At 46.3% G+C, this 57671-nt stretch carries 40 protein-coding genes (2 of these 40 running past the window's edge); 6 read left to right on the forward strand and 34 right to left on the reverse strand.

The genetic code is table 11. The features are described 5' to 3' along the window. Together MKX36_RS22430 and MKX36_RS22435 are read left to right on the forward strand one after the other, a co-directional pair. Positions 1-667, forward strand: the 3' portion of a protein-coding gene (locus MKX36_RS22430; RefSeq protein WP_340865722.1) for a flagellar motor protein. It extends 161 nt beyond the left edge of the window; 667 of the gene's 828 nt are visible here — the last part of the coding sequence; the start codon falls outside the window, past its left edge; the stop codon is at positions 665-667. After that, on the forward strand, positions 651-1466 hold the full coding sequence (locus MKX36_RS22435; protein WP_290409838.1) for a flagellar motor protein MotB: 816 nt from the start codon (positions 651-653) through the stop codon (positions 1464-1466). Before MKX36_RS22430 ends, MKX36_RS22435 begins: the two co-directional genes overlap by 17 nt. A gap of 232 nt (positions 1467-1698) precedes the next feature. On the opposite strand, the gene MKX36_RS22440 is transcribed toward MKX36_RS22435, so the two are convergent. The 16 genes from MKX36_RS22440 to ftsE all read right to left on the reverse strand — a co-directional run bounded on the left by MKX36_RS22440 (position 1699) and on the right by ftsE (position 22054). Continuing rightward, a complete protein-coding gene (locus tag MKX36_RS22440) occupies positions 1699-1926 on the reverse strand; it encodes an aspartyl-phosphate phosphatase Spo0E family protein (RefSeq protein ID WP_016822961.1) in 228 nt (75 codons plus the stop codon). Between the two features lie 257 nt (positions 1927-2183). Then, positions 2184-3605, reverse strand: a complete 1422-nt coding sequence (locus tag MKX36_RS22445; protein ID WP_031462331.1) for a DNA-binding protein — start codon at positions 3603-3605, stop codon at positions 2184-2186. Positions 3606-4023: 418 nt separating this feature from the next. Further along, a complete protein-coding gene (locus tag MKX36_RS22450; RefSeq protein ID WP_340865726.1) occupies positions 4024-5421 on the reverse strand; it encodes a helix-turn-helix domain-containing protein in 1398 nt (465 codons plus the stop codon). Between the two features lie 44 nt (positions 5422-5465). Beyond that, positions 5466-6860, reverse strand: coding sequence for a helix-turn-helix domain-containing protein (locus MKX36_RS22455; protein WP_290409836.1), 1395 nt, complete (start codon positions 6858-6860; stop codon positions 5466-5468). Between the two features lie 439 nt (positions 6861-7299). After that, positions 7300-7569: a hypothetical protein gene (locus tag MKX36_RS22460; protein WP_031462333.1), complete on the reverse strand. Its 270-nt coding sequence runs from the start codon at positions 7567-7569 to the stop codon at positions 7300-7302. Positions 7570-7638: 69 nt separating this feature from the next. After that, on the reverse strand, positions 7639-8349 hold the full coding sequence (locus tag MKX36_RS22465; RefSeq protein WP_152560618.1) for a hypothetical protein: 711 nt from the start codon (positions 8347-8349) through the stop codon (positions 7639-7641). Positions 8350-8551: 202 nt separating this feature from the next. After that, the gene (locus MKX36_RS22470) at positions 8552-9427 is read right to left on the reverse strand and encodes a DNA-binding protein (RefSeq protein WP_435530535.1); all 876 of its coding nucleotides are present in this window, start codon (positions 9425-9427) and stop codon (positions 8552-8554) included. Then, the gene (locus MKX36_RS25435) at positions 9424-9849 is read right to left on the reverse strand and encodes a helix-turn-helix domain-containing protein (protein ID WP_435530525.1); all 426 of its coding nucleotides are present in this window, start codon (positions 9847-9849) and stop codon (positions 9424-9426) included. The genes MKX36_RS22470 and MKX36_RS25435 overlap by 4 nt, the downstream gene beginning before the upstream one ends. 215 nt (positions 9850-10064) lie before the next feature. Beyond that, the gene (locus MKX36_RS22475; RefSeq protein WP_340865729.1) at positions 10065-14123 is read right to left on the reverse strand and encodes a glycosyl hydrolase; all 4059 of its coding nucleotides are present in this window, start codon (positions 14121-14123) and stop codon (positions 10065-10067) included. Between the two features lie 424 nt (positions 14124-14547). Next, the gene (locus MKX36_RS22480; protein ID WP_016822956.1) at positions 14548-14931 is read right to left on the reverse strand and encodes a hypothetical protein; all 384 of its coding nucleotides are present in this window, start codon (positions 14929-14931) and stop codon (positions 14548-14550) included. Positions 14932-15204: 273 nt separating this feature from the next. Continuing rightward, the gene (locus MKX36_RS22485; RefSeq protein ID WP_016822955.1) at positions 15205-15762 is read right to left on the reverse strand and encodes a class I SAM-dependent methyltransferase; all 558 of its coding nucleotides are present in this window, start codon (positions 15760-15762) and stop codon (positions 15205-15207) included. Between the two features lie 179 nt (positions 15763-15941). Then, complete coding sequence (locus MKX36_RS22490) at positions 15942-17258, reverse strand: PDZ domain-containing protein (RefSeq protein ID WP_017427073.1); 1317 nt, start codon at positions 17256-17258, stop codon at positions 15942-15944. A 164-nt stretch (positions 17259-17422) separates the two neighbouring features. Continuing rightward, entirely contained in the window at positions 17423-18889 is a 1467-nt protein-coding gene (locus tag MKX36_RS22495; RefSeq protein WP_016822953.1) for a S41 family peptidase, read from the reverse strand. Positions 18890-19093: 204 nt separating this feature from the next. Beyond that, entirely contained in the window at positions 19094-20377 is a 1284-nt protein-coding gene (locus tag MKX36_RS22500; RefSeq protein ID WP_025365960.1) for a murein hydrolase activator EnvC family protein, read from the reverse strand. An 83-nt stretch (positions 20378-20460) separates the two neighbouring features. Then, on the reverse strand, positions 20461-21378 hold the full coding sequence (ftsX, locus tag MKX36_RS22505) for a permease-like cell division protein FtsX (RefSeq protein WP_016822951.1): 918 nt from the start codon (positions 21376-21378) through the stop codon (positions 20461-20463). Then, complete coding sequence (gene ftsE / locus MKX36_RS22510) at positions 21368-22054, reverse strand: cell division ATP-binding protein FtsE (RefSeq protein WP_007432660.1); 687 nt, start codon at positions 22052-22054, stop codon at positions 21368-21370. The genes ftsX and ftsE overlap by 11 nt, the downstream gene beginning before the upstream one ends. Positions 22055-22277: 223 nt before the next feature. On the opposite strand from ftsE, the gene MKX36_RS22515 reads away from it, so the two are divergent. After that, positions 22278-23696, forward strand: coding sequence for a VanW family protein (locus MKX36_RS22515; protein WP_340865735.1), 1419 nt, complete (start codon positions 22278-22280; stop codon positions 23694-23696). A 72-nt stretch (positions 23697-23768) separates the two neighbouring features. Here MKX36_RS22515 and MKX36_RS22520 read toward each other — a convergent pair whose 3' ends face one another. Next, entirely contained in the window at positions 23769-24923 is a 1155-nt protein-coding gene (locus tag MKX36_RS22520) for an S-layer homology domain-containing protein (RefSeq protein ID WP_025365962.1), read from the reverse strand. Between the two features lie 267 nt (positions 24924-25190). On the opposite strand from MKX36_RS22520, the gene MKX36_RS22525 reads away from it, so the two are divergent. Continuing rightward, positions 25191-25973 (forward strand): alpha/beta hydrolase, encoded by a 783-nt coding sequence (locus tag MKX36_RS22525; RefSeq protein ID WP_340865737.1) that lies wholly within the window; start codon positions 25191-25193, stop codon positions 25971-25973. Positions 25974-26060: 87 nt separating this feature from the next. Here MKX36_RS22525 and MKX36_RS22530 read toward each other — a convergent pair whose 3' ends face one another. The 13 genes from MKX36_RS22530 to argC form a co-directional block, all read right to left on the reverse strand. Further along, a complete protein-coding gene (locus MKX36_RS22530) occupies positions 26061-27695 on the reverse strand; it encodes a glycosyltransferase family 39 protein (RefSeq protein ID WP_039276374.1) in 1635 nt (544 codons plus the stop codon). Between the two features lie 118 nt (positions 27696-27813). Continuing rightward, positions 27814-29403 (reverse strand): glycosyltransferase family 39 protein, encoded by a 1590-nt coding sequence (locus MKX36_RS22535; protein WP_340865738.1) that lies wholly within the window; start codon positions 29401-29403, stop codon positions 27814-27816. Next, positions 29400-29819: a GtrA family protein gene (locus MKX36_RS22540; protein ID WP_013373353.1), complete on the reverse strand. Its 420-nt coding sequence runs from the start codon at positions 29817-29819 to the stop codon at positions 29400-29402. Before MKX36_RS22540 ends, MKX36_RS22535 begins: the two co-directional genes overlap by 4 nt. Next, entirely contained in the window at positions 29782-30789 is a 1008-nt protein-coding gene (locus tag MKX36_RS22545) for a glycosyltransferase family 2 protein (protein WP_017427078.1), read from the reverse strand. Before MKX36_RS22545 ends, MKX36_RS22540 begins: the two co-directional genes overlap by 38 nt. 23 nt (positions 30790-30812) lie before the next feature. Beyond that, entirely contained in the window at positions 30813-33272 is a 2460-nt protein-coding gene (locus MKX36_RS22550; RefSeq protein ID WP_126666396.1) for a glycosyltransferase family 2 protein, read from the reverse strand. Continuing rightward, the gene (locus tag MKX36_RS22555; RefSeq protein WP_016822944.1) at positions 33265-33516 is read right to left on the reverse strand and encodes a hypothetical protein; all 252 of its coding nucleotides are present in this window, start codon (positions 33514-33516) and stop codon (positions 33265-33267) included. Before MKX36_RS22555 ends, MKX36_RS22550 begins: the two co-directional genes overlap by 8 nt. Before the next feature lie 517 nt (positions 33517-34033). Continuing rightward, positions 34034-35446 (reverse strand): argininosuccinate lyase, encoded by a 1413-nt coding sequence (gene argH, locus MKX36_RS22560; RefSeq protein ID WP_257126358.1) that lies wholly within the window; start codon positions 35444-35446, stop codon positions 34034-34036. 86 nt (positions 35447-35532) lie between these two features. After that, a complete protein-coding gene (locus MKX36_RS22565; protein ID WP_257126359.1) occupies positions 35533-36768 on the reverse strand; it encodes an argininosuccinate synthase in 1236 nt (411 codons plus the stop codon). A 51-nt stretch (positions 36769-36819) separates the two neighbouring features. Further along, positions 36820-37776 carry an ornithine carbamoyltransferase gene (gene argF / locus MKX36_RS22570; RefSeq protein WP_340865742.1) on the reverse strand — a complete coding sequence of 319 codons (957 nt, stop codon included), beginning with the start codon at positions 37774-37776 and terminating at the stop codon, positions 36820-36822. A gap of 48 nt (positions 37777-37824) precedes the next feature. Continuing rightward, a complete protein-coding gene (locus MKX36_RS22575; protein ID WP_257126361.1) occupies positions 37825-39087 on the reverse strand; it encodes an acetylornithine transaminase in 1263 nt (420 codons plus the stop codon). A gap of 52 nt (positions 39088-39139) precedes the next feature. After that, positions 39140-39970 (reverse strand): acetylglutamate kinase, encoded by an 831-nt coding sequence (argB, locus tag MKX36_RS22580; protein WP_290409825.1) that lies wholly within the window; start codon positions 39968-39970, stop codon positions 39140-39142. A gap of 118 nt (positions 39971-40088) precedes the next feature. Next, on the reverse strand, positions 40089-41315 hold the full coding sequence (gene argJ / locus MKX36_RS22585; RefSeq protein WP_340865744.1) for a bifunctional glutamate N-acetyltransferase/amino-acid acetyltransferase ArgJ: 1227 nt from the start codon (positions 41313-41315) through the stop codon (positions 40089-40091). 107 nt (positions 41316-41422) lie between these two features. Beyond that, the gene (gene argC / locus MKX36_RS22590) at positions 41423-42472 is read right to left on the reverse strand and encodes an N-acetyl-gamma-glutamyl-phosphate reductase (RefSeq protein ID WP_016822938.1); all 1050 of its coding nucleotides are present in this window, start codon (positions 42470-42472) and stop codon (positions 41423-41425) included. A gap of 378 nt (positions 42473-42850) precedes the next feature. On the opposite strand from argC, the gene MKX36_RS22595 reads away from it, so the two are divergent. Beyond that, positions 42851-43738 carry an SMP-30/gluconolactonase/LRE family protein gene (locus MKX36_RS22595; protein WP_330720819.1) on the forward strand — a complete coding sequence of 296 codons (888 nt, stop codon included), beginning with the start codon at positions 42851-42853 and terminating at the stop codon, positions 43736-43738. Positions 43739-43831: 93 nt separating this feature from the next. Here the strand turns inward: MKX36_RS22595 and MKX36_RS22600 are convergent, their stop codons facing one another. The 4 genes from MKX36_RS22600 to hpf form a co-directional block, all read right to left on the reverse strand. Beyond that, the gene (locus MKX36_RS22600) at positions 43832-44731 is read right to left on the reverse strand and encodes a YitT family protein (protein ID WP_277508296.1); all 900 of its coding nucleotides are present in this window, start codon (positions 44729-44731) and stop codon (positions 43832-43834) included. Positions 44732-44827: 96 nt separating this feature from the next. Then, positions 44828-45941 (reverse strand): peptide chain release factor 2 gene (prfB, locus tag MKX36_RS22605; RefSeq protein WP_100212693.1). Its coding sequence is split into 2 segments (ribosomal slippage): positions 44828-45868 and positions 45870-45941, totalling 1113 coding nucleotides; the frame shifts between segments, so codons are not numbered across the junction. Between the two features lie 442 nt (positions 45942-46383). Further along, complete coding sequence (gene secA, locus MKX36_RS22610) at positions 46384-48834, reverse strand: preprotein translocase subunit SecA (protein ID WP_137079364.1); 2451 nt, start codon at positions 48832-48834, stop codon at positions 46384-46386. Positions 48835-49246: 412 nt separating this feature from the next. Then, positions 49247-49807, reverse strand: coding sequence for a ribosome hibernation-promoting factor, HPF/YfiA family (gene hpf / locus MKX36_RS22615; protein WP_016822933.1), 561 nt, complete (start codon positions 49805-49807; stop codon positions 49247-49249). 436 nt (positions 49808-50243) lie between these two features. Between hpf and MKX36_RS22620 the strand changes: the two genes are divergently transcribed. Next, positions 50244-57671 carry the 5' portion of a DUF7507 domain-containing protein gene (locus MKX36_RS22620; protein WP_340865747.1) on the forward strand. The gene runs 3648 nt beyond the window's last position, so 7428 of the gene's 11076 nt are visible here — the first part of the coding sequence; it begins with the start codon at positions 50244-50246; its stop codon lies beyond the right edge, outside the window.

Here is a 57671-nt window from a genome sequence, read left to right on the forward strand (position 1 = left end):
CAAGCTGAAGACTATACCCACCGCTCTGCGGATGGCTTTTAGTCGTGAGGACAATCCTACGGAACAATATATAGAAGATTTGGTTTCCATGGCCGCCACCTCCCGCCGATCCGGTGTGCTTGCGTTAGAACGTATATCATCGGAGCATCCGAATGCATTTTTGCGGGAAGGTCTTCAACTCGTTATTGACGGCACTGAACAGGAACAGATCAAACAAATTTTAGAACTAGAGTTAGATGCTATTGGGCACAAACATGAGGGGTACGCCAAAATATTTGAATCGGCAGGCGGCTATGCCCCTACGATGGGGATTATCGGTACGGTCATGGGTCTGATCCATGTACTAGGCAGCTTAACCGAACCTACTGCGCTCGGGCCGTCGATTGCTGTGGCTTTTATCGCAACTTTATACGGCGTTGCTAGCGCCAATCTGATCTTTCTGCCCATCGCGTCCAAAATAAGAGCAGCCAGTGAAAGTGAAATTATCACAATGGATTTGCTGCTGCAAGGTATTCTGGCTATTCAAAACGGAGAGAACCCTAAGCTTGTACGCAAGAAGTTGGAGTTCTTTATCCGCTCAGAGCAAAATATAGATCGCAAACCGCCTCGTCGCTCACGTACAGAGAGCGCTACTCCAAAGGAGGACTTCCATGAGAGCGCGCGCTAAGCGCCGTGGGCGTCAAGGTGGCGGCGGAGACCAACGGGATCGGTGGATGATTACTTATGCCGATCTGATCACCCTGCTGCTCATTTTCTTCGTCGTGATGTATGCCATGAGCAGTCTGGATGCTAAGAAATACGACGTCGTTGTTCAATCCCTTCAGGATACGTTCCACAAGGGAGATTCTATTTTGGAGCAAGGCTCGGGCATTACGGGGACTGCCGATCGTTACACCAGCAAGAATCCACCCGCGACCAAGCAACCGGCCTCTGATAAAAAAGAAGCGGGATCAACCAAGCTCACCGAGCGTGAACAAGCTTTTCGCAAGCAGGAAAAAGAACTGCAAAACCTAATGGGAGTCATCCAGGAATATATTACAGACAACAAGCTACAAAACCAGATTTTCGTATCCGATCAACCACGTGGCATTGTCATTACGCTGAATGACCGCTTTCTATTCGACCAAGGCAGAGCGGCACTCAAGCAGGGTTCTGCAAACACGTTATCCAAATTAGCCAGTCTATTTCGAGATTTGAAAACACCGATTAGTATTGAGGGGCATACGGACAACATTCCATTCACGCGTTCCTCTAACTTATCGACCTACAAGGACAACTGGGAGCTTTCCGGCGCTCGGGCACTGTCTGTACTCCGGTTCTTTATCGACCGAGAGCAGTTATCCCCATCAGGATTCCAGTATGCGGGTTATGCAGATACCCGTCCGGTTGGTGACAATAGCACCGAAGCAGGGCGACAAAAAAACCGCCGTGTCGAAATCACTGTGCTGCGTCAGCTCCAGCAGTAAAACCCAAAAACCTCCCGAGTCACGCCATAACGTGAATGGGGAGGTTTTTTTGAGCTGTATCCTCATGTTACATGGCTTCCGCTCTGATGTAGACGCAGAACAATAAACTGTACGAACAACGTGGATAAGGGCGGCGTACGAGATGTAATAGAGATTATTTTGTTTATGCTATATCTCACTATGTATAGAAGCCAAGGTGAAGTTAGGTTTTATCTTGTTATGATGCTTGATGTTAATAAGATAGGACGAGCTCGTGTTGCTTCTCTTGGATCTGTGAACTTTGGGGTACGCTCTGTTGTCTACGATAGCTATATTTCCAATCACTGTACTTATTAAGGAGCCGATCCAACTCCATAGACTTGGTCAACACCCGTCGATCCTTCAATCCCACCTCTTTCGCCAAATCATTTAATTCTTTTCGCTTTTCTTCGATGCACTCCTCCAATTGTTGCCATTTCACATCAATAAACCTCCTGTTCGGTGTGGTATTTACATTAGTTTACAGGCTGATACCTTCCCCACAGGTTAAAAATATAATAAAACCCATTTCATCCCTTTAACGGAATACATCAAAAAAGCCAATCCAAAGGAATTGGCTTAGAACTATAATTTCTAATTCTCTAATGTCCATTTCCATGTCCATAAGTGCTATAGTTCCCGTTTCCATGTCCAAATATATCCACATTAGCATTGATCGATTTTTCAAAACTAACAAAACTAATTAGACTTAGCGCCAACAAGGAGAACATCGTTAATCTTTTCATCATTTAATATCTCCTCCATTATAAATTCATAATCTTTTCTATGCTGAGATGTGGCGTCTTTTCTGAACCTTTCGAACAAAGCAACACATTCCACAAACTTTGTTTTATTATTAATAATTTTATAAAATTTCAGACTTTCTAAAATAGAATCAAGACCTTGATTTATCCTTTTACTGCCGAAATAGTAAATTGATAGTTTATAATGTAAATCAGCATATCTGTCCACAGTTGGTGCTAGCTGATAATATCCACTATCCAAAAAGAAACTATCATTAAAAACTCTAATTTCCTCTGAAAATTCTGAAAGTATGGCATCAATACTAAATTTATGTTTAATAGCAGACTCAACAATAGTAAGCAAACCAGGCAATACTTCAAGGGGGTTTCTCTTAAGAAAATTAACATACGAAAGTAAACTTCCCTTTTCACCCATTAAAACCCTTAAGTTAAGTTTGTTTGCTTCTGCCCATAATTTAAGTAGTTCAACTTCTTCTAAACCTAGTTCGTCTAGTCCTTCAAACCAGCCTAAATCCGCATAGCCATTAATATATTCCATTGCTTTTTCATACATTCCTTGCAGTTCCAAAGCATTTCCCTTAAGCAAATAACCTTGTCCATAGTAAACAACAAGTGGTCTTTCAGTCTCTAATTGTCTATACTTATTTATATTTTTTCGTTTTTGAATTTCATTCTTATATACTGTTGTTGCTAGGTTCCGTAGCTCGTCAGCATACCTTTCTACCTCTTTCCATTGGTGAAGACTAAAGTAGATATTAGCCAATTTCAGCAAAGCATCCAAATGATAATTTTCAGGAAGTCTATTACGGTAGGGGATGAATCTTAAAACCGCTTCCAAGTTCCTCTCTAAATCTTGACCTATTGAGGCTACAAACAATTTATAATGACTAATTGCTAATCTCTCAGAATGTTGGTACTTTTCATTTTCAATTACACACTCATAGAAAGGAATTGCCTCCTGTAGCTTTCCCCCATCATATAGCTCCTCTGCCAAAGCAAAGATTGTCGGGATGTGATTAAGATCCTCCATTAAGCGCGAGAGCACTTTCTCCACGCATTGCAGGTTTCCTACTTCAACACAGCGTATAAGGAACGGCTTAACTCTTTTCCAATGTGGTCTTCCATCATAAAAACATTCATCCACATACAGGTCATACAACCAGTCTTCGTGATAATTAAGCGCTTTAGTGATCAAGTCCATTTGTCGTACGGAGATAGGCTTAGGCGGATTCCCGTTAAGCATTGCACTAAAAATGCCCCGATTAAGCCCCGTAGCTTGTCCAAAACTATTAAAAGTATAGCCACCAAGTTTTAATTCTTTCTCAATTTCCGAACGAATAGTGGTTGCATTTTCCAATAAAAACACCCCCGGCATATTCAGATGATTTTAAAAATCACCCTCCTCGACAATCAATTACAATATACTAGAAATTATATGAATAAATTGGATAGTGGTCAACCCTTTATTCTACACCATTTCAATATATTATGGAATTTAATGTGTATAAAAGTCCTCACAGCAGTGCTAAAGGTCAAATTTTTTCAGAAATAATCTATCTTATCTTCTTTCATACTACTAGAATGTGAGACAACGAAGCTATTAGGAACGAAAATCCGTTAATTCCGAAAATTACGTGGTATTACATAAGAAAAGTTAGCAGAAGCATCCGATTCAACAGGTTCCTATGGGTTAAGTTTAATACTGTCCTCATTTAGCATATATTAGGCTACTCTTTTCTACTTAATAAGTAAAAAGGACATAGCCTTACTGTAGTTTAAGGAATCATCTGGCTTGCATTATACTGCACTTCTTCAAGCAATTTTTCATATTCCTCCCGTTGTCCGCTCGTGGAATGATCTTTATACTTCTCAAATAATAATGTAATAGACTTGATATAGTAGACTTTATCATTCAATTGAGAAGATGCTTTGAAGCTTTTCAACATAGCATCCATGGCTTTTAAATAAGCTCCTGTATTGAAATAATAGCGACTAAGCTCAAGAAAAAAACGAGAATAAGTAATCAGATTATAATTTGTATGATAGTAAGAAATATTGGTATTTAATTCTTTGAATTTATCAATTTTTTCAGCAAAGAGAGTTAAGATTTCATCTATTGGATAATTGTGAGCATTAGCTGACTCAACAATAGTCAATAGCCCGTGTAATATCTCCGGCGGATTATTTCTAAGAAGCTCAACATAGGCTGGTAAACTTTCCGTTTCCCCCATTAGGATTTCCAGATTTAACTTGTTTGCTTTCGCCCACATTTTAAATTTTTCTGCCTCTATTCTTCCTATATCATCCAGCCCTTCAAAACCAGTTAAATCTGCATAATAAGGAATAAAATCGAGGGCCTTTTGATATAACCCTTGTTTCTCATAGGCATTTCCTTTTAATAAAAAGGATTGACCATAATACACGATTAGATGTCTTTCTGTGTTTAGTGGCTTAACTTCACGACTCTTCAATTTTTCTCCGAGCTGCTGTTGATAGATATTCGTAGCTAGTATTCTTAGTTCTTCAGCATACTGGATAACCGTCCCACAATCATCAAGTTGAAAATAGGCATTAGCCAATTTCAATAAGGCATCTAATTGGAGATTATCAGGAAGATTCTTTCGAAACGGAGCAAATTTTATAGCTTGTTGACGATTATTCTCCAGATCTTTATTCAAAGAGCAGCAAAACAGCCTATACTGACTAATAGCCAGCCGCTCCGAGTGGTAATATCTTTCGTTCTCTATCACACACTCGTAAAAAGGGACCGATTCGTTTTCCTTCCCATCTTTATGCAGTTCTTCTGCAAACTCAAATACTGTCGACACATAGGACAAGTCTTCCGTTAGTCCCGACAATACCTTTTGAATACAGTCCTTCCTCTCTAACTCCACACAGCGCAATAAAAAAGGCTTGATCCGTTTCCAGTGCCCTTTTCCCTCGTAAAAGCATTCATCTATGTACAACTCATACAGCCAACCTTCGGGATATTCTAATGCCTTGGTAATCAAGTCCATCTGCCGAACGGAGATGGGCTTAGGCGGATTACTGTTCAGCATGGTACTGAATGTACCACGGTTAATACCGGAAATTTTACTGAAGCTGCTAAATGTATAGCCTCTCTGCTTGAGTTCGGTCTCTATCTTTGAGCGGATCGTAGGTGTATGTTTCATGTTAACACCTCATTTCAAATAATACTGTTAGCTCAAAATCAACTTCATATTCCTTGATCGTTGGCTTGAAACGCAAAATTAAAGTCCTTCCCAAATTCCTCTTTATGAGTTGTAAGTTCATTATACTGACACTTTGTAGCAAAATTTTTATATTTCTCAAACAATATAATAGATTGTGCAAATACACTTGGATCATTTACTGATAAAGCCAGTTTTATATTTTTAAGAATCGTGTCTATTCCAGCCGTATAATCGTTAAAATTAAATTGATAGAGGGCTAGTTGTAAAGTAAAATTGCAATAATCATCCATATATAATGCATCCTCATTTTCAGAGAACTTTTGAATGTAACCACTAAAACGCTTTAATATATTGTCTATATTAAAAGATTGCTTATTAGCCACCTCTAATAAAGTGAGAATCCCTGGTAATATCTCTTTCTCATTCTCTTCCAGTAATAAAACATACTTTTCTAAATTTCTTTTATCCCCCATTAATAAATCCAGTACATATCCATTAGCTGTTGCATACATTTTTAATTTCTCAACTTCTCTTTGGCCAACCTCATCCAAGCCTTTGAACCAACTTAAATCTGCGTACCTCGAAACAATTTTTTTAGCTTCCTGATAGAATTCTTGCTTTTGTAATGAGAATGCTTGCATCAATAACGCTTGTCCATAATACACTACTAATGATCGTTCGCTGCAATATGGCTCTAGATCTTCATGATTTATATTATCTTGAGCTACTCTATATTCGTATATACGTTTTGTGAGTTCCAGCAATCTCTGGCTACAAAAAATGGTTTGACTCCACTTGTGCAAAGAAGAATAAATATTAGCCATTTGCAATAAAGCATCCAACTGATAAGCTACAGGTAAACGATCTAGAAAAGGAGAAAATAAAATAGTTAGTTTTAAATTTTCTTCTGCATTGGTACCTATTTGTACGCGAAACAATCTGTATTGACTAATAGCCAACCGCTCCGAGTGGTAATATCTTTCGTTTTCTATCACACACTCGTAAAAAGGGGCAGATTCGTTTTCCTTCCCACCTTCATGCAGTTCTTCTGCAAACTCAAATACCGTCGACACATAGGACAAGTCCTCAGTTAATCTTGACAATACCTTTTGAATACAATCCTTCCTTCCTAAATCAACACAACGCAATAAAAAAGGTTTAATCCGTTTCCAGTGTCCTTTTCCTTCGTAAAAGCATTCATCTATGTATAACCCATACAGCCAACCTTCGGGATACCCCAATGCCTTGGTAATTAGGTCCATCTGCCGTACGGAGATCGGCTTGGGTGGGTTACTGTTCAGCATGGTACTGAATGTACCACGGTTAATACCAGATATTTTACTAAAGCTGCTAAATGTATATCCCCTTTGCTTTAGTTCGGTTTCTATCGTCGAGCGGATCGTAGGTGTATGTTCCATTTCAATCCCCCTCAATAAGTTTTAGACATATCGTAAGTGGTGCTTTATATGTAAAATCCACCTTATAGGAAATTCATTTGAGTACAAAATTACGTAAATAGTGAAATAATTGGTCTATATATCCACTTTAATTTATGATGCCTTAGACAGAAGTCTTTATTTAACGAATCGTATGGCATAGAATGAAGTACAAACGTTTATATTCTTCAACTAGTACACGAATATATAATTTTAGCGGTTTATGATGTCCTGTATTTAATTATTTTTCATTTATTTTATCCATAAAAAGGTTATTTTCGTTTATATACTCATTTCAATTCCTTGTACCCTAAATTCCAGTAGAAGCAGGAGATAAAAAGGAAATGGTAGAGTACGGTTCCTAGAAAACAAAATAAAACGCCCCTAGGGAAATTAATCTTTCCCAGGAGCGCGTATGGAGCTAACTACTTTTTCTTCTGAGATATTTGGATGCTGTTGCTGAAACAATCACAAAAGTCATTATGGCAAAATAATGATATGAATCGGAGCTGCCGGCATTGTTAAAAGCCTTGACAATCGCATACAATGCCACCAATCCAATGAGACCGACAACGAACTGAGCACTTCTTCGTGCTGGCTGCTTTGAACGCTTAAATATGAACAGAACAGCAACAAAGCCCAAAAGAGCATAAAACATCAGAAAAGCAGTGACATAAAAAATTGGGTCCATAATCTCACCTACCCCTTCTTTTACATTATATACAATATTATAGTAAAAGTAAGGTATCTAATTCAAATTTCAGTTGGAATTAACCGTATAATAAGCAGCTGGCAACCAATGCAGATTCAGCGTAGTACCTCGTGAACCGTTATAGTTATCCAAACTCGAAGCGACTAAATCAGTTCCTAAAGAAACTAACGCAGCTGCGGCGCTTGCACCCCAAGGTATCGGATTAGGTCCCATAATACCACCTATTGCAGCAGCCAGACCTGATACAGTCAAATATCCTTTAGACTGTTGTTTCAACACATAGGATAGTTGTTTGGTTTCGCTTTGTGACATTGTAATTGCTACTCCCCACCAATACGTGTTCGAGGAAGCATTAGGTGTGATTATGTTTTGCGTTTGAATAGGTGCTTGTCCAGACGGAACGATCGTTTGGTTCTCAACATCTAATTTGGTTTGTCCACTTTTTAGAGATTCATTGATGATCTGAACACCACTAGCAATATATTCGTAGGCTTCTTTAGAGACAACATCCTTACCAGCTTCGTCAATGTAAAGCAGACCGTCCGCACCCGGTTTAATATATTTTTCCAGTCCCTGAGCTGCTTCCAGGTTTTTTTGCAATGTTGCCGTATCGAGATGTTGTAAGGTTACAATTTGAGTTTGGGATTGTTCTTGAAAAGAGTCATTTACATTTGAACTTGCAAAAATTGCACTCGGCGCGACAACAGCCCCTAGCAAACTAAGAGATAAAGCAGTTACAATTAATTTATTCTTCTTCATAGATAATTCCTCCAATTCAAGATATTTTTTTCAAACTCAGTGAAGTTCATCCCCCAGACGGTTATTTATCTTAACCCTATCCTCCTTTCTCCTAGTCCTAAAGAAATTATAATTCTTGATGTGCTACAACCAGCAACGAAATAAACATATCATTTCTTTTTTTACAAATTTATCAATAAAAAAACCAACCTCGAAGGTTGGCCTAATCTGACTGCATATGATCTTGAAGAATCTCAATCGAAATTGGAGGCTTAAACCAATTCCTCTGCTGGGATAATGAAAGATAACTGAGTGTATCCTCTTGCCCTTTTAGTATTCTTCCACGTCTGTTATGGTAAATGGCAAGCTGATACATGTAACAATAATAATAGGTCAATTGTTTAACATCATCAGATTCCTGTAATCTCTTAATTTGCTCAGAATACTTATCAATAATAGAGTCTACATCGAAATCATATTTATTAGCAGTTTCAAGTATAGTTACAAGTCCAGAATGAATTTCTTCAGGGTGATTTTCAAGGAAAGTTATATACGCCGGAAGTATATCTCTCTTGCCTAAGAGTAAATCTAGAGTATAAGAGTTGGCTTTAGCCCACACACGAAATTGCTCCACATCAGCTTCACCTTCTGAATCAAGTCCTTTAAACCAACTTAGATCAGCATAGCCTTCAAGCTCTGCCCTCGCCTCCTTAATGAGTCCTTTCTTTTGCAAAGCTGTTGAGACAGAAAGGAAGCCGTAGCCATAGTAAAATACCAAATTTCTCTCTGCACGCAACCGTGTAGTTGTTCTTCTTTTTTCCTTCGTTATTTGCTGATTTCTATAGATTACATAAGCTAGTTTCTTTAGTTCATGGACGTACTTTTCTACCTCATCCCACTTGTGTAAGTAAAAATATATATTTGTGATTTTATGAATCGCCTCCAGCTGATAACGCTCAGGAAGCAAATTACGATAAGGTATAAATTCTAATACTAACTCAAGGCTTTTTTCCAGGTCAGACATTGTATATGCTTTAAATCTTTTGTATTGGCTTATGGCCAACCGCTCCGAATAACGATATTTTTCATTTTCGATCACACACTCGTAAAAAGGAAAGATTCATTTTCCTTGCCTGCTTCGTGTAGTTCTTCTGCAAGCTCAAATATCGTCGGCACATAGGACAAGTCTTCTGTTAGTCTCGACAATACCTTTTGAATACACTCCTTCCTCCCCAACTCCACACAACGCAGTAAAAAAGGCTTGATCCGTTTCCAGTGCCCTTTCCCCTCGTAAAAACATTCATCTATGTATAACTCATACAACCAGCCTTCGGGATACCCCAATGCCTTGGTAATCAGGTCCATCTGCCGAACCGAGATCGGCTTGGGTGGATTACTGTTCAGCATGGTGCTAAATGTACCACGGTTAATTCCAGATATTTTACTGAAGCTGCTAAATGTATAGCCTCTCTGCTTGAGTTCGGTCTCTATCGTCGAGCGGATCGTAGGTGTATATTTCATTCCAATCCCCCTCTTAACTAAAAAATATATTTTTCGTCTTTTCTAACATTATGAGGTAATTTTAGTTCGTGATTTCTTTAATCTGAATATAAAAGTCAAACATATCCCTTCCTTCATTATCCATTTTAAAGTTATAGAGGCTCTGTACAAAAAAAATGAGCAGAGGATACAATTCCCCTGCTCATTTCAGCAATGTTTTAGATCGAACATTTATCTTAATTAGCTGTCGGCTCGGTTCCCCAAACAAGTACGCCGTTATGATACAAGGTAACTTTAGGATGATCGGCATATGAGGTTTGCGTGCCTTTATACGAATAATCGTCACTTTCGTTATAGTTCGACCAGTCTGTCTTATGAATACGGGTTTGGATATCGCCCGTGCTTCCTCCAGGTGCTAACACGCCTGCATCCGAATTGAAACTGACTTCCAAATAATAATCGGCACCGGTTGCAGCCTTCTCCATTTTAACCAGTTTACCGTTCAGCTTTGAGCAGCTCAGCGTCGCATAGTCGCAGTTGAAAGTCTGCTCACGGTCACCGTCGATTGTGTAGTAGTAGCGAATTTTCAACTCGTTGATCGGTATGGAGGTTGTGCCTTTGTTTACAATTTGGAATTGCGGATTGAGGTGATTATCGTTCACCTTAGTATCTGCTGTGCGATATTGGAGCAGCAGTCCTGTCGTCGGCTGCTGAGTATCCGCTTTCGGCATTGCGCTAGCCGTGTTCGACAGCGTCTGTCCTGCATCGTTCTTCGCTACCACCTGATAGTAGTACGTCGTGTCTGCCGTTACGGCTGTGTCGGTGTAGCTGCTTCCGTACACATCGCTCGCTACGGTGGCGAACGCGCCGTTTTCAGTCGTCGAACGCTTCACTTCATAGCTTTTCGCACTCGCCGATGCTGTCCAGCTCAGCGATACTTTCGCCGTTTCACCCGCAGCGTTCAGCGTGAAGCTGCCTGGTACGGACGGCTGCTCAGTAATGCCATACGTTTTTAAGTTCGTTGGGAGCTCATCCAGCGTAATGACGTTCGGATGATTATACACTTTTTTCAGATGCTCAAGGCTGTTTTGTTTGCCGTCTCTCACAAAATCTCCATACCATGTAGCGAACCAGCTCCAATGAGCTTGATACGCCTTCATCAAATCAGGGTCCGGGATCGGTCCGTTTTCGCTCATGGCGACTAACTTTTTGTCCTTGCCCAATGCAACAAGGTCTTCGTATTTTGCAATTTGTGGGCTGTAATCACCGGCTTGCGGATAAGAGTCAAAGCTCAAAATATCCACATACTCGTCTCCCGGATACCAATCTGGAGCAACAGAATTCCATACCCAAATCAGATTGTTCAATTTGTGCACATTCGTCAAACGGTCGTGCATTAAAATATACAGCTTTTTAACAGGCTCAGGACCTTTGGCGCCCCACCAGAACCATTTGCCTTCCGCTTCGTGCAAAGGACGGAACAGGACAGGAACCTTCGCATCCTGCAACTTCTTCAATTGCCCTGCAATCACATCGATGTCGCGAATAAGTAATTTATAATCCTCAGACTCTGGATGATTCATCGCATATTCTATATCGAATGTGGTCGAATCGGCATAGAAGCCTCTCCACCATTCTTTTCCCTGCGTATCGATCAGACCTTTCGGTGCGTTCCAGTGCCATGCAAAGGTAACGATACCCCCTTGCTTATCCCATGCAATCGCCTTTTCCGCCTCTGTGGAACTAAGACCGTGTTCCGCTCTGCTTGGCGAATAGTCGATCAGGTCAAGCGCTGCAATGGCCGGCTTTTTACCTACATTGGCTTGAAGCCAATCAATTTCGTTTATTTCCTCTTGACCAGAGAGCATATTCTTCCCGTATTGATCAACCAGATAGTTCATCAATGCTTTTGCTTCTACCGTCGCATTCGGATTGGTAAGCGTTTTGGTTACCGCATGAGGTGGGCGGTCAGCGGCAGGCTCCAGTCTGACGTAGTCGATATCGTACCAGCCCCAGCCTGTTTCAAAACCGATCGTATTCGCGCCTGCATTCAACAGCACCTTGCCTCCGGAAGTTTCTTTAAAATCAGTCGTTTTCTTAAGCAACAGTTCGCCAAACGCTTTGCCGTTTAATGAGAAATTGGTGCGTTTGTCATCATGAGGAGAACGGTAGCCGATTGTAAGATTGTACAAGCCTGCCGTGGGAGCCTGAATCGTCATCGTCAGAGAATCCCCTGGATTGTGAAAATTCGTTACATAACCAGTACCGGAGTAGCCGGTCCCGCTGGATTCCACAATGGTTCCCTTCAGCGCGCCTTCTTCGGCTTCATAGGGAGCGGGACCGTTTACAGTCGTCTTCGGAACCGCTTTCATAATATTGGATTCGCTCGATCCCTTATTGGTTTTGGCGGTTACTTTGTAATAGTATGAAGTACCGTTTGTTACGTTAGTATCCGTATAAGACGTTTCGGTCAAGTTGGATGCTACAGCAGTGAAAGGGCCGTTTTCATCTGTTGCCCGCTGTACGCTGTAACCTACAATTCCGCCGGAAGCGTCCCAGGACAAATGGACTTTCCCATCACCAGCCTCAGCTTTCAGCTTAAAGCTTTCAGGACCTTCCACTGGAGACGTGTCATTGCCAGTAGTCAGCACAATGTGATATGCCGTCAAAGGCGGTACGGTATAAGTAAAACGGTTGCCTGAAATTTGCGTGATTGGCGCTGCTTCTTTAATTTGCGAGCTGTTTTTATCGAACCCCCATACTTTACCGGAACTGTAAGTCTTCGCGCCGGAAAGATCAAATTGGGCGTCGAATGCGCTGTCCATGCTTTTATTCATGACAACGAGGTGCAGTTCTTTGTCGGATGCATTCGTTACGGAAGCGTGGACCGAGCTATTGACAATATCCGATGTTTGCGCACTAACACTGGTATCACCGAAAGTAGAGTTTTTTCCGTCATAATTGCGATAAAGCTTGTAAGCGGCACTAACGTAGTTGTTGACACCATCCTTTAGCTTCCAGTAGTTTGCCATATAAACATCATTTTTGCCCAAGATACCGAGCACATCGGTCATCGCAATCCCGCCGGAAATATCATTTTCGCCGCCATAGCTATACTCGGTCATTGCCAGCTTGGTTCCCGGATAATATTTATCCACCGACTGCTTCAATCGAGGTAGTATGGGCAAAAACTCGCTGTTCCATTGAGCGATCCAACTATCTTCCTTATAGGTTGGGTCCCACAAGGTGCGAGGTGCCTGCATTCTGGCTTTCTTCGTTTCGTCATTGCCTACCTCATTCGTAATTCGTATGCCTCCGCCCATCGCTTCGGGATACCAGTGTACGTCGAATACATCCAGCAATCTCTTGCCTTCGGCTTGCGAGCTAAGGCGCATTTGATCCAGGTAATAGTCTACGAACCAGCTATAATTGCCTTTTACAGAGTCCCAATCAGGTGCAGTTTGAAGATCTTTATAGGCGCCAAATCCGTAAAGAACCGGCCCAAAAATTTCTGCACCTGCGTCAATCGCTTTCACAGCTTTGGATAAACTGACTGACCGGTCTACCAACTCTTTCGCTCCGACTTTTTCACCATGAATGCGTGGGTGCGTATGCGACCAGAGAGCGGGTTCATTGTCGAGGGCATATCCTTTCACACCCGCCTTTGTTGAAGCAGTGCCGTACTTGTTCACTAAAAAATGGACGAACTCATCCACATAGACCCGATTGTCATTCAGATCAGGCTGTAGTTGGAACGGTGCATTTTTGGCGTTTACGACCTGATTCCAACGAGCGGAAGGGGCCTTTTCGCTTTCCTGCACACTTCCGTTTCCATCCTTAGCCACATAACCGGCCATCGGCAACGTAACTAAAGAATAAGTGCCAAGCTTCAGCGATTGGTCATGAAACGAAGTCGTCACCGCTCCTGGCTTTTCACATTCGGCTTGTGTCAGGCCACCATTACTGCATAAATAGTTATCGCTAGATTGCTGCCAGTCACTTCCTGCATTGGACATATTGTTTTCCCAGTTGTATCCGGTCATTCGATTGCCACCAAGTCGTCTGGCAGCCATATTTTCATCGCCTGCCAAATCCTGATTTGTACCGTATATATAAGGGCTAATAGGCTTACGTTCCTTGGATGTATCTACTTTAATAGTAATAGTCTTTGCCGTTTGACCGTGAACCACAGCTGGAGCAGGTAAAGCCCCCCCTACTATCATCGTGCAGGCCATGACGACAGGCAGCCATTTGGAACGTTTGAACAGAATACTACTACTATTTTTCGCTCTCATACCACTTTCCTCCTTTACATTTGAAAAGAGCAGCCCCATACAAGTACCGCTCCGGCAGGTTTTAAGGCTCCTAAATCCAAACGGGTTTACCGCTCCGGAACAACATCGCCTTACTCTAATCCATAGATTCATTTTTTATAGATTCGTGCTTAAATTCCACCCATCGAAGCTCCAAGTATCTGGTTGATTACACTCTCCTCTCCGTCCGAAATTCAGAATTGCTCGGATCTTCAAATGTTGTAATACAGCTTTGCTATACGTTTTACCGATCAAATCTTCATATCGAACCATTTATGGGACGTAATGTCCATATTCTTAGATTATTCCAAATGGTTATATAGCAGAACATTGACTAGAGTTAACTTATTAAATAACTTTATAGCCTGAATATAAAAAAGCCCCTTAGCAAGGGGCTTTTTTATCTCTACCGTACTTTGTCCTTTTGAATAAGCTCATAGTAGATCCGTGCTGGCTCAGCATCTCCAGTAGATAAAATGTATTCTGCTAAAGGTGCACACAGCTTTTGGAGATAGAAGGAATACAGCAGTTCGGCTGTGTCAAAATGAATGTTCAACACTCGTTTCATCAGTTCTTCAAATTTGTTATAATCCAGTTCTTCCGGGCTAATATCAAAGGGGTATTCTGGAAAGGCTTTTTTTTGAATCTCAACAAATTGATCCTTAAGTTTGGGTTGATTGCCTGATCGTGCAGCCGAAAAATTCATCATAAAAAAGGATACAAAATCTGTCTCACGGTCGCTTAACCCATAATACTCACACCAGCGCATGAACATCAGCGGTTTTACCATATATAAATCTCCTTTAACAAAAGTTCAGATTTATTATGAATCCTACAAAAGTCTAACAGGTTCCAACTTATGTAATATATAGGTTAAGCCCCATTTTAAAATATGATTCCTTAAATGAATTTTGCCATTTAACATATCCCTTATCTTATATTTCCATAAAAGTGGACAACAAAAAAGACCGTTTCAACATCTTAATGATGCTGACCCAATCTTCTCATAATCATCCGTGTATGGATATTCATATTTATTCTAATCTCCTACATAGCTGAAGGGTCACAGGCTGCAAGTAAACACATAGGCTGGCGGCACATTATAGTTTACCTTTTTAATCTGGATATCTGCAAAGAAAGTACGGAAGAAATTGTGCTTAACTTTGCTATACTGGAACGTAATAAACTTGCCTTCTTGGCCTAACACCTCGGCCGTTTGTCCCAAAATGAGGCTGGATAACGCGGCGGGTAAGCTGGTGAAAGGAAGCCCCGATACGATATAATCCACCTTCGAGACTTGGTACTGTTCCATATACCGCGCTACATGCTCGGCCGATCCATGAATAATGTGCACCCTCTCCAAGTGACCATATTTGCTTTGTAATTTTTTATAAAACGATTCATTAGCTTCAATCACTAACAGTAGTGTATCTGGACGTTTGTTCAAAATCAGCTCCTGCGTAAACACACCGGTCCCTGCCCCATATTCAATAATGCACGAGGCTTTGTCAAAGTAAATCGGTGTCGCAATTTGTTTGGCCAGCTGTCTTGAACTGGGTATTACAGCGCCTACGCTGCGTGGGTGCCTGATGTACTCTCGAATAAAGTGAATCGCGTTCATCTTTTCCTCTCCCTGCTTGACACACATGATAGGCATTCGGTTCATCAATGTTTCCCATTACATTATTCATTGTATACCGATGAGAATATTCATTTCAAGCAGGCTGCTGTCGCCATATACAAAAGAGGGTAGCCTTATTCGATTCAAATCAAATAATGACCACCCTCTTGTTGTAATATCTATTGGTCCATGGTGTCCAAATGCGTACCCTCTGCCTTGGATGCTTGTCCCGCTTTGCGTCGTCGTGCACCTATGTGCATGGCCACAATTCGGTAGATGGAGGCCGGCTGTATGGATACGGCCCAGCCTGCGTCTGCATCCGGTGCAAGCACGACCCCTAACTGATGATGATCGCCATCGTACATGCCTCGCTGTACAAACTTGCTCTCCCCTTGCAGATTGCGTACCTCCAGCTTACAAAAAGCAGAGTTGATCCGCAAGGCCTGATGCAGCTCGGCACGGCTGTTCACAACCATGCCATTCACACGGTATATGGCCTCACCCGGCAGTATGCCCATAGCTGTCGCCGGACTATCTGGCAGCACAGCGAGAACACGCATCCCTTGCTCGGGATGTACAAACATCGGACTAAGACGGCTTTCCTCTATATTTCCGTACCAAATCAGCGCTTCATGGGCCAAGAAGGAGAATAACGCTGCCAGCAAGATTAGCGGACTCCACCAGGCCGCCAACAGGCTTAGCAGAAGCAAAGCCACACTGTACAGAAGCAATCGGTTCGAAGTAAGTACTGCCTTCTGTCGGGGTAGCTGGCCGAGCGTCACACTGCTAAAGCCCATCAGGACTGGCAGAGCTGCTAGCATATACCCTGTTCCGGCATCGCCGCCGAACAAAGGTGTCCAGGGAAGCATGAATCCTCCCTGAGCGGGTACCAGTAATAGCAACGGAATGGGCCAGAGATCCTCCATACGATAGCCACCAACCAATCTCCCCCGTTTGCCCTCGACGAACAGCGGAGTAGCTGCCTTTCCTCCTTGCCAGCGAACCAACAGCGCTTCAGCCACATGCAGTACAGCAACCAACACTAAGAGTGCTGGAATATCCAATCCACGGATAGCTGCTACCGATGTCCCGAGCACTCCCCCAGGCTGCCAGCCACTCGCTATGTTCAGAAAAAATTGAACTACACCTAGCAGACCAACCGAATAAGCAAGACACAGGTAACGGACGCGTACCAGCATGAGCAGTAATGTGGCTATCCACAGGCACACGATGGAAGTCGGGTTCAGATGCACGCTGATGAACATTCCTAGAACGGATAGTGCCATCCCGGCAAGCAAGCCACTCCATACGACACGCCAGGTCTCTGCAGCCCAGCTATGCATTCTAGTATGAAATAGCTTGCGCTCCAGTAGCATTTGCCGACGATAGCCAAGCGCGACAATGAGTATCGAGATATAATAAAACGGCTGCAAAAGCAGGTACAAGCAAGCATTCAAGACGCTCCATCCCCATTGTAATGCCCATTCCAAGTCCATTCACACTCCTTATGCCCCTGGTCCGCTGTATAGCGGAGCACGTACATTTCATATCCATTTATTTTATATGAAATTGCCAATGTAGGGAAGACAAACCGACGGACTGCAAATAAATCCCAATAAAAAAGGAGGCTGTTTCCAGCCCCCTTGTTGTAGCCTCACTATTATTTCGCTACGCCTGTCTTCATTTCCTTCCGAATCTCTTCAATCCCCTGCTTGAGTTGATTATCATTTTTCGGATCACGAATTTTTTCAATCAGCTTGGCTTCCATCGCTGATGCTGTCTTCGCATCAATGATGCCGTTAGCCGTCAGCTTCGCCTCTTTTTGGAAAGCCATAACAGAGCTTTCAGTCACTTTGTCAAAATAGCCGTCCTCGCGACCTGGTTTGTAGCCCAAGCCTTGCAGAATGATTTGTGCATTTTTCACATCGCTGCTATTCATATTGTATTTCAAGGACTTTTCCTTGTTCAGCGGTGCTGCCGTAAAGTATTCAGGCTGGTCCACCGCGATGTCCGGCTTAATCCCTTTTTTATGAATCCATGTTCCATTTGGCGTTAGCCATTTGGCAATCGTGATTTTGAGCAGGCTACCGTCACCCATTTGCTTGTCATAGCTGGTTTGTACAGTACCTTTACCAAAGGAGTTTTCTCCGATCAACACTGCGCCAGCGGATTGCTGGAGAGCACCTGCCAGAATTTCGGACGCACTTGCGCTACCTTTATTCATGAGCAAAGTCACCGGATAATTTTTGCGTGAACCTTTGGACTTCTCTTCCTCACGCTTCTGATTTTTGTCTTCCACTTGTACAATCGTTTTACCGGAAGGTACAAATTGCTGTGCAATATCAATGACAACAGAAAGTACCCCACCTGGGTTATTACGCACGTCAATGACGAGTCCCTTAAGCCCTTGTTTTTCCAACTTGGCTAACTCTTCCTTGAAACGTTCTGCCGTATTTAAGGAGAACTGGGTGATCGTAATGACGCCTACTCCATCACTTTCCATATGAGCCGTTACAGTTTCCATATCAATGTTGTCACGGGTAATCGTGTATTCGAGTGGATCAGGAGAACCGTTACGCTGAATTTTGACTTTTGCCTGACTGCCCTTTGGTCCACGAATTTTGGAAACGGCCTTGTTCAGATCCAATCCGTCCAGTGTTTCACCGTTAACAGACAATATAATATCCTTAGCGCGTAGACCCGCCTTTTCAGCCGGAGATCCTTTAATTGGTGTAACTACGACTACTTTCCCATTTTCAGCCGCTACTTCGGCTCCAATCCCGGTAAAAGAGCCTTCTATGGATTGCTCGAACTGTTGTGCAGTTTCTTTACCCATATAAGAGGAATACGGATCGCCAAGCGACTCCATCATTCCATTGATGGCGCCATCCACCAGCTTGGTGCGATCCACATCCTGATAATATTGTCCCTGGATTAGGTCCATCGCTGTCTCAATTTTGCGGATATCACTTCTGGAGGAGGAACTACTCCCCGTTACACTCGCCAGCAGTCCTTCGCCCAGAGCGCTATTCCCTACTGTGGTTGTTCCAGTATAAGCAAAAGTGAGCAGACTGCCGCCAAGCAGCCCGATCACCATCAAGAGTACCGCTGTACTTTTCTTCAACATCTAATCGTCCACCGCCTTCTCTTTATCTTGTATCCTATTTCCTCACAACGCATCCATTCACGAAGTATACGTCTAGCTTGTACGGAATATGTTAATTGTATCCTACTCCGTGTTTCAATGCACATGTTCTTCATTGGATATGAACCATTAAAGCAAAACCCTATCTACAACCGGATTGGTTACAAATAGGGCTTACCTTATCTATTATAAATAGTTCATCGGATTTACAGGTTTGTTATTCTCGCGCACTTCGAAATGACAGTGAGGTCCTGTGGAATTCCCCGTCGAACCCACTTCCGCAATTTTTTGACCGCGTTTCACGGTTTGCCCCGTATGAACCACCGTACCGCCGTTGCGAATATGTCCGTATAGGGTCCATAGTCCGTCTCCGTGGTCAATGACAACCGTGTTCCCATATCCGCTCCACCATTCAGCAACAATGACAACACCGTCCTCGGCTGCATGAATGTCGGTTCCCTGCGGAGCCGCCAGATCAATACCTGTATGGCCTTTAAGCTTGCCGGTTATCGGATGTACCCGCATGCCAAAAGTAGATGAGAGTCGGTAATGGGCTACAGGCGTAGCCAAAGTACCGGATCCGCCCGTATACGTACTGGCTGCCGTATGGCTGGAATTCGAGGCGGCGCCTGAGGATGAAGACGCAATTCGCTTGGCTGCAGCAGCACGTGCAGCTGCTCTAGCGCGTGCTGCTTTGGCAGCCTGCTCCGCTCTGAGCTTGTTCTTCTCCTGCACCAGCGCCACACGTTTGTTCGCGAGGGCTACCAGCATATCGTTTTGCTCTTCACTAATTTCATCCGATTCAGCAATATCATGATCGTAGTTGGCAATCAGTCTTTGCTTCTCTTTTTCCTTCGAATTCAATTGAGCTTTGGCGTCCTGCTTGAGCGCATACAGCTTCTTGGCATTTTTATATTCCGTGTCGAGCTGCTTTTTCTTGCTAACGACCAGAGCCTTGTCCTTTTTATGCTCGTCCAACAGAATTTGGTCCTGCTCCACGATCGTTTTCAGGGAATCTACCCGACTGAGAAAATCACTAAAGCTGGTCGAAGACATAAGCACGTCCATATAGGAGACCGTTCCATCCGTATACATGAGACGCACACGAGTTTCCAGCATTTTTTCCCGCGAATGGATGCGATCAATTGCTTCGGCCAAATCTTTTTTAGTCGCACGCAGATTATCTTCCGTTTGATCGATCTGAACCGCTACACGAGTCAGCTGATCACTGACGCTGTTAATTTGAGCAAGTACCGTTTTCAGGTTTTGTACGGTTTTATTTTTGTAATGTTGAGCATATTGTTTATCTTGAGCAGCCTTTTGCTGCTGTTGCTTGGCAGATTTGGCTTGCTTTTCTAATTGGTTCAGTTGCGAATTGATCTCACTTACGCTTTTGGCATATCCGTCAGAAGGCTGGATTAGCAATGCAGCTACCAACGTAGCAGCCAACACAGATCCTATTTTTTTCAACTTGCACTCCCCATCCTTTATCGCAAAATAACACCGGGCTTCCCCGTTCTATTGAATGACTACGACGTTCCACCAAATGCTTCTTAGACTTTCAAGAACTTGCGCATGGACAGGGTACTGCCAATAATTCCGACCAGCATCCCCAAAATAACCAGCAATGCACTCAGCTGAATCCAAATGCCTTCAAGCGGCATAAGCTTCAACATATTGAGAGCGATATCTCCCTGAACGGCTGTCAGCAAACGCTGATAGCCTGTAAATAAAATTCCTACAGTAATAAGAGAACCAATAAGACCAATAAGCGCGCCTTCGATAAAAAACGGCCATCGTATGAAAAAGTTGGTCGCACCGACCAGCTTCATAATGCTGATTTCTCTGCGTCGTGCCAATATCGTTACTCGAATGGTATTCGAGATCAAGAACATAGACATGATCGCCAGTCCGGCGACGAATATAAAACCAACATTGCGGATCAGCTTAGTAATGGTAAAGAGCGTCTCTACAGTGCCTTTGCCGTAACGAACCTTTAAGATCGGTTTTTCGGGATGCAATGTATTCAGCTTCTCAATCTTCTCGGCCACAAATGGAACCGTCGTTGGTTCAATAACCTCTACCACGATTTTGTCAGGCAGTGGATTGCTGTCCTTGTCAAAACCCTCCAGCAGATCCTTGCCACTGTCTCCCAAATCTTTGCGAAGCTCCTCCAAACCTTGAGCTTTCGTCACAAAGGTCGTTTTGCTGATCTCCGGCATTGCCGCGATTTCCTTTTGCAGTGTTTCACGCATGCTCTGATCGACATTGAGCTCCAGAAATACGTTAACTTCCACCTGACTATCTGCTTGATCAGCCAAGGAGTTGACGTTAAGCACCAGCATAATAAACACGCCCAGTATGAGCAGTGACACAATAATTGAGGTGACGGATGCTACGGACATCCAGCCATTGCGGAATATGTTTTTGAAACCTTCCCGCATATGACGCAAGAAGGTATTAAAAGTCATATCCGTACTCCCCTCTTACCTGGTCTCTTACGATATTGCCATTTTCGATGGCAATGACGCGTTTACGCATGGAGTTCACGATGTCCTTATTGTGTGTCGCCATCACAATGGTCGTACCCCGAAAATTAATTTCATCCAGCAACTGCATGATCTCCCACGATGTTTCGGGGTCCAGATTCCCCGTCGGTTCATCAGCAATGATGACCGAGGGATTGTTCACGATGGCCCGTGCAATCGCTACACGCTGTTGCTCCCCACCAGAAAGCTGGGCAGGCTCACGATTCATTTTTTCTTTCAAGCCAACCAATTCGAGCACTTCTGGAACCCGCTTGCGGATCAGCTTCTTGGGAGCCTCTATAACTTCCATAGCAAAAGCCACATTTTCATAGGCTGTCAAACGCGGCAAAAGCCGGAAATCCTGAAAAATGACTCCGATGTTACGACGAACGTAGGGAATTTTGCGCTGCTTGAGCTTCCCAATATTAAAACCATTGACTGAAATTTGTCCCTTGGTCGGTACTTCTTCTCTATAAATAAGCTTCATAAAAGTCGATTTCCCCGCTCCAGACGGGCCGACTACGTATACGAATTCATTACGGTCAATTCTGACCGATACTCCTTGAAGTGCGTGGGTCCCGTTCGTATAGGTCTTCCACACATCCTGCATTTCAATCACTCGATCACTTCCCGCTGCTTAATCATGTTACGTATAACCTATTATCCATTCGACATATTCCATGCATTTCCTTTAAAAACTTCTGTATTTCATCATACCGTTTATCATTGTAACAAATTTGTTACCTAAATAGTACCGAAAGTTTTCTGCTTTTGGCACATATATATGAATATTATGGCACACGAAATGCTATCAAGCTTATCAGACAGGAGACATCTGCATTATGAAAAAAATTCATTTATCTGTCATTTGGATATGGTCTGGTGTTCTGGCGCTGGCTATGCTGTGGGGAGGACTTCATCTGTACGCCGATAGACAAACACTACCAGAGGGAGTGCGGATCGGAGGAGTCAACGTAGGCGGCATGGATAAAACGGACGCTCTTCGACTGGTGGAGAAAAAACTGGATGCATTGAAGCAGCGCCCTCTGCTCTTCACGGACAGTGACAGCAGTGCACAGGATATAAAGCTAACACTCGGGGAAGCAGGGTTCAGTTATAAAGCGGAGGCATTCCGAAATGCGGTAAAGGCACTCAGCGCGAAGCATCTATGGACTCGCGTACAGACACGTTTTAGCTTCGAGAAGGAATGGTCTATCACACCTTTCCAGCAAGAGAAGATCTTAAAATCCCAATTTGGAGCTGATTGGGAGGAACAACGATACGGCATGCCTATCAATGCGGTGCGTCAGATTGATGCAAACGATCAGGTTCGTTATATTCCGGGGCGCTCTGCCCGGCGCTTGGATTGGCCCAAACTGGACGTCGTAATGAAGCAGGCACTCCCCAAGGATTTTACAACTTCCGAGGAGCCGATCCGAGTGGAATTACCGTTCCACCAGTTGGAGCCGAAAATTACGGTCGACAGTCTGCGCAGCGAAGGTATAGAGCGTAAAATTACCCAATTTTCCACCAGTCTCGGCAGTAGCTCGGAAGGACGTGTGTATAACGTTAATTCGGCGGCAAGCGCCGTTGATGGTTTAATTCTCAAACCAGGTGACATATTTGACTACGGCCAGGTGATTGCCAAGGCTGAGCGCACCCATGGTTTTCGTGAGGCTCCAGTAATCGTGAACGGACGGCTGGAGTCCGGCATTGGCGGTGGGATTTGTCAGGTATCCAGCACGGTCTATAATGCAGCGCTGCGAGTCGGCTTGGACATTGTCGAACGCCGCAACCATTCCCTGCCAGTCAGCTATCTGCCCAAAGGCCAGGATGCGACCTTTGCTACAGGATCCATTAATTTTCGTTTTAGAAATAATACCGGCAAACATTTGCTCCTACGTGCCGCGGTCCAAAATCGAACGCTTACCGTCAAAATTTTTGGTACATTCCCACCCAATATTTCGTATGAGCTTGAATCTCACACCGTTCGCGTACTCCCCATACCCGTAAAGAGAATACGTAACGACTCACTCCCCTCAGGCTTCTATCAAGTCATTCGGCAGGGGAAAGAAGGGTATGTGGTAGAGACCTTTCGAATAAAAAAGGTAGATGGAAAACCCGTCGAGCGCACCCGAATCAGCCGCGATACGTACCGGGCGCAGCAGCGCATTATAGCTAGTTATGGCGGTAGCACATCGTCTGAGCCACAAACACGCGAACTGGAGAAACCTATTGTGGAAGATGGCATAAGCGAATAAACGAAAAAATCCCCCTTCACTACTGGCTGGATTGGTTCCAGACAGAGTGAAAGGGTTTTTTTTGTTTCTAAATTACTCGCTGCGTTTACTCAAAACCGAGATTTCTACAGGCTCACTTTCATGGCCGTCTGTATCTTTAGCTTTGATCACCAGTCTAACTGTCGCTTTTTGAGTAAGCACACTGATGCTAAATGTGCCGTCATCTTTGGCTACTGCACTGCCGATAGGCAGATCGTTGGAATAGGCAGTTACTGTGGAACCCGCTTTTGCTGTTCCTGTAATTGTACCTTCACCATCGTACACATCGTTGACTTTCAGTGCATTCGAAGTAGCATCCGCGTCAGTAGCTGTGTCTGTAGTCGTATCGGTATTTGTAGTTGTCTCTGTGCTTGTCTCTGTTGTTGTAGAGTTGTCCGTAGTAGTTGTACTATCTGTGCTAGTACTTGTGCTGCTATCTTCTGTTTCACTGCCAGAAGTAGTCGACGTATTACCATAAGTGGAATTTGTCACGTTACTGTATGTGGAATCCGTTACCGTTCCACCAGGAGTCGTCGTCAGATTATCAACAGGGCTCAGGTTATAACCGGATGCAGCATCCAGAATAGCAACCGCCTCTGCACGAGTCAGCGGCTTCAGTGGCTGGAATTTACCATCCGGATAACCGTTGATGATTTTTTGCTCCGCAACAGCCGCTACACTTTTCTTCGCCCAAGATCCGATTTTGTCGGAGTCAATGAATTTAGTAACATCTGCTGCGTTACCCGCAGTCAGCCCAATAGCTTTGCCAATAATCGCAGCTGCTTCCTGACGTGTTACCTTACCATTTGGTTTGAGCTTGTTATCTGCATAGCCGCTTATGTAGCCTGCATTTACGGCACTTGTCAGTTCGTTGTATGCCCAGTGGGATGCCGGAACATCTGTGAACGTTCTGCTTCCATTACCGTTGATTTTCACACCACCTGCATATGTTACGTCTGTCACTGCTGGAAGTTCCTGTGTGAACGTTCCCAAGCTGCGGTTCAGAAGAACGATAAATTCTGCGCGTGTGATCGCCGCATCCGGTTTTACCGCCCCATCCAATTGCCCTGTAGCTGACCAGCGTTGCACCTGATCTCCCGCCCAATGGCCGCTTGTAGTTTGAGGAGCAGCTGCCGCTGCGCTGAATGCGCTAAGAATAAGACCTGTACTCAGTACACCTGTAATTGTGGTTCTTAACTTTTTCCCCATGCTATAAATTCCTCCCTCAGATTGGATTCATCAATCTTTTTTAAACACTTTACCAGAAATCAAACCCAAATAACCCCTAAATTAAAAAAATCGTCCCATATAACCATGCCCCCTCCTAATGTAGGATAAATAAGAAACAGGACTTAATGCCTAGTCATTCACTTGGATATGTATATTTGGACAGGTTAAAGTATACTGAATGAATAATCAGTTGTAGGCTGGGACAGGTCAAAGAGATTGCAACCCCCTAGGAAAAGAGGTTTTCTTATGGCTCTTATTCAATGTCAGTTTTATTCGGAAGTTCTTGGTCTAAGCACATCCATGAATGTTATTCTTCCGCAGGCAACCCGCTCACAGATTGGAATGGAGGGCAAGCAAGGAACAGGGCCACATCCGACACTGTATTTACTGCATGGCCTGTCGGACGATGATTCAACCTGGCTGCGTCGAACCTCGATTGAACGCTACGTCGCCTCTATGGGCCTAGCCGTCGTCATGCCCCAGGTACATCGGAGTTTCTATACGAATATGGAGCAAGGAGCAGCTTATTGGACCTTTATTAGTGAAGAATTGCCGGCTTTGGCACGTTCATTCTTTCCTCTGTCGGACAAACGTGAAGACAATTTTGTAGCTGGTCTTTCTATGGGGGGGTATGGTGCCTTCAAACTGGCACTCCAGCACCCAGAACGCTTTGCAGCCGCTGCCAGTCTTTCGGGGGTTATGGATTTACACGCATCCCGTACCGATCCTATGCAAAATGCCATGAGTCCAGCGGAATGGCTTAACATTTTCGGGCCAGATGAAATACGCGGAACAGATCACGATTTGCTGGAGCTGCTACAATGTCATACCACCGCGGGGACCTCACTCCCCCGACTCTACCAATGCTGCGGTACGGAAGATTTCTTATATAAGGGAAATCAGACTTTTCGTGAAACATGCACCTCTCTTGGAGTTCCGCTGACCTACGAAGAAGGTCCTGGAACTCATGAATGGGGATACTGGGACACCAAAATTCAGGATGTACTGGCATGGCTACCGCTTAAATGACACTAAACAGGCAAAAAAATCCCCGCAGCCTTCCTCCTCGCACCATGCGAAGGGAATAGGCTCCAGGGATTGTTGTTATGCCTATCATCAGGGATTAGTCGTTGTCTCCGTCGTTGGAGATCCATTAGTTAGTGCCTTAGGCAACACTTTATACAGACGCCACTCGCCGTTAAACTCACGTTCAAGCTGAACCCATGGGGCACCATGCTCATATAAATTCGGATATACCATATTAATCTTACTCAACGGCATGCCTGACATAATCTTAGGTACAAGGATATAGTCCACATGATTGTCCTGCGGATAACTTAATGCTTTATTGAACGCATAATCACTGGTGATCAGAAAACGTTTGGGATATTGGCTGTAGACGATCATCGTGTAGGCTGAAGCCGAATCTGTCATAATGGTAGACTTCGGCAGATGCTCATCCAGCCAAACGGCAATCTTACGATCTGATTCTTGTCTCACATAGTTTACATTCCCCGTGCGTGTGAGAAAGCTATTCTCATCCGGTGCAATATCCGGGCGAGTCAACGCATAGGAGAGTAATCCAGCGGTAAGTAGCAGACTGACGGACACTAGACCAAAGGCCGCCCTCCGCCAACGTCCCTGAAGCTGGCTCAACTCATAAGGCAACCAGGCTACGGTAATTGGGAATACATACATAAAGTAGCGGAACCAACCGTACGAGGATTGCCGCATCATAAGTAAAAACTGCAAGCCTGGTACAGACAGGAACAATAACAAAATAATCAAGGTTCCCCACCGGAACAAGCGTCCACTCAACAGACGAATGAACAAAATAGCAAACAACGGTACAGAATACCAGATAGTTTTGGATGCAATAAACTTCAAAGCCACCAGCGGATTGGAGAAAATCTCTACAAATTTATCATCATTCAGCAGCTCTGCCGATTGGGCCGTGTTCGAGTACTCTGAATTCAGGAAATAAAAAGCGTTCCCCATAATAAGATAGTTAAAGAAAATCCACAACAGCCCGGAAAAGACCACGGGGAGCAGAAGAAGCAACCAGGTTGCCTCGACTTTATGCAGCTTTTCCCGCAGGGCCAGTTCACGTCTACCCAAGTTGCGATGAAGAAATAAAATCGCCAAGACCACGCCAACAGCCATGGCCACGCCCAGAGGCACCGCTTCATAACGAGTCCAAAACGCCATGGCAAGTGCTAACCCAGAAACAATCAGACTTGCCGTCATGCGGTCCTTGAGCCACAGCGCAAATTCAATCACCGTCATCATAATGAAATATATGTATAACGAATCGCTTAGACCGTTGGCACCAAATAGTAAAATAAACGGATTCAGTGCATACAACAAAGCCAGCAGCAAGCTCATCCTAGAGCTAATCCCTGTTCTGACACCCGCCCGATATAGCAGCATAGCGGTCAAAGCAGAAAAGGTAGCACTCAGAATAACAGCAGCCAATCCATAGGAGGCTAATGCCGGAAAGATTGGATACAGCAATAGAATCACCATTTCCAGAAGACTGGGTAGTGGATTCCAGATAAATCCGATAGCGCCCAGATGCGGGTCGCGGCTGTACAGCACATAAAATGCGTTAGCTACCCGACTGAGCGCGTCTGTGTGCATATATCCCAGAACATAGCTGAAATAGATGCCCGCAGATAGCTCCAATGCAAGTATAAACACAAACAGACCTATAGCCATCCATCTGCTTGCAGACCATTTGCGAAAGGACATTCCTCTCGTTCCCCCTCAAACTTCTTGCGGTGGTGCAGCTGTAGGGAGCTTACGCCCTCCAGCTGTATCCTTCCCTCCGCTACGATGCACTAAAATACAATAAAATTATTGCAGTTCTTCAATGCTCTATCTTGTACAATCGCCACTCCCCATCAAAATCATGCACCAACGAGGCCCATGGCGCCCCCTTTTCAAACAGATCAGGATAGTTCCGGTTCACCTGATCCAGCGGTACCCCTTCTACCAAGCGCGTAACCAAAACATAATCCACTTTGGAAGCGGGCAGATCCGTTAAAGATTTCCCAAAATCATAATCACTCGTTATCATAAACTTCTTCGGCATTTTACTGCTCAAAATAATCGGATAGGCCGTGTAAGAATCTGTCAAAATGAGAGATGAACCATAATGTTCATCCAGCCATGACCCTATTTTCCGTTCAACAATTTGTCGAGTATAGCTTTCATTGCCACTATGCGTCAGATAGCTATGCTCATCCGCCGCAATCGCGGGATTCGTCAGTGCGTAGGATAACAAGCCTGCTGTTGCCAACATTCCTGCCGTTACCAGTGAGATTCCGATCCCCCGCATTTTCCCCTTCAACAGACTAAGCTCATACGGCAGCCAAGCAACCGTAATCGGGAATACATACATAAAATATCGGAACCAGCCAAACGAAGAATGCTTAAGCATCAGTAAAAGCTGGAGCCCAGGTACTGATAAAAAAATAGCCAGCAGCGTTAATGTGCTCCAACTCCACAGACGTTTGTCCAATAGGCGTATAAGCAAAACGGCAATCAACGGAGCCGCATACCATAAGGTCCGTTGCCCGACAAACTTTAGCATCAGCATAGGGTGAGCAAACATTTCTACAAAACGTTGATCCTCCAGCAAAGCCGCTGATTGTGTGGAATTGGAATATTGCGAGCGTAAAAAGTAAAGCGGGTCGCCCATGATAATCCAGTTAAAAAAGAGCCACAGCAAACCGGAAAAGACAAGCGGCAGCAACAATAGAAGCCATGTCGCTTCTACCTTGTACAGGCGCTCTTTTAAAGACAATTGCGTTTTAACGTTCTCTCTGTTTGTACGCCACCGATGCAGAAAAAAAATCGTCAGTAATACGCCCAAAGCCAGCGCAACCCCCAGTGGGACTGCTTCGTAGCGAACCCAAAATGCCAATGCAAGCGCAAAACCGGATACAATCAAATTCGCCGCCTTGCGATCCTTAAGCCACATACAGAATCGACTCACTGTCAACAGGATAAAAAAGATATAGGGCGAGTCACTCAAGCCGTTGAAGCCAAACAGAAACATAAACGGATTCAGTGAAAATAACAGCGCAATTAGCAAACTAGTTACACCGTGAAGCCCTAGTTCTTTTCCCGTCCCGTACAATAATGCTGCACTCGCCCCAGCAAACAGGCTGCTCACAATCACTGCTGCCAGCCCGTGGGAAGCGAGTGCGGGAAACAATGGATAGAACAACAGTACAATGAGTTCCATCAAACTCGGTAGTGGATTCCACACAAACCCAATAGCACCCAAATGCGGGTCACGACTATACAGTACATAAAATGCATTTGCTACTCGACTGAGCGCATCGGTATGCATATAGCCAAGATGCCATGCAAAATAAACACCCACGGCTAACTCTAGAGCAGCAATACAAGCAAACAATGACAACAACTTTCCATGTTTCCTTACGATCATGAAACCTCTTTCTGACGCTGTTGCGGAACGGAGAAGATCCAATAGCGGTTCCAGATATAATTATGAACTGGCACGATGATGGTAGTTAAGACTTCACCGATCAGATACGACCAACCAATCCAGTGAATGGTTACGTACATCAGAGCGGCATTCAGGAGCAAGCCGCAGGTGCAGACCAATAAATATTTAAGAAACTGAGTGCGGCTCCCTTCGCCGGTAGGCTCGAACGTCCAGTTACGATTCAGCACATACGAAACGAGCAACGTAACGATAAAGCCTATGGTAGTAGCCGTTACTGCAGGTATTGCAAACAGCTCCACCAGCAGCACAAGTACACCGACGTGAATGCCTGTACCCAGCAGTCCGACAATACCGTATTTAATGATTGGATACTTTAGATACGAACGTCTGATCATGTTGATTAAACTCCCTATCCACCCACAGTCGGTCAGCATTCGCCCGTTTATCTGCAATTAGATAACGGGGTCTGGCTTTGACTTCGTGATATATGGCGGCAATATATTCTCCTACCACTCCAATCGACAGCATAAGTACACTACCGATAATCAAAAGCAGTAAAATGACAGTGGTAAACCCGGTCACAGCGTCACCCGTTATTTTGTGCATTAAGGTTTGAATCCCCAACACGACCGAAATCAGCATGAAAATGAGACCCATTAAACTCACTACCCGCAAAGGTACCGTCGAAAACGAAACGATCGCTTCCGCAGCCAATCGAAATAGGCCTAACGGACTCCAGCGGCTTGGACCCTCTTCTCGTGGAGCCACCCGGAATGTAATCTGGGTTTTACGAAAACCGAGCCAGGCGGTCATCCCGCGAAAAAACGGCATACGCTCTGGCATCGCCATCCAGGCATCCACCACTCTTCGATCCAGCAGCTTATAATCGGAGGCATCCTTTAGATTAAAGCCCGTCAAACGATTCAAGGTTGCATAGAACAAAGAAGCTCCGAGCTTTTTGCCTACAGACTCTTCTCCCCGAAATTCTTTCACACATTCAACTAAATCATAACCTTCATTCTGCCATAAACGCACCATTTCCCCGATCATCTCAGGAGGATGCTGCAGATCACCGTCCATGACAATGATCGCATCGCCAGATGCATTTTCCAAACCTGCGCACAACGCCAGCTCCTTACCAAAATTCCGACTCAGCCGGAGTGCGAGCAAAGAGGGCATACGACGGGACAATTCGGACAACTTGAGCCACGTATCGTCTTTGGAACCATCATCTACAATAATAAGCTCATAACGTGAGGTGACAACAGACAGCACCCCATCAATCACCTTAAGTGAACGCTCAAGGTGTGAGCCTTCATTGTACATGGGAATGACGACGGATAAAAAAGGATTTTTGGTCTCCATTCTTGCTCCTTCTTTCTTCATATTCAGGAGGACTGTGCCGGGGTATCATCCAAGTCATGCATATCGGTCAGACCATGCGTCGTCTTTTCCCAATAGAACGGCTTGGTTATAAGCTGCCAAGCTGCTTTTATCGCAGCTATACTCATAAGTACCCAATATAACGGCGAGAGTAGCCCATATTTGACCATCGCGTATGAAAATGTTCGTTCACCGCGTTCTTCCAGCTCACCGATGACCCAATACATGCCGGCCACATTACTGAATACGAACAGAAAGTTACCGATATAAAATTCCGCGCTGGCCAAGTAGTACACATAACCCGGGAACAGCTTGGGAATAAAGGACAACTCCCAGCCAAACCATAAAATAAGCAAGCCCCAAAAAATCGGGTTTAGCAATGGCAACATCGGAGTCGCCAGAATCATCACCTGAAAACCGAAAAATCCTTTCCAGCCCACTTCGCGCACCAGCTTAACCGGATTGCGCATATGAACCAGCCATGTCTGCATATATCCCTTGATCCAACGTGAACGCTGACGAATCCAGTTGCCCACGCGGCTGTTCGCTTCCTCCCATGTGCGGGAATCGACAATGGCCGTTTTATAACCACCTTTATACAGACGAATGCCCAGATCGGCATCCTCGGTTACATTATAGGGGTCCCACGCATTGATATCTTTCAATACAGATACCCGGAAATGATTGGACGTACCGCCCAACGGAATGGGGGTGTCTAACTGCATAATTCCTGGCAGCAGCAATTCGAACCACATACTGTATTCTTGTGTGAACCAGCGGGTCAGCAAATTTTGTGTGCTGTTAAAATAATTGAGCTTCGCTTGAATACACGCATAATTCTCAGGCAGTGAATCAAACGCTGCAATGACCTTTTTAAGTTGGTCAGCATCGGGACGATCCTCAGCATCGTAAATGACGACAAATTCGCCACGGGCCCGAATAAGTCCATAATTACATGCCTTCGGCTTAGTTTTCGGCAAGCCGTCGGGCACGACCAGTGTCGTGTAATACGCTGGCAGCTTCATTTCCCGTAGCAGCTCAATCGTCTCAATGTCGTCCTCTTCGATCAGCAGCCGTACATCCAGCTTGGACTTTGGATAATCCAGCTGTTCCAAATTCCGCAACAACATCGGAAGCACGCCCGCTTCCTTATACATCGGAACAAGAATCGTATAGATCGGCAGTCTTTTTTCATCCATGGCGTCTACCTCTTCCTTCGTGAAGCGAAGCTGCGCCCCACGCCGGGAACCGAGATAGATAATACCAAATTTGAATAGCGTCATAGCAAAATAAAACAGCTGAATCATCATATTAATGATCAGCACCGTTTTCCAACTGTTCCAGAGGAGGCCAAGCAGTGTGATCATTCCCATAGCTGCAAACACCCAGAGCTGTCCCTTGGTAAAGGTGGTCCGCGCCGAATTATGCGGTTCTTTTTCCAATAGCCCGGTCGTGCTCTCTTGCATCATTTCCTCACCGTAGATTTTACCCCAGAGCTGCTCCATCTCTTCCTTCGTTGCAAGTACCTGCTCTACCGGCATACCCAGAATTTCTTCCAGCTTCAAGCGTCGCTCCTCTGGCAGTGGATCACTGACCGCTACAATATAGCGGTTCATATATTGGTGGATGACGACCACGCCATAAGCCATGGCCACTTGCTCGGGTAGCTTGTACGCCGCATCCAGCGCCAACTCCTCACCAATACGCCCGATTCGGTTCTGTGTAGCAATCGCGCGGTACAAATCTGCTGGCTCCAGCATTTGCAATGACAGCAAAATGTCGCCGAGCAGTCCGCCGCTCTTCGCCTGGAACTCGAGCGCACGCTCTAGCTGCTCCGGTATAATATAGCCGGAACGAACCAGCATATCGCCCAGTCTCTCCTTGGACTCATCACCATCAATTTGCTCTTGTAGCTGCTCAGCTGTAATGAAACCCATCTCTACAAGAATATCGCCCAGTCTGCCACCGTAACGCTTCTGGTTGCGGATAGCATCTGTCAGCTGATCCCGGGTAATCATCCCGTTCTCCACCAGCTGATCTCCCAGACGGGCCTTGCCGTTTCGTCCGGTCTGCGTTCCTGCTGCCGCCTCTCCGCCTTCTGCACCAGGGATACTGGAAGCAAGACCTATAGCTGCTCCTGCCGCTGCTTGTTCCTGCCCAGATGCATATTGGACTTGCGCCTCCTGCACCTGTCCATCCTGTATTCCTTCATCCAGCAATTGTTCCACAGCTGCTGCTGTATCATTGGCATTCTGTAAAGCCTGAATACGAAGTTCTGTATCCTGAAGTCGCCGTTCCAACTCTTCGATATGAAAATCAAGCTTGTACAGTATCGGGGCCTGCTCTGCACGCTGAGCCTCTAGCTGTTGTTGCAGTTGTTCGATTCGCTGACGCTCTTCTTTTATTCTTCTCTTGGTTTGGCGAATTGAAACTCCTCCAACCTGCCACCTAAGCTTGTCACCCATGAATTCCCGCCCTTTCAATCCAGCGCCGCTCTTCCGCAAGCGCGTCCGCAAGCAGTTGCTTTAACTCGGTATCCCGCTGCTTTTTCCGCTCCAGCGCCGCGTGGAAAAGCTCCCGCTCCTCACGTAGCAACTTCTCTGCCTGGATTCGCTCCTCATGCAATGAGGATACCAATCCATCGGCGTCAGAAGCGCGATAACCGATCCAAGCGCTCTTTAGCTGACGCGTCGTTCGTTTAGTTCTCATAATACCTCCCTGGATCGTCCCGACTCTGCCTTTTGCTATGTCGCTACTTAAATATTTTTAACGGCTATTCTTTCGAAACCAGGGCACACCTGTTTTCTCATTCAGGCCCTTCCTTTACACATTTATGCAATTTTCCTGGTCGAAAAAACCAATAATAACTTGACAATGAAATATCGCATATGCTTCTTGTTCTATTGAATTGGTAATTCAATGAAAAACTTAGTGCTATTCTACCATAATCATAGTAGGCGTAGTATACAAAAATGTAAATTCTAGAAACTTTCACACTAATGTATGGATAGGTATATAGAACTAGTTATTAAGCCTCGTGGATGATATTCTTTCAATACATCTATGTAGTTCATGGTTATTCCGAGCATAAATCTTTCAACCCTCTCGGAAAACACAAAAGACACCGCGAACGGTGCCTTTGAGAACATAGCTGGCAAATATTCTTAAAATCTGATTTTACACAGCATCCCGTTGCTGTGCAAGAGAATAATTATTTCTTCACAGATTAATTTTTTGGCTTATGATTTTCAAACCATGTTGACGTGTTCACTAGAAGCTGTTCACTGCGTCCAATGGCTGCCTGCACCTGACCGGTGGCGGTTCCACCATACACATTCCGAGCATTGACTACCGCTTCTGGTTGAAGCACCTCATAAATACGCTCGTCGAACAGATCCGAAAACTGCTGGAATTCATCCAGTTTCAGATCAAGCAAATACTTGCCCTGCTGGATGCAATACAGCACCGTTTTGCCGATAACCTCATGGGCCTGACGGAACGGAAGCCCCTTGCCGACCAGGAAGTCCGCAATATCCGTTGCGTTGGAGAAATCCTGGTTGACCGCTTGACGCATGCGATCCTTGTTCACCTTCATGGTGGCGATCATCGGAGCGAACAATTGCAAGGCTCCCTCCAGCGTAGCAACCGTATCGAACATCCCTTCCTTGTCCTCCTGCATATCCTTGTTGTATGCCAGTGGCAAGGACTTCAGTACTGTCAGCAGACCGACGAGGTTTCCATAGACACGCCCGGTTTTGCCACGTACTAACTCCGGTACATCCGGGTTTTTCTTCTGTGGCATAATGCTGCTGCCTGTGCAGAAAGCATCATCCAGCTCGACAAAACCAAACTCCGTGCTGCTCCATAGCACCAGTTCTTCACTCAGACGGGACAAATGCGTCATAATCAGCGAGGCCCCGGCCAAAAACTCTACGATAAAGTCCCGATCACTAACAGCGTCCAGGCTATTTTCATAGACGCCATCAAAACCGAGCTGCTCAGCTACAAAATGACGATCAATCGGGAAAGTGGTTCCAGCCAAAGCGCCAGCCCCGAGCGGCAACACATTGATGCGCTTGTAGCTGTCCTTGAGTCGGTCAATATCACGCTCTAGCATAGACACATACGCTAGCAAGTGATGCGCGAACAAAATAGGCTGCGCACGCTGCAAGTGTGTGTATCCAGGCACTATTGTGTCCAGATTGTCCTTGGCCTGCCCAATTAATGCAACTTGTACATCATGCAGCATACCCACCAGCGATACCACACGTCCGCGCAAATACAAGTGCATATCCGTTGCCACCTGATCGTTACGACTGCGTCCAGTGTGCAGCTTACCGCCGACCGGACCAATGGCCTCGATCAGGTTTTTTTCAATATTCATGTGAATATCCTCATCCGAAACGGAAAATTTAATTTCCCCACGGCGGATACGCTCCAGAACGGTGTGCAGTCCCCCCTTGATCGTGTCTGCATCCTCCTGCGGAATAATACCGCATTTGCCCAGCATGGCCACATGAGCTAAACTGCCTTGAATATCTTCTTCCGCCAACGCCTGATCAAACTCAATAGAAGCCGTATATTCCTCTACCAGTTTGTTCGTTTGCTTTGTAAATCGTCCGCCCCATAACTTACTCATTGCATGATCCCCTCTCTGCAATAACAAGCCGCCCTCGTCGTTTGGACAAGAACGGCCCGCATTCCGTACATTTTTTTGATTACATCTTATTTATGATTTTGTGTTACGCCCGCATTTACCTTCAAACGCAAAGCATTCAAGCGGATAAAGCCTGTGGCATCGCCTTGGTCGTAGGCTTGCGTCGGATCAGCTTCCATGGTTGCAATGTCTGGGTTGTACAAGCTAACCGGACTTTTAACGCCTGCACCGATAATATTGCCCTTGTACAGCTTCACGCGCACCGTACCACTGACATTTTTCTGACTCTCATGAACCAGTGCCTGTAAAGCAACACGTTCCGGCGCGAACCAGAATCCATTGTACACCAAGGTAGCATAACGGGTAATCAGGCTATCACGCAGATTCATAACCTCGCGATCCATTGTGATGGACTCCATTTTGCGGTGAGCTGTGAACAAGATTGTACCACCTGGTGTCTCATAGACTCCGCGGCTCTTCATACCCACAAAACGGTTCTCCACCATATCTACGCGTCCGATTCCATGCTTACCGCCCAGTTCATTCAGCTTTTCCATCACTTGTAGCGGAGATAGCTGTTCACCGTTCAAAGCGACGCAATTGCCTGCTTTAAATTCCAGCTCCAAATATTCTGCTTCATCAGGCGCGTCCTCAGGCGCGTTACTAAGCAAGAACATTTCTTTATTTTCAGGAGCGCTCGGATCAAACCAAGGGTCCTCCAGCACGCCGCTTTCATAGCTGATATGCAGCAGGTTGCGGTCCATGGAGTACGGCTTGGCTGCAGAAGCGGTTACCGGAATACCGTGTTTTTCCGCATAGGCAATCATTTCTGCCCGGCCCGGGAACTGGTTGCGGAACTCTTCCAGCCGCCAAGGTGCAATGACTTGGATGTCCGGCGTTAGCGCCGCCGCGTTCAGCTCGAAGCGCACCTGATCGTTGCCTTTGCCTGTTGCGCCGTGGGCAATGGCTGTTGCTCCCTCGGCAATCGCAATATCGACCATCCGCTTAGCGATCAATGGACGTGCAATACTCGTTCCGAGCAAATATTGCCCTTCATATAAAGCACCCGCCTGAAACATCGGGTAAATAAAATCCTTGGCGAATTCATCACGCAGATCATCGATGTACACTTTGGAAGCTCCCGTAGCGAGTGCTTTTTCCTCCAAACCGTCCAGTTCTTCCTTTTGTCCGATATCTGCGGTAAATGCGATAATCTCAGCATCATAGGTTTCCTTGAGCCATTTCAGAATGACCGACGTATCCAGACCGCCGGAATATGCGAGTACGATTTTTTCTTTTGCCATTGTTGAAGTCCTCCCCGAATGCTTATACCTCTATCTTCTTTACGATCAACTTTATCCAATTAAAGCAACTAGCAACGCTTTTTGTGCATGTAGGCGGTTTTCCGCTTCATCAAAAATGACCGAATGGGGACCGTCAATTACTCCTGCACTCACTTCTTCCCCACGATGCGCAGGTAGACAGTGCAGGAATAAATAATCTGGCTTCGCGAGCTTAACCAGCTCCTCATTCACCTGGAAGTCGGCAAAAGCAAGCTCACGCTCCTTCTGCTCTTCCTCAAAGCCCATGCTTGCCCACACGTCTGTGTAGATCGCATCGGCATCTTTTACTGCTTCCTGCGGACTTTGCGTGATAACAATTTCACTCCCTGTCTGTTTGGCAATCTCACGAGAAACCGCGACCACACTCGGGTCAGGCTCGTATCCAGCTGGACTTGCAATGGAGACATGCACTCCGAGCTTCGCTCCACCAATTAAGAGGGAATGCGCCATATTGTTGCCGTCTCCGATGTAAGCCAGTTTGAGTCCTTTCAGCTTACCCTTTTGCTCATATAAGGTTTGATAATCAGCCAGCACCTGACACGGATGCGCCAAATCGCTCAAACCATTAATCACAGGAACGGATGCATAACGCGCCAACTCTACGACATTATCGTGCCCAAAGGTCCGAATCATAATGCCATCCAGATAACGTGACATCACTTGGGCCATGTCGCTAATCGGCTCTCCGCGTCCCAGTTGAATGTCATTTTTGCTGAGGAAAAGGGCATGCCCGCCCAATTGATACATACCGACTTCAAAGGATACCCGTGTGCGTGTGGAGGATTTTTCGAAAATCAGCCCAAGCGTTTTCCCCTTCAGCGGCTGATAAGCTTCTCCGTTTTTGTGCTTACGCTTAATTTCAATGGCGAGATCAATTAAATACTGGATCTCCTCTGGCGAGTAGTCGTCCAGCTCTAGAAAGTTCCGTCCTTTCAAATTCACCTGTTGCAGTGCGCCGCCCTGGCTCATGCGATCCTCTCCTTTTACGCTCTAATCTCGGATGCTTCTGTCTTTACACTAAGCTACGTGCTCCCGAATCAATTCAGCAATCCATGCTACAGCCTGATCTATTTCGTCTTTCGTTACATACAGGTTAGGCAACAGGCGAATCACGTTCGGTCCTGCTGTAATGAACAGAATGCCCTTCTTCTGTCCTGCCAAAACAAGCTCTGCCACCGGCTCCGCACACTCAATCCCGACCATCAGACCTTTTCCGCGGATATCCTGGACAAAAGGAATATCTCCAAGCTGCTTATGCAGACTCTGCAAGAGATAATCTCCCATTTCGGCAGCGCGTTCTGGCAGCTTGTCATCAATAATCGTTTCAACGGTCGCTTGAACTGCTGCCATAGCAAGCGGTGTACCCCCGAACGTAGAACCATGACTGCCCGCTGTGAACGCTTCACGCAAATATTCTTTGCCTAGCATTGCACCGACCGAAAAGCCACTGCCCAGTCCTTTCGCCAATGTAAAAATATCCGGCTCAATCCCATAATGCTCAAAGGAAAACAGCTTACCTGTCCGTCCCATACCTGTTTGCACCTCGTCAATGATCAGCAGCAATCCATGTTCCTGGCACAGCTGGGTAATCACGTCTACGAAAGCAGGGTCTACCGGATACATGCCACCTTCGGCCTGCACCATTTCCAGCATAATTGCCGCTGTATTCTCATTGATCGCTGCTTCGAGCGCAGCCTGATCATGAAGCGGAACGCTTTTGAACCCGGCGGGAAGCGGTAAAAAGCCTTCTTTTACTTTGTCCTGACCCGTAGCAGTCAAGGTTGCCAGCGTCCGTCCGTGGAAGGATTGCGTGAACGTAATGATTTCATAGCGACCGGTCTGCTTCACCTTCTGGTGGTAACGACGCGCCAGCTTAATGGCAGCTTCGTTCGCTTCAGCTCCGCTATTGCAGAAGAACACGGCATCTGCGCTACTATTAGCTGTCAGCAAGGCCGCGGCCCGCTCCTGCCCAGGAATATGAAACAGATTGGATACATGCCACAGTTCATCGATCTGCTTTTTCAACCGCTCCGCTACAGCTTGAGGCGCATGGCCTAGATTGGTAACAGCAATACCTGACATGAAATCCAGATAACGTTTGCCCTGATCATCCCACAGCCAGCTTCCTTGTCCTTTCACCAGTGTAAGCGGGTATCTTGCGTAGTTTGGAAAAAGAGAGCTATCTGCCTGCGTTTTTGCCGTCCCCTTTTGCGCTTGCGCTCCGCTTCCATTCGTACTTGGCATTTCCTCGCTCACCAGCGTATTCGGTTCCTTACTCATGTCGTTCACGCCCCTTTATCGTTTGGTTATATAGGTTGAGCATATATTGCAGTTACTGCATACGCACAATGCGTGTTCCAATTGATTCTCCGCTCAGCACACGGCTGAGTACCTGCGGTTCGCTGCCGTCAACGATGACGACTTCCTTCACTTTTCCGTGAATGCAGGCAATAGCCGCTCTCACTTTCGGGATCATACCACCGTAGATTTCACCCGTGCTGATCATATCTTCAATTTCCTGTATGGTGATCGACTCCAGAACCTTCTTCTCTACACCATTCTTTTTCAAAATACCGGGTACATCCGTCACAACAATCATTCGACTGACGCCGAGATGAGAAGCAACCGCGCCCGCCGCTGTATCGGCATTAATGTTATAACGCTGACCGGATCGATCAATGCCAATAGGCGCAATAACTGGCATATAGCTCATGTCCAGCACACCGGTAATAATCGAAGCTTGAACAGATGTTACCTCTCCTACCCAGCCGACCTCTGTAGCATTTGGCACAGGCTTTGCTTCAATTAAATAGCCATCACTGCCCGACAAGCCCAGCGCTCGCCCTCCGTGCATCCCTATTCTGCGAACAATCTGCTTGTTAATGCTGCCTGCCAGCACCATTTCCACGACATCCAATACGGGTTCAGTCGTTTTACGCAACCCGTGAATGAACTCCGTTTCGATTCCCAGCTTCGCCAAATTGTCAGAGATCGCAGGCCCGCCGCCATGTACAATGACTGGTTGAAGACCTTCCGACTGCAGACGGGCCAAGTCGTCAAAAAAGGAATCAGGCAACGCAGCCAGCGTACTTCCTCCGCATTTCATCACAAAATTACGACGTGCCAGTTTCGCTTGATCCGCGTGTCCCACTGCCGATTGCATATCATCTCTCCTTTTCTCCTCTGCACAATTTTGTGCGATTTTCAAATGATGCGAAAAACTATATCCGCTCACTTCTTCTATTAACTATTAAAAATCCATCTGTATTTAAATCTGGTATCTATGTCCGATAAGCCGCATTAATCCGCACATAATCGTAGGTTAGATCACAGCCCCATGCTGTAGCCATTCCGTTCCCGTGATGCAAGTCAACGATAATTTGCACCGTATCTCCACGCAAATAGGAAAGCGCCTCGGCTTCATCAAAAGCAACTGGACTTGATTGGCTCAACACCACAATATCACCCAAACGGATGTCTACCGTATCTGGATTGACCGGTTCTCCAGCACGTCCGACGGCTGCAATAATCCGTCCCCAGTTGGCGTCTGCGCCAAAAACGGCTGACTTCACCAGACTGGACCCAATTACGGTCTTGGCTATCGCCTGGGCAGAAGCATCGCTTACCGCTCCGCTTACGGACACCTCTACCAGCTTCGTAGCACCTTCCCCGTCACGGGCAATCGCCTTCGCCAGCTCCCGGCAAATATAAGTGAATGCCTCAGCAAAAGCCCCCCAATCAGGATGCTCTGCGTTCAACTCGCTGTTGCCTGCCAGTCCGCTTGCCATAGCGATTAGCATATCGTTCGTACTGGTATCCCCATCGACCGTAATCATATTAAAGCTAGTATCCGTGGCCTGCTTTAATAGTTGATGAAGAGCCGTCTGTCCGATGACTGCATCACAAGTCATGAAAGCGAGCATGGTTGCCATATTCGGATGAATCATACCCGATCCTTTTGCCGCCCCGGCGATGTGCACGGTCACACCGTCCACTTCAACTGACACGCATGCTTCCTTTTTAACCAAATCCGTTGTCAGAATGGCTTGGCTAAATTGCTCCGCTCCATCGTTTGCCTCGCTCATCCGCTCAGGTAGTGACGATATACCGCCAAGCACACGATCCATTTTCAGATGCTCACCAATTACACCCGTCGAAGCAACGGCTACATCGCTCTCTGCCACACCCAGTTCACGAGCAGCGGCCGAACGCATAGCGTAAGCGTCCTGCTCCCCTTGCTGTCCTGTACAGGCATTGGCGTTCCCGCTGTTCACTACTATCGCCTGCAATCGACCGTTTGTCAGGCTCTCGCGAGTCACCTTCAGCGGTGCAGCCTGAAAAACATTGGTGGTGTACACCGCAGCAGCTGTCGCCTCTACCTCACAGCGAATCGCGCCGATATCGTTGCGGTTCGTATTTTTCAATCCACAGTGCAATCCCCCGGCTGTAAAGCCACGCGGAGTTACGATGTTGCCCCCATGTACGACTGTAAACCCTAATTTGCCCATAATTATGTGCCCTCGCCCGCATTATAAGGAATGAATGGCAGCCGGACGCTTGCGTTCTCAAACCTGCCCGCTGTCGTTCTCCTGTACCTGTTGCGTTTACGTGCTACTTACGGATATACCGGTATGAAGCCCAGTCCGAGGTTCTCCTCCCATCCCATCATCAAATTTAAATTCTGAATCGCCTGCCCAGCGGCACCCTTCACAACATTATCAATGACAGAAATAATCGTAAGACGCCCAGTACGGGCATCTGCTGCAAAACCGATGTCGCAGTAGTTCGAACCAAATACTTCTTTTGTTGCCGGCCATATACCTTCGCCACGTACACGGACAAAAGGATGGCCTTTATAATAATCCCGGTATAACCCGATAAGGTCCTGATCCGTATGATCACCTTTCAACGTGACATAAATTGTACTCATGATTCCTCGCGTCATAGGCACCAGCTGTGTCGTAAACGTAATTGTAACGTCCTCGCCCGCAACATCACCCAATACCTGTTCGATCTCAGGGATATGTTGGTGCTTATTCACCTTATAAGCCTTAAAATTCTCATTCATCTCCGCATAATGTGAAACAAGACTTGTTCCCCGACCGGAGCCGGATACCCCGGATTTAGCATCCACAATCAGTGACCGATGGTCAATCCAATCTGCCTTTAAGGCAGGAATAATTCCCAATAGTGTTGCCGTGGGATAGCAGCCTGGATTCGAAATAAAAGAAACACCAGCAAGCTTTTCTGCATACACCTCGCTGAGTCCGTATACCGCTTGCTTGAGATACTCGGGTGAAGCCGCAGGCTTTTTGTACCATGCTTCATACGCTTCCCCGCTTCGGAGCCTAAAGTCCCCGGAAAGGTCAATCACCTTCAGTCCGACATCCAGAAGCTGTGGCACTAATTTGGTGCTAACGCCTGATGGCGTAGCTGTGAAAACCAGATCAGCCTTGGCAGCAATTTCATGGATATCGACACCGTCCAAATCCTGTACCACAATATCCGTCAGATGTGGAAACCCATCACTAATCGGGACACCCGCGCTGGATGAAGAAATAACAGATACAATCTCCACCTGCGGATGATGAACCAAAAATCGAATCAGCTCCACTCCGCCATATCCAGTGGAACCGACAATTGCTACCTTTAGCTTGCTGCTCACAGACCTTCCTCCATTCCGTCCCTATGAAATATGTATTATTATACGACTCTATTCATATAAATACAACACCTCATGTCATGTTATTCCTCCAAATTTAAAATATGCACTCTTGCCCATTCTTTTGGCTGCCAAGCTGTACAGGCTACAATTAAGGAAAACAAAAAAGACAGACCCCCTTGCGAATCTAGTCTTCTATTTTGCATAAGAAAAGGAGCGTTCCCTTTATATATTATCTTGTATATTGGTATTCATCCGGTTTATACATTTGCTGCACTTATGTATTCGTTGGACATTGAATAGGGTATAAAGAGTGAGTATGTACGAAAATAAACCTATACGTTAGGGGTGCTACACATCAAAACATATACAGCGAATTTAGTGATAGATGCTAAAGCCAAGTTAGGCGAGGGTCCCAGTTGGGATCATCAGTCGCAACGTTTATTTTGGGTCGATATTGAGGGTTTTCAATTACACATTTACGATCCATCTACAGGCACAGATCGTACCATAGATGTGGGCGAACATATTAGTGCAGTCGTCCCTTATCTTAAAAATAAAGTAATCGTGGCCATGATCAGCGGTCTATACTGTTTGGATATTGAAACAGGAACCAAAGTATTGATCCACGATCCTGAGGAAGGTAGATCAGGAAATCGATTTAATGATGGTAAATGTGATCCTGCAGGACGTTTTTTGGCAGGAACTATGAGTTTAAATGGCGAACGCGCGCAAGGAGCGTTGTATAGTCTGACCACAAAGGGAAGCGTCTCCTTACTGATCGATAAAGCTTCCACATCTAATGGCTTAGCCTGGAGCTCAGATCATCGTACCATGTATTATATCGATACTCCGACCTTGGAAGTGGTCTCCTTCGATTACGATGTGACACAGGGCACCATTAAGAATAAGCAAGTGGTAGCTAGATTGGATGAAAGTGAAGGATATCCAGATGGCATGACCATCGATGCAGAGGGCATGTTGTGGATCGCGCGTTGGGGCGGTAAACGTGTTTCTCGTATCCATCCTGCTCAGGGAGAAGTAATTGCTGAGGTTTCACTTCCAGTCAATTGTGTGACTTCATGTGCTTTTGGCGGTGAACATCTGGATGAGTTGTATATCACAACTGCTCAAGATGGCGATAATACCGATCAACCACTAGCAGGCGGTTTATTTATGGTCAAAACCGGAGTAAAAGGAGTACCGACCTCATATTTTAATCAAGGACAAGCAGCAGATTGGCTTGATCTGTTACCAAAAAAGGCTTGATAAAGCTGTACTGAAAAGAGAAAAGCCCACTACATCAGTGGGCTCTCCTACATTGATTCAGTTAAGAGCAAGCGTCCAAAAGACCACATTATGCTAGCCTTCCCTTTTGAACCCTTCACCCAATACCTCACGTGTATTACTAATAATCACAAAAGCTTCCGGGTCTACCAAGCGAACGAGCGTTTTGAGGCGGGTTACCTCGTTTTGCCCGACTACAACCATAAGTACAGGACGTTCTTCGTTCGTGTAACCCCCCCGTCCTGCAAGCTCTGTCAAACCACGATCCAAATCCTGTAAAATAGTTTGCGTGATCTTTTCCTTTTGATTGGATATGATGTAAGCCACTTTGGAGTAGCCTAATCCCATTTCTACAGCATCAATAACCTTGCCGGTTACAAACAAGCCAATCAATGCATACAGAGCTCGCTCCGGCGATAGGGCGAAACCAGCTAGCGTGATTACCGTGCCATCCATCAGCATGACACAAAGAGAAAGGCTAAAACCGGTATACTTTTGAATAATCTGCGCTAAAATAGCCAGTCCACCCGTCGAGCCTCTGCCCCGAAACACAGTGCCCAAGCCCAATCCTACTCCGATTCCACCATACAGCGAAGCCAGCAACGGATTGGTTGTCGGGACTGCCCAATCCTTCGTCACATAAACAAATAGTGGCAGCATGATGCTGCCCAGCAGGGAACGCAAGCCATACTTTTTTCCTAACAGCAGTACTCCTGCTATAAATAACGGAATATTCATTCCCCACTGCGTATAGGCCGGTTCCAGGCCAAACAGGTCCTCGCCCAAGATAGACAAGCCAGATACACCCCCGGATGCAATCCGGTTGGGAAGCAAGAACATGTTAAAGGTCAACGCTGTAATGAAGGAGCCGAGTATAATTAGCAAAACATCGGTCACGTTACGCGCTGGTCCACTGGCGGCAATCAGAGGCTTACGCCTTCTTCGGCGGGCAGTGGGAGGGTTCAATTGAGACATCATTCACGTTCTCCTTTAATAAAAATACCGTCACACAAAAATTCCTACAGGCCGCAGGCACGTAGACTGCGGTTCTGTAGGAAAACGTACAGACAATTATTCTGCGTCCAGCTTAATTTGGCTGCGAAGGTAACCATCGATGAATGGATCGAGATCGCCGTCCATCACTGCCCCGACGTTGCCAGTTTCCACGCTGGTACGGTGATCCTTAACCATGCTGTATGGATGGAACACGTAGGAGCGGATTTGGCTACCCCATGCAATATCGGACTGTTCACCACGGATTTCGTCCAATTGCTGCTGTTGTTCTTCGATCTTGCGCTCGTAGAGCTTGGAACGGAGCATCGTCATCGCACGTTCACGGTTTTTGATCTGGGAACGTTCATTTTGACAAGTCACGACAATACCAGTAGGCAAATGCGTAATCCGAACAGCTGAGTCGGTCGTATTAATATGCTGACCACCTGCACCGCTGGCCCGGTACGTATCAATTTTAAGATCTTCTGTGCGGATCTCAATATCCACATCATCCGCAATTTCTGGTACTACATCACAAGACACGAACGATGTATGTCGACGACCGGAGGAGTCAAATGGAGAGATACGAACAAGCCGATGTACACCTTTCTCCGCCTTGAGATAACCGTAGGCATTGTAGCCTTTGATCAAGAGGGTTACACTCTTAATTCCCGCTTCATCACCTGCCAGATAATCCAGGGTCTCTACCTTAAAGCCTCGTTTTTCACCCCAGCGTGTATACATACGCAGCAGCATTTGTCCCCAGTCCTGAGACTCGGTACCGCCTGCCCCCGGGTGCAGCTCCAGAATAGCATTAAGCTTGTCATAGGGCTGATTTAAAAGCAATTGCAGCTCAAATTCCTCCAGCTTGCTCAGCAGGGATTTGATACTGTTTTCAACTTCTCCAGCCAGCGCTTCATCGCCTTCTTCTTCAGCCAGCTCAACCATCATACCTGCATCTTCATATTCCTGACGCAGCTGTTCATAGCTGTCCACAGAAGATTTCACAGCATTCATTTCAGCAATTACGCCTTGGGCCTTTTCGTTATCATCCCAAAAATCAGGCGCTGCCATCTTTTCCTCAAAGTTCGCGATCATTTCCTGTTTGAGATCTAAGTCAAAGAGACCCCCTAAGGTTTGTTAGTTTCTTGCCTATTTCTCGTAAATCATGTTTTACACTTGGATCAATCATGATGTCATTCTCCTTTTAATATAGGGTTAGGGGGAGTAAAAGACTTTTGAGTTACGGCTGGGTAAGAGACGCTGCGCGAATGATTTGATCTTACGAACGCTGACGCTTCTCCAGATTTAAATCCTCCGCTTCGCTCCCGACCGCCGTAAAGTCAAACTGCTTTTAAATAACAGGCTCTGGTATGTGAGCCAGATCAACTGCTGAATTCACTGACAAGCAAGCAGGGACCTACTTGCTTGTCATAATTGTTTTAAAAGAACTAGGAGAGCACAGTCATCACCATATTCAACCTGGCCATCTCGCAGAAGAGTTATATTGAATACATCAGTGTCGTCCCCTGATGGCACAAAATGGCCGACGGTCAGTGGTTGAACTGCCGCCTGCCATTATATGCATTGCAGAGGATAGTGTATATCAAGATCTATCCCTTAATTTCAATCCGTTATTTTCTACGCGGACGCGAAGGAGCGGATTTCTTTTTGGGAGCCGCAGGTTCGCCACTCGTCGAGATTTTATCTTCATCAACGACAGCCTGACGCTCTTGGTTGGATTCGATTTGTGCTTTCATAATGTAGGTCGCAACTTCCTCTTGGATGCTGGCGATCATAGCATGGAACATTTCAAAACCTTCAAATTGGTATTCACGCAATGGATCAGTACCACCATAAGCACGCAAGTGAATACCTTGACGCAATTGATCCATAGCATCAATATGATCCATCCATTTGCTGTCAACCGCACGCAATACGATAACCTTCTCGAACTCACGTACCATTTCTTCGCCGATCATCTCTTCACGGCTGTGGTATCTGTTGGTAACTTTTTCGAAGATCATATCGACCATCTCTTCTTTTTCCTTACCCCACAGATCGTCGCGCGAAAGTGTGTTTTCCTCAAGCAGGTTGTTGTTCACATACTCTGCAACTTCTTCCAGTTCCCAGTTTTCAGGGATATCATCACCACAGTGAGCTTCCACTACACGCTCAATGACAGGCTTGATCATGTCGAACACAATTTCCTTGATGTTCTCTGATTCCAGCACCTCACGGCGTTGTTTGTAGATAATAGCACGCTGCTGATTCATCACGTCATCATATTGAAGAACGACTTTACGCTGATCAAAGTTATTCCCTTCGACACGTTTTTGAGCTGATTCGATAGCACGCGAAATCATACGGCTCTCGATAGGCTGATCTTCCTCGAAGCCCAAGCGCTCCATCATATTCAGTACGTTATCTGCACCAAAACGCTTCATTAACTCATCGCCCAGCGATAAGTAAAACTGTGTGGAGCCCGGATCACCCTGACGTCCTGCACGTCCGCGAAGCTGATTATCAATACGACGGGATTCATGACGTTCTGTACCGATGATGTGCAAACCACCGAGTTCTGCAACGCCTTCGCCCAGTACGATGTCAGTACCACGTCCAGCCATGTTAGTAGCGATGGTAACCGCGCCAGCTTCACCTGCACGGGAAATAATCTCAGCTTCTTCCGCATGATATTTGGCGTTAAGTACTTTATGACGAACGCCTTTGCGTTTCAACATTTCAGAAAGAAGCTCCGAGTTTTCAATAGAAACCGTACCTACCAATATCGGCTGGTTCTTTTTGTTACGCTCCAGAATTTCGTCTACTACAGCATGGAATTTGCCCTTCACGCTCTTGTATACTACGTCAGGCATATCTACACGCTGGTTAGGCTTGTTCGTCGGAATTTGGAGCACTTCCAGACCGTAGATTTTTTTGAATTCTTCTTCTTCTGTTTTCGCTGTACCCGTCATCCCCGCCAATTTGCGGTACATACGGAAATAGTTTTGGAATGTAATTGTCGCCAGTGTCATGCTTTCATTTTGGACAATGATGTTTTCCTTCGCTTCAATAGCTTGGTGCAAACCATCACTGTAACGACGTCCAGCCATCAGACGACCTGTAAACTCATCGACAATCAGGACCTCACCATCAGCCACGACATAGTCCACATCCAAACGCATAATAGCGTTAGCTTTCAAGGCTTGTACGATGTGGTGATTGATTGTAACACTTTCCTGATCGTACAGGTTTTCAAGACCAAAGAAATTTTCAGCCTTGGATACGCCGTTTTCGGTCAAAGCAACTGACTTCACCTTAATATCCAACGTGTAATCTTCTTCAACATTCAGGCTCTTCACAAAACGATCAGCCGCAAAATACAGCTCGGTCGATTTTTGAGCTTGTCCTGAAATGATCAATGGTGTACGAGCTTCATCGACGAGAATGGAATCCACTTCATCAATGATACAGAAGTACAACGGACGCTGTACCATCTGTTCTTTGTAAAGCACCATATTATCGCGCAGATAATCGAACCCGAACTCATTGTTTGTACCATACGTAATATCACAAGCATAAGCTTCCTGTTTGGCAGCATGATCCATATTGGCCAGGTTCAGACCTACGGTCATTCCCAAAAAATTGTAAATTTGTCCCATTTCTCCACTGTCGCGTTGTGCCAAATAGTCATTGACTGTAACCACGTGCACACCTTTGCCCAACAGAGCATTCAAATAAACCGGCAATGTTCCCACCAGTGTTTTACCTTCACCGGTTTTCATTTCTGCGATTTTTCCTTCGTGCAACGCAATACCGCCGAGCATCTGTACGTCATAGTGACGTTTGCCCAGCACCCGCTTGGACGCTTCACGAACCGTTGCAAAAGCTTCCGGCAGCACTTCTTCAGCCGTAGCACCTTGTTCAATCCGCTCTCTAAACTCCGCCGTCTTGGCTTTCAGTTCCTCATCCGAGAGCTTCTCAAAATCAGGCTCTATTTTATTGATCAGTTCAACCGTCTTCATTAAACGTTTGACGTCACGTTCATTTGTATCCCCAAAAATTTTTTTGACAATTCCTAGCATGGTTTACCCCTTTCGCGCAAAACAATTAATAGAATCAATTTCACAATAAGAAAGGGTCCATGATGAAATTGATTCCCGATATGTTTGACAGGCCCGGCTATACCAGCCCATCGTGCGATGTTCTTTGCATAAATTGTAACAGTTTGTAGGACATGCCGCAACACAAGCAGCCTCCAGATTTGCATCCGGTTAAAGATACCAAAACAATTGACGCACGAAATACACAATTGGTTACACCTGTCCAAGCTGAAATTTTCAATCATGTTTACAATAAACATATAAAAGAGCCCTATCCCGCCAGGTTCGCAAGGATAAGGCTCGTGTTATGATCATTTTCCTAATATCCATGAAGCATGCTTCAATCGAAAACATTCTATTCACTTTAAAATGTGATGAGTTTCTGCTTCACAGGCTATTCTCGTTCGATCAGACCGTATTTACCATCATTGCGTTTGTAAACTACGTTAACTTCCTCATTATCAATATTAGAAAATACGAAGAAATTATGTCCAACCATGTTCATTTGCAGAATAGCTTCTTCCACATCCATAGGTTTCAACAAGAAACGCTTGGTACGAACGACTTCCAGCTCATCCATTTCCGCATCCTCATCTTCGGCAACAGCCACGCTACCCGCTGGATCTTCCACAAAAAGAGTTTTCAAACTACCTTCCTGCCGGAATTTCCGGTTAAGCTTAGTTTTGTGCTTGCGAATTTGCCGTTCTAGCTTGTCTACCACGGCATCAATGGATGCATACATGTCATCGCTTTCGTCTTCGGCACGGAGTACAAGCCCCGGCAAAGGAATGGTTACTTCTACAGTGTGCAAATCTCTGGTTGTGCTTAACGTTACACTTCCATCAGACGTCGGGGGTGCATCGAAATACTTCTCAAGTCTGCTGAATTTCTTTTCAACGTAGTCCTTCAAAGCGTCGGTAACCTCGATCTGTTGACCTCGTACTGTTAAGTTCATAGGGCACGCCTCCTTTGCCCCTTCAGTATAACACATATGTTAACGCCAAGTAAAAAAACCTATCAACATTTCGACGGATTTTTACAAAATCCCTCATGATTCGATAAAACGCTTCCAATAACGCCATTCTATGAAAAGGGTCATGTTTAATTTTAGCTCGCATACATATGTGAATAATGAAGAGATATTTAAATAGCTACTCCGCTGGTGTCGTGACAGATTTACTATTTGGAGCTCATGCTAATCTATTTTATCGAAGGAGGAGGGGGCCATATCAAGCTGAATCAGGTATAGGAACTTACGCCGTATGCAAGACCTGATTATCATGCAGGCAATTTATACGAAAGGATCATTACACCCAGCCCAGCTGGCTCTTCCCCTTCAAAAATCTCTGAGGTATCTAATTGGGAAGAGATGGAAAGTAGGAAGTTAATCCATGGCTTTTATTCAGCGTTACGCAACGAACCAGACCGGGGCTATTACCTTTATAGGGAATACACTCGGGCTGGCACGTTCTGCTTCGGTAGGGGTGCCGGGTACTGCGACCAGCATCGGCGCTTTCATCACAACCAATACAGCCTCACGCTTCGGCACGTATCCATTCGGCACGACTTCTGCCTTTGCCAGTAACTCATCGACAGCATTCCTCGTGCTCCCTGCGGGCAGTACAGTGCTGTATGCTGAGCTTATTTGGGGAGGAAGCTATGCCAACGGCAGTACCAATGTATTGTCCAGCACCAGCAACCCAGTCACATTTCAGACCCCTGCTTTATCTACTACAGTCAGTCCTGAATCTGCAACATCGGTCAACGTCACCAGCCTCAGTACCTATGTAAGAACCGCGAATGTAACAAATCTGGTCATTCAAGGCGGCGCAGGAGCGTATACGGTCGGAAATGTGACGGGCACCATTACGGTCCCCGATTCTACCAACACCAACCACGCTGGATGGACACTGGCAGTGGTATACAATAACCCGTCTCTCCCCTTCCGTAACCTATCGCTGCGTGTAGGCGGTGAAGGAGTTAGCAGCGCTACTGGCTCGGTCAACGTGGTAGTGAGCGGGTTTGCCACGCCTGTACAGGGGACTTTGCGCGGCAGGGCGTTAATTAGCGCCCAAGAGGGTGACGTGGATATCACCGGGGATCGTGCGTTATTTGGACCTACCACATCCAGCTTAACTGCGCTGTCTGGGCCCAACAATTTTTCGACTAATTTTTTTGCGTCGCAAATTAACGGGGATGACGGCACATTGGTCACGACGGGGACCTTCGGTACCACTAATGCGGTGAATGGGACACCTGGGACGCAGGTCACGGGGGGACGGCAAGGCTGGGACATTACCAACGTCGATATCTCCTCCACACTGCTAAACAGCCAAACCAGCGGTGTCCTCCAACTAACCACTAATGGCGATATTTATACCGTTAATGCCAATGCCATTCAAATTGATATCAATGCTCCGCTGGTGACCCTAACCAAAACTGCTAGCTCTACGGGGTTGGTTATTGGCGATACAGTTACTTACACGGTTAACATTTCAAATACGGGGCTTGTCAGCGCGTCTAACACAGTACTTACCGACACCATACCAGCCGGAGCTACCTTTGTACCCGGCAGCGTTATTGTCGCGGGCACTGCCCAGCCCACAGCCAATCCTGCAACAGGTATTACAGTGGGCAGCGTAGCTCCTTCTTCCACGGTAACCATTACATTCCGAGCAACAGTCACCTCATTGCCAGCCAATGCGCAGCTAGGCAATCAGGCATCGGCAGCCTTTTCCTTTCAAACCGTGCCTGGCGGGCCTGTCATCTCTGGTAGCGTTCCGTCCAATACTGCGAGTACACCGATCTATCAACCCGTTATCGGGATTGTTAAAAGTGCCAATACATCGGCTGCTACAGTAGGAGACACCATTACGTACACGTTTCAAATATCCAACACGGGTAGCATTGCTGCGAATCTCAACTTTACAGAGAGCATCCCGGCGGGCTCATCCTTTGTTCCGGGCAGTGTGACCATTGGCGGTTCTTCCGTGCCTGCTGCCAATCCTGCTGCTGGCTTTTCAGTAGGAACGATTAATACGGGGTCTACTATACCGGTGACCTTCCAGACCCTCGTCAATGCTGTTCCTGCCTCTGGCAACTTGACAGATCAGGCGACTTACACATACACCTTTACGCCACCTGACGGACGTGTATTGAATGGAAACGGCACATCCAACACGCTCACCATTCCTGTATCCTCGCCGAATGTGACCGTGACCAAAGCCTCTTCCTTAGCGGCTGCTGCTGTTGGAGAAACCATTCAGTTTACGATAACCGCCACAAACAACGGCATTGCAAATGTGACCAATGTCGTGGTGACTGATCCGCTACCTAGCGGAGTTGCCTTCGTACCCGGCAGCGTCACTGTAAACGGAACACCAGCTACGACAGCTTCGCCTGTAAACGGGATTCCAATTGGCACTTTGGCTCCAGGCGCATCGGTAACAGTTGTTTTTCGAGCAGCCATTAATTCATTGCCTTCTCCCTCGCAAATCAACAATCGCGCAACTGTCAGCTTTACCTCCGGTGCCTTTACCGGATCATCGTTGTCCAATCTTGTAGCTATACCTGTCGTGATTGCAGCGCCAACGATTACTAAAAGCGCAAGCTCCAACCGTGCCAGCGTCGGTGGAACGATTACTTATTCATTTCTCATCGCCAACACCGGTACAGCCGTGTTAAATACGACCTTAACGGAAACTGTACCGGCAGGCTCCACCTTTATTCCAGGGAGCGTCATTGTTGGTGGATCTTCGGTTCCGGGGGCCAACCCCAATACCGGAATTCCAGTAGGCACAGTGAATCCTGGAGCACAAATTACAGTCTCGTTTCGCACCACAGTAGACTCTCTCCCACCCGGAGGTGGATTAAACGATCAGGGACAGCTCCAGTATTCCTATCAATTGCAAGACGGGAGAACCCTGTCGGGCACACTTCTTTCAAATATCGTTTCCGTATCCATATCGCTCCCCAACGTAGCAGTAACCAAGTCTGCCGGATTCACATCCGTTAGTGTAGGCGAAACGCTAACCTACAGTGTAAATGCCATTAATAACGGAATTGATCCCATCACCAACGCCGTGATTACCGATCCGCTCCCTAGTAGTGTGTCATTTGTACCCGGGAGCGTAACCGTTGGCGGTTCACCTGTGAGCACGGCTGACCCCAGAAGCGGTATTCCTGTCGGCAACATCAGCGCAGGCGCATCTGTTCTAGTGTCCTATGCCGTGCTGGTCAATGCCGTCCCGTCCGTACAGCCACTGCAAAACACGGCCAGTGTCAGTTTTACCAGTGGCACCTTTACCGGAACCTCCCAGACGAATACGGTTGCTGTGCCCGTTTATCAGCCGCGTATCAGCGTCGCCAAATCTGCAAGCACAACAGCAGCTACGATTGGCGACACGATTTTGTATACCTTGTCGGTCACAAATAGCGGCAACTATAATGCTTCTGTCACGCTGACTGATGCTATTCCTTCCGGGTCTACTTTTATAGAGAACAGCGTGGTAATCAATGGTGTTAGTCAGCCGGGAGCCAGTCCAGCAGCAGGTATTTTTATCGGAACCGTGTCACCGCAAAGCCCGATCACACTGACATTTCAAACTGTAGTGACCTCTCTTCCAACGCAATCTGTACTGACAGACCAGGCCAACGCCGCCATTTCCTTTACGCTGCCTGATGGGCGAGTGCGAACAGATAGCTCATCATCCAACGTGTTATCCATTCCTGTGTCTGCGCCAAATGTGTCCATTTCAAAGACCGCAGACCGTTCCACTGCCATTCCAGGCGATTCAGTGTTATACACGCTGACAGTACTCAACAACGGTATCCAGGCAGTGAACAATATGGTCGTTTCCGATCCGATCCCGCCTGGCTCCCAATTCACTGCGGGCAGCGTAACACTGAATGGCATCGCAGTGGCTAACGGAGATCCGGCATTAGGTATCCCGGTTGGGAGCATTGCCCCAGGAGGAGGGGCGACGATCACGTTCAGGGTCACGGTATCCTCTCCATTGCCGAGCCCACCGCAGCTCACCAATCAAGCGCGTGTCAGCTATACCAGCGGCGCTTTTTCAGGTGTTTCAGTATCTAATCCGGTGACAGTAGCCGTCAATGCTCCAGTGCTAACTGTAAGTAAAATTGCTGACCCCCTACAGGCAACGGTTGGCGATATCGTTACGTATTCTGTGGCAGTGACCAACAATGGAAACATTGCTGCTGCTGCCACATTAACAGACAATATCCCCACAGGCTCGGCACTGGTGCCGAACAGTGTGGTCGTTAACGGTACTCCTGCTCCGGGTGCCAGTCCCGCAACAGGTCTGTCTATTGGCTCCATTGCACCAGGAGCCACAACTCAAACAACTTTTCAGGTGGTGATTACTTCCGTGCCTTTACCTCCCCAACTCACCGACCAGGCGAATATCAGCTTTTCCTTTCAACCGCCCGATGGCCGGATTGTTAACGGCAATGTTTCGTCCAATATCGTCACAATTCCTGTTTCATCGCCCAATGTGCAGGTCAGTAAAAGCACCTCGGCAACTGATGCCGTTCCTGGTGATACGATAACCTATACTATTACAGCTACCAATAGTGGGATCGCAATCGTAACAGATGTCCGCGTGACCGATACCATTCCGACAGGCTCCTCTTTTGTTCCTGGCTCCGTTATCGTAAATGGAACAACGCTGCCGTCAGCCAGCCCCGTGACCGGGATTCCAGTCGGTTCTATCGCAGCCGGGGCGTCAGCAACGGTCACCTTTTCCGTGTCTGTTAACAGTCTACCTGATCCACCCCAACTGAGTGATCAGGCCACGGTTTCTTTTACCAGCGGCACACTGAATTTCACCTCACTCTCCAACACCGTTGTCGTTCCCGTTTACCAACCTATTATCAATCTCGTTAAAACTGCTAATATGAGTCAAGCAACCGTAGGCGATACCGTTGTCTATACACTGACCGCCCAAAATACAGGTAATTTAGCAGCAACAGCTACCTTTACCGATGCCATTCCATCAGGCTCCTCCTTTATACCCAACAGCGTCACCGTAAATGGTTTACCTGTTGCTGGGGCTAACCCCCAAACGGGTGTGGTGGTCGGAAATATTGCAGCAGGAGCCTCTGTCGCTTTAACCTTTCAAGTGGTCATTAATGCTGTCCCTACAGGCTTGGGGCTGTTAAATCAAGGTTCGGCCACATTCACTTTCCAGCCGCCTGACGGTCGAACATTAAACGGAAGCGTCCAATCCAATCCGGTGTTTATTCCTGTATCCAATCCAGATGTCACCGTGACCAAAACAGTCAATCAGACATCTGTAGCCTTTGGAGATACCATTACGTACACCATTACCGCAGCAAACAATGGCATTACACCGGTGACAGGAACGGTCTTTATCGACCCGATTGCCGACGGCACTACTTTTGTACCTAACTCCGTACAAGTCAACGGTGTCACTATACCGGGAGCCAACATTGCCACGGGCGTGTCCGTGGGCACTGTCCCTTCTGCCAGCTCGGCAACGGTCTCCTTCCAGGCCACAGTAACTTCCTTGCCAGCATCAGGTTTGTCAACGGATCAGGCAACGGTCTCCTTTAATTCGGGGGCTTTCGCAGGCCAATCCGTCTCGAATCAAGTCAGCCTGCCTGTATTTCAGCCGATTTTGAATGTGACCAATACTCTGAGCGCAGATCGTGCAACCGTAGGGAATACGCTTGGTTTTGTCATCACTGTCACGAATACAGGCAATGCGCCCGCAGAGACAGTCGTGCTTGATCTGTTATCCAGCTCGCTTAGCCTGAATCAAAATAGCGTGTTGGTCAACGGTGCGCCTATTCCCGGGGCAGACCCGATTACAGGCATTAATATCGGCTCGGTCGCCCCAGGTGCGACGGTAACCGTCTCATTTAGCGCCGTGGTCATATCGGTACCACCTGGCTCTATACTAACCAACCAAGCCACTGTGAACTACACGTTCCAACTGCCGGATGGACGAACATTGACCGGCAGAGGTGCAGCCTTGCCCGTATCCATTCCGATCTCATCACCGAATGTTACAGTCACGAAGGCTGCTGATGTGGCAGTCGCTGTCGTAGGTGATTCGGTTCCCTACGTCATAACTGCGTTCAATAACGGACTCGATCCTGTTACTGGCGTAATCGTCACAGACACCATTCCTTTCGGAACCGTCTTTGTACCAGGCAGCGTTACAATCAATGGTACTCCTGCTGTTACGGCCAACCCGCAAAATGGTATTCCTGTCGGGACGCTTGGAGCTGGTGGCGGAGCCACTATTCGCTTCTTGCTTAGTGTACAATCGTTGCCGTCACCAGCGTCCATTACTAATGAAGCGACCGTCAGCTTTACTTCGGGTGCATTTAATGGATTTTCTGTATCTAATCCCGTTACCATCCCTGTGTACCAACCCATCGTCACTGTATCAAAAAGTGCAGGAACGGGAAGAGCTACGGTTGGAGATACTGTGACCTACACATTCTCTGTTACTAACTCTGGGAACATTGGCGCCGATACCGTCCTTACTGATCCGATTCCAGCCGGGGCTGCCTTTATCCCTAATAGTGTAGTGATCAACGGCACGGCCGCACCTGGCTCAGATCCAACCGTCGGGATTCCCTTAGGTATTATAGGCGCCGCTACGACCGTCGCACTGACCTTCCAGGCAGTTATTACCTCACTGCCCGCGTCGGGTACACTGGTCAATCAGGCGACCGCTGCTTTCAGCTATCAGCCACCAGATGGCCGTGTCCTGACCGGAAGTGCAGTATCTCCGGCCGTGACCGTCTCCGTCTCTTCGCCGGATGTGGACGTTATCAAGACAGCCTCTGCCACAGTTGCCGTAGTCGGAGATACCATTACTTATACCGTGGTCGCTACGAATAACGGAATCAGCCCAGTCGTGAATGCCGTCGTATCTGATCCACTGCCGCCAGGCACCAGCTTTGTCCCCGGCAGTGTGACCGTGAATAGCACATCTGTGCCTGCTGCGTCACCAATCTCAGGTATCCCTGTAGGCACCATTGCAGTAGGTGGCTCAGCAGCCGTTACATTCCAGGTCTCCGTTGCCAGTCTGCCTCAGCCGCCGCAAATAACCAACCAAGCGACTGTCAGCTTTACTTCAGGCGCGTTGACCTCGTCTTCGCAATCCGATCCGGTGACCTTGCCCGTTTATCAGCCGATCATCGGCCTGACCAAAACCGCTAATACCATCAACACACAGATCGGATCGACATTGGTCTACACCTTGACGTTAACCAATACTGGAAATATCGCCGTTTTACCTGTTCTGTCGGATAACATTCCTGTAGGTTCTGAACTATTACCTAACAGCGTAGTCGTTAACGGCATCCTGGTGCCAGGAGCTTCGCCAGTTACAGGCATAACACTCGGATCACTGGCCCCTTCAGGCAGTATCACAGTAAGTTTCCAAACCATCGTCTCGTCTCTGCCAACTCCGCCTATACTGACCGACCAAGGGCAAGTGAACTTTACGTACTCACCACCGGATGGTAGAGTGCTGAGCGGTACTGTCACATCCAATACAGTTAATGTCGCTGTGTCTGCACCTAATATTCAGGTGACTAAAACATCCAGTCTGGCAGCCGCTGTAGTTGGAGATACGATCAGATATACACTGAGTATTACGAATAGCGGTGTGGATTCCGTCACAGATACCGTTGTAACCGATACAATCCCAGCAGGTACTTCATTCGTTCCGGGTAGTGTCCTTATCGACGGGGTACCTTTCCCTAACGCCTCGCCCATTGCTGGAATTGTCATTGGAAACGTCGCACCTGGAAAT

It is taken from the genome of Paenibacillus sp. FSL W8-0439 (genome assembly GCF_038008995.1).
Lineage (GTDB): Bacteria > Bacillota > Bacilli > Paenibacillales > Paenibacillaceae > Paenibacillus > Paenibacillus polymyxa.

Coding starts and splice junctions, on each gene's coding strand:
- MKX36_RS22480 (WP_016822956.1), bottom strand. CDS start 14,931: ATGGTAAAACCGCTGATGTTCATGCGCTGGTGTGAGTATTATGGGTTA.
- argJ (WP_340865744.1), bottom strand. CDS start 41,315: ATGGGCAAATTAGGGTTTACAGTCGTACATGGGGGCAACATCGTAACT.
- MKX36_RS22485 (WP_016822955.1), bottom strand. CDS start 15,762: ATGAACGCGATTCACTTTATTCGAGAGTACATCAGGCACCCACGCAGC.
- MKX36_RS22530 (WP_039276374.1), bottom strand. CDS start 27,695: ATGTCCTTTCGCAAATGGTCTGCAAGCAGATGGATGGCTATAGGTCTG.
- MKX36_RS22455 (WP_290409836.1), bottom strand. CDS start 6,860: ATGGAACATACACCTACGATCCGCTCGACGATAGAAACCGAACTAAAG.
- MKX36_RS22460 (WP_031462333.1), bottom strand. CDS start 7,569: ATGGACCCAATTTTTTATGTCACTGCTTTTCTGATGTTTTATGCTCTT.
- hpf (WP_016822933.1), bottom strand. CDS start 49,807: ATGAACTTAACAGTACGAGGTCAACAGATCGAGGTTACCGACGCTTTG.
- MKX36_RS22550 (WP_126666396.1), bottom strand. CDS start 33,272: ATGGGTGACAAGCTTAGGTGGCAGGTTGGAGGAGTTTCAATTCGCCAA.
- MKX36_RS22465 (WP_152560618.1), bottom strand. CDS start 8,349: ATGAAGAAGAATAAATTAATTGTAACTGCTTTATCTCTTAGTTTGCTA.
- MKX36_RS22520 (WP_025365962.1), bottom strand. CDS start 24,923: ATGGGGAAAAAGTTAAGAACCACAATTACAGGTGTACTGAGTACAGGT.
- MKX36_RS25435 (WP_435530525.1), bottom strand. CDS start 9,849: ATGAAATATACACCTACGATCCGCTCGACGATAGAGACCGAACTCAAG.
- MKX36_RS22495 (WP_016822953.1), bottom strand. CDS start 18,889: ATGTTGAAGAAAAGTACAGCGGTACTCTTGATGGTGATCGGGCTGCTT.
- MKX36_RS22545 (WP_017427078.1), bottom strand. CDS start 30,789: ATGGAGACCAAAAATCCTTTTTTATCCGTCGTCATTCCCATGTACAAT.
- MKX36_RS22600 (WP_277508296.1), bottom strand. CDS start 44,731: ATGTCTCAATTGAACCCTCCCACTGCCCGCCGAAGAAGGCGTAAGCCT.
- MKX36_RS22475 (WP_340865729.1), bottom strand. CDS start 14,123: ATGAGAGCGAAAAATAGTAGTAGTATTCTGTTCAAACGTTCCAAATGG.
- MKX36_RS22490 (WP_017427073.1), bottom strand. CDS start 17,258: ATGGACTTGGAATGGGCATTACAATGGGGATGGAGCGTCTTGAATGCT.
- MKX36_RS22540 (WP_013373353.1), bottom strand. CDS start 29,819: ATGATCAGACGTTCGTATCTAAAGTATCCAATCATTAAATACGGTATT.
- MKX36_RS22535 (WP_340865738.1), bottom strand. CDS start 29,403: ATGATCGTAAGGAAACATGGAAAGTTGTTGTCATTGTTTGCTTGTATT.
- MKX36_RS22575 (WP_257126361.1), bottom strand. CDS start 39,087: ATGAGTAAGGAACCGAATACGCTGGTGAGCGAGGAAATGCCAAGTACG.
- argH (WP_257126358.1), bottom strand. CDS start 35,446: ATGAGTAAGTTATGGGGCGGACGATTTACAAAGCAAACGAACAAACTG.
- secA (WP_137079364.1), bottom strand. CDS start 48,834: ATGCTAGGAATTGTCAAAAAAATTTTTGGGGATACAAATGAACGTGAC.
- MKX36_RS22525 (WP_340865737.1), top strand. CDS start 25,191: ATGGCTCTTATTCAATGTCAGTTTTATTCGGAAGTTCTTGGTCTAAGC.
- argB (WP_290409825.1), bottom strand. CDS start 39,970: ATGCAATCGGCAGTGGGACACGCGGATCAAGCGAAACTGGCACGTCGT.
- MKX36_RS22450 (WP_340865726.1), bottom strand. CDS start 5,421: ATGAAACATACACCTACGATCCGCTCAAAGATAGAGACCGAACTCAAG.
- MKX36_RS22555 (WP_016822944.1), bottom strand. CDS start 33,516: ATGAGAACTAAACGAACGACGCGTCAGCTAAAGAGCGCTTGGATCGGT.
- MKX36_RS22435 (WP_290409838.1), top strand. CDS start 651: ATGAGAGCGCGCGCTAAGCGCCGTGGGCGTCAAGGTGGCGGCGGAGAC.
- MKX36_RS22515 (WP_340865735.1), top strand. CDS start 22,278: ATGAAAAAAATTCATTTATCTGTCATTTGGATATGGTCTGGTGTTCTG.
- ftsX (WP_016822951.1), bottom strand. CDS start 21,378: ATGACTTTTAATACCTTCTTGCGTCATATGCGGGAAGGTTTCAAAAAC.
- argF (WP_340865742.1), bottom strand. CDS start 37,776: ATGAGCCAGGGCGGCGCACTGCAACAGGTGAATTTGAAAGGACGGAAC.
- MKX36_RS22565 (WP_257126359.1), bottom strand. CDS start 36,768: ATGGCAAAAGAAAAAATCGTACTCGCATATTCCGGCGGTCTGGATACG.